50 protein-coding genes and 1 pseudogene are annotated in these 57,348 nt (G+C 72.4%); 25 read left to right on the forward strand and 26 right to left on the reverse strand.

All coding sequences use genetic code 11. The features are described 5' to 3' along the window. Window positions 1-59: 59 nt before the first annotated feature. A complete protein-coding gene (locus tag ABD54_RS05300; RefSeq protein WP_047868303.1) occupies window positions 60-1,370 on the forward strand; it encodes an ABC transporter substrate-binding protein in 1,311 nt (436 codons plus the stop codon). Window positions 1,371-1,647: 277 nt separating this feature from the next. Here ABD54_RS05300 and ABD54_RS05305 read toward each other — a convergent pair whose 3' ends face one another. The 6 genes from ABD54_RS05305 to ABD54_RS05330 form a co-directional block, all read right to left on the reverse strand. Further along, window positions 1,648-2,304 (reverse strand): TVP38/TMEM64 family protein, encoded by a 657-nt coding sequence (locus ABD54_RS05305; protein WP_047868304.1) that lies wholly within the window; start codon window positions 2,302-2,304, stop codon window positions 1,648-1,650. Window positions 2,305-2,381: 77 nt separating this feature from the next. Beyond that, on the reverse strand, window positions 2,382-3,782 hold the full coding sequence (locus tag ABD54_RS05310; RefSeq protein ID WP_047868305.1) for a cell wall metabolism sensor histidine kinase WalK: 1,401 nt from the start codon (window positions 3,780-3,782) through the stop codon (window positions 2,382-2,384). Between the two features lie 102 nt (window positions 3,783-3,884). Beyond that, entirely contained in the window at window positions 3,885-4,646 is a 762-nt protein-coding gene (locus ABD54_RS05315) for a TIGR03943 family putative permease subunit (protein ID WP_047868306.1), read from the reverse strand. Beyond that, window positions 4,643-5,749 (reverse strand): permease, encoded by a 1,107-nt coding sequence (locus tag ABD54_RS05320; protein ID WP_047868307.1) that lies wholly within the window; start codon window positions 5,747-5,749, stop codon window positions 4,643-4,645. The genes ABD54_RS05315 and ABD54_RS05320 overlap by 4 nt, the downstream gene beginning before the upstream one ends. A 163-nt stretch (window positions 5,750-5,912) precedes the next feature. After that, a complete protein-coding gene (locus ABD54_RS05325; protein WP_047868308.1) occupies window positions 5,913-6,116 on the reverse strand; it encodes a hypothetical protein in 204 nt (67 codons plus the stop codon). Between the two features lie 45 nt (window positions 6,117-6,161). Then, entirely contained in the window at window positions 6,162-7,793 is a 1,632-nt protein-coding gene (locus ABD54_RS05330; RefSeq protein ID WP_047868309.1) for a sodium:alanine symporter family protein, read from the reverse strand. Between the two features lie 191 nt (window positions 7,794-7,984). On the opposite strand from ABD54_RS05330, the gene ABD54_RS05335 reads away from it, so the two are divergent. Next, window positions 7,985-9,298, forward strand: coding sequence for an MFS transporter (locus ABD54_RS05335; RefSeq protein ID WP_152692007.1), 1,314 nt, complete (start codon window positions 7,985-7,987; stop codon window positions 9,296-9,298). Window positions 9,299-9,394: 96 nt separating this feature from the next. Here ABD54_RS05335 and ABD54_RS05340 read toward each other — a convergent pair whose 3' ends face one another. The 6 genes from ABD54_RS05340 to ABD54_RS05365 all read right to left on the reverse strand — a co-directional run bounded on the left by ABD54_RS05340 (window position 9,395) and on the right by ABD54_RS05365 (window position 16,500). Continuing rightward, window positions 9,395-10,993 (reverse strand): DEAD/DEAH box helicase, encoded by a 1,599-nt coding sequence (locus tag ABD54_RS05340; protein WP_200904044.1) that lies wholly within the window; start codon window positions 10,991-10,993, stop codon window positions 9,395-9,397. 447 nt (window positions 10,994-11,440) lie between these two features. Further along, window positions 11,441-12,280 carry an enoyl-CoA hydratase/isomerase family protein gene (locus ABD54_RS05345; RefSeq protein WP_047868312.1) on the reverse strand — a complete coding sequence of 280 codons (840 nt, stop codon included), beginning with the start codon at window positions 12,278-12,280 and terminating at the stop codon, window positions 11,441-11,443. A gap of 75 nt (window positions 12,281-12,355) precedes the next feature. Continuing rightward, entirely contained in the window at window positions 12,356-12,562 is a 207-nt protein-coding gene (locus ABD54_RS05350) for a helix-turn-helix domain-containing protein (protein WP_082166698.1), read from the reverse strand. Between the two features lie 208 nt (window positions 12,563-12,770). Then, entirely contained in the window at window positions 12,771-14,369 is a 1,599-nt protein-coding gene (locus ABD54_RS05355; protein WP_047868313.1) for an ABC-F family ATP-binding cassette domain-containing protein, read from the reverse strand. Window positions 14,370-14,643: 274 nt separating this feature from the next. Next, window positions 14,644-15,966 carry an AI-2E family transporter gene (locus ABD54_RS05360; protein WP_047868314.1) on the reverse strand — a complete coding sequence of 441 codons (1,323 nt, stop codon included), beginning with the start codon at window positions 15,964-15,966 and terminating at the stop codon, window positions 14,644-14,646. A gap of 126 nt (window positions 15,967-16,092) precedes the next feature. After that, window positions 16,093-16,500, reverse strand: a complete 408-nt coding sequence (locus ABD54_RS05365; protein ID WP_047868315.1) for a YccF domain-containing protein — start codon at window positions 16,498-16,500, stop codon at window positions 16,093-16,095. A gap of 803 nt (window positions 16,501-17,303) precedes the next feature. On the opposite strand from ABD54_RS05365, the gene ABD54_RS05370 reads away from it, so the two are divergent. Beyond that, complete coding sequence (locus ABD54_RS05370) at window positions 17,304-17,603, forward strand: WhiB family transcriptional regulator (protein ID WP_013153824.1); 300 nt, start codon at window positions 17,304-17,306, stop codon at window positions 17,601-17,603. A gap of 170 nt (window positions 17,604-17,773) precedes the next feature. On the opposite strand, the gene ABD54_RS05375 is transcribed toward ABD54_RS05370, so the two are convergent. Together ABD54_RS05375 and ABD54_RS05380 are read right to left on the reverse strand one after the other, a co-directional pair. Continuing rightward, window positions 17,774-19,108, reverse strand: a complete 1,335-nt coding sequence (locus tag ABD54_RS05375) for a phosphoribosyltransferase family protein (RefSeq protein ID WP_047868316.1) — start codon at window positions 19,106-19,108, stop codon at window positions 17,774-17,776. Window positions 19,109-19,238: 130 nt separating this feature from the next. After that, on the reverse strand, window positions 19,239-19,799 hold the full coding sequence (locus tag ABD54_RS05380; protein ID WP_047868317.1) for a GNAT family N-acetyltransferase: 561 nt from the start codon (window positions 19,797-19,799) through the stop codon (window positions 19,239-19,241). A 435-nt stretch (window positions 19,800-20,234) separates the two neighbouring features. Between ABD54_RS05380 and ABD54_RS05385 the strand changes: the two genes are divergently transcribed. After that, window positions 20,235-21,431, forward strand: a complete 1,197-nt coding sequence (locus ABD54_RS05385; protein WP_047868318.1) for an MFS transporter — start codon at window positions 20,235-20,237, stop codon at window positions 21,429-21,431. 133 nt (window positions 21,432-21,564) lie between these two features. Here ABD54_RS05385 and ABD54_RS05390 read toward each other — a convergent pair whose 3' ends face one another. The 5 genes from ABD54_RS05390 to ABD54_RS05410 all read right to left on the reverse strand — a co-directional run bounded on the left by ABD54_RS05390 (window position 21,565) and on the right by ABD54_RS05410 (window position 26,154). Continuing rightward, window positions 21,565-22,392 carry a hypothetical protein gene (locus ABD54_RS05390; RefSeq protein WP_047868319.1) on the reverse strand — a complete coding sequence of 276 codons (828 nt, stop codon included), beginning with the start codon at window positions 22,390-22,392 and terminating at the stop codon, window positions 21,565-21,567. Between the two features lie 30 nt (window positions 22,393-22,422). After that, a complete protein-coding gene (locus tag ABD54_RS05395) occupies window positions 22,423-23,913 on the reverse strand; it encodes a hypothetical protein (RefSeq protein WP_047868320.1) in 1,491 nt (496 codons plus the stop codon). A 393-nt stretch (window positions 23,914-24,306) separates the two neighbouring features. Continuing rightward, window positions 24,307-24,489 (reverse strand): hypothetical protein, encoded by a 183-nt coding sequence (locus tag ABD54_RS05400; protein ID WP_047868321.1) that lies wholly within the window; start codon window positions 24,487-24,489, stop codon window positions 24,307-24,309. Between the two features lie 41 nt (window positions 24,490-24,530). Next, window positions 24,531-25,004 carry a hypothetical protein gene (locus tag ABD54_RS05405; RefSeq protein ID WP_047868322.1) on the reverse strand — a complete coding sequence of 158 codons (474 nt, stop codon included), beginning with the start codon at window positions 25,002-25,004 and terminating at the stop codon, window positions 24,531-24,533. A gap of 139 nt (window positions 25,005-25,143) precedes the next feature. Then, on the reverse strand, window positions 25,144-26,154 hold the full coding sequence (locus ABD54_RS05410) for a YihY/virulence factor BrkB family protein (protein ID WP_047868323.1): 1,011 nt from the start codon (window positions 26,152-26,154) through the stop codon (window positions 25,144-25,146). A gap of 129 nt (window positions 26,155-26,283) precedes the next feature. Between ABD54_RS05410 and ABD54_RS29465 the strand changes: the two genes are divergently transcribed. From ABD54_RS29465 to ABD54_RS05455, 10 genes are all read left to right on the forward strand, one after another. Continuing rightward, window positions 26,284-26,373 carry a putative leader peptide gene (locus ABD54_RS29465; RefSeq protein WP_017564358.1) on the forward strand — a complete coding sequence of 30 codons (90 nt, stop codon included), beginning with the start codon at window positions 26,284-26,286 and terminating at the stop codon, window positions 26,371-26,373. Window positions 26,374-26,552: 179 nt separating this feature from the next. After that, the gene (locus ABD54_RS05415; RefSeq protein ID WP_047868324.1) at window positions 26,553-28,250 is read left to right on the forward strand and encodes a nitrite/sulfite reductase; all 1,698 of its coding nucleotides are present in this window, start codon (window positions 26,553-26,555) and stop codon (window positions 28,248-28,250) included. Between the two features lie 121 nt (window positions 28,251-28,371). Beyond that, window positions 28,372-28,578, forward strand: coding sequence for a hypothetical protein (locus ABD54_RS05420; protein WP_013153834.1), 207 nt, complete (start codon window positions 28,372-28,374; stop codon window positions 28,576-28,578). Further along, window positions 28,575-29,279, forward strand: a complete 705-nt coding sequence (locus ABD54_RS05425; protein ID WP_047868325.1) for a phosphoadenylyl-sulfate reductase — start codon at window positions 28,575-28,577, stop codon at window positions 29,277-29,279. Before ABD54_RS05420 ends, ABD54_RS05425 begins: the two co-directional genes overlap by 4 nt. Window positions 29,280-29,361: 82 nt before the next feature. Further along, the gene (locus ABD54_RS05430; protein ID WP_047868326.1) at window positions 29,362-30,153 is read left to right on the forward strand and encodes a sirohydrochlorin chelatase; all 792 of its coding nucleotides are present in this window, start codon (window positions 29,362-29,364) and stop codon (window positions 30,151-30,153) included. Between the two features lie 172 nt (window positions 30,154-30,325). Continuing rightward, window positions 30,326-31,015, forward strand: coding sequence for a pyridoxal 5'-phosphate synthase (locus ABD54_RS05435; RefSeq protein WP_047868327.1), 690 nt, complete (start codon window positions 30,326-30,328; stop codon window positions 31,013-31,015). Between the two features lie 89 nt (window positions 31,016-31,104). Next, a complete protein-coding gene (locus tag ABD54_RS05440; RefSeq protein ID WP_047868347.1) occupies window positions 31,105-32,736 on the forward strand; it encodes an acyl-CoA dehydrogenase family protein in 1,632 nt (543 codons plus the stop codon). A gap of 465 nt (window positions 32,737-33,201) precedes the next feature. Further along, window positions 33,202-35,364, forward strand: coding sequence for a glycogen debranching protein GlgX (gene glgX, locus ABD54_RS05445; RefSeq protein WP_047868328.1), 2,163 nt, complete (start codon window positions 33,202-33,204; stop codon window positions 35,362-35,364). 195 nt (window positions 35,365-35,559) lie between these two features. Next, complete coding sequence (locus tag ABD54_RS05450) at window positions 35,560-36,369, forward strand: dihydrofolate reductase family protein (protein WP_047868329.1); 810 nt, start codon at window positions 35,560-35,562, stop codon at window positions 36,367-36,369. A gap of 174 nt (window positions 36,370-36,543) precedes the next feature. Further along, on the forward strand, window positions 36,544-37,329 hold the full coding sequence (locus tag ABD54_RS05455; RefSeq protein WP_047868330.1) for a GntR family transcriptional regulator: 786 nt from the start codon (window positions 36,544-36,546) through the stop codon (window positions 37,327-37,329). A 120-nt stretch (window positions 37,330-37,449) separates the two neighbouring features. On the opposite strand, the gene ABD54_RS05460 is transcribed toward ABD54_RS05455, so the two are convergent. Continuing rightward, the gene (locus ABD54_RS05460; protein WP_200904045.1) at window positions 37,450-37,881 is read right to left on the reverse strand and encodes a hypothetical protein; all 432 of its coding nucleotides are present in this window, start codon (window positions 37,879-37,881) and stop codon (window positions 37,450-37,452) included. Window positions 37,882-38,086: 205 nt separating this feature from the next. Between ABD54_RS05460 and msrB the strand changes: the two genes are divergently transcribed. The 3 genes from msrB (at window position 38,087) to ABD54_RS05475 (ending at window position 40,250) form a co-directional block, all read left to right on the forward strand. Then, window positions 38,087-38,530 (forward strand): peptide-methionine (R)-S-oxide reductase MsrB, encoded by a 444-nt coding sequence (gene msrB, locus ABD54_RS05465; protein ID WP_047868332.1) that lies wholly within the window; start codon window positions 38,087-38,089, stop codon window positions 38,528-38,530. 261 nt (window positions 38,531-38,791) lie between these two features. Beyond that, window positions 38,792-39,460: a phosphatidylserine decarboxylase gene (locus ABD54_RS05470; RefSeq protein ID WP_047868333.1), complete on the forward strand. Its 669-nt coding sequence runs from the start codon at window positions 38,792-38,794 to the stop codon at window positions 39,458-39,460. Next, a complete protein-coding gene (locus ABD54_RS05475; protein ID WP_047868334.1) occupies window positions 39,447-40,250 on the forward strand; it encodes a phosphatidylcholine/phosphatidylserine synthase in 804 nt (267 codons plus the stop codon). The genes ABD54_RS05470 and ABD54_RS05475 overlap by 14 nt, the downstream gene beginning before the upstream one ends. Before the next feature lie 225 nt (window positions 40,251-40,475). On the opposite strand, the gene hemQ is transcribed toward ABD54_RS05475, so the two are convergent. Together hemQ and hemG are read right to left on the reverse strand one after the other, a co-directional pair. Next, complete coding sequence (gene hemQ, locus ABD54_RS05480; RefSeq protein WP_047868335.1) at window positions 40,476-41,186, reverse strand: hydrogen peroxide-dependent heme synthase; 711 nt, start codon at window positions 41,184-41,186, stop codon at window positions 40,476-40,478. After that, window positions 41,183-42,649, reverse strand: a complete 1,467-nt coding sequence (gene hemG / locus ABD54_RS05485; protein ID WP_047868336.1) for a protoporphyrinogen oxidase — start codon at window positions 42,647-42,649, stop codon at window positions 41,183-41,185. The genes hemQ and hemG overlap by 4 nt, the downstream gene beginning before the upstream one ends. A gap of 195 nt (window positions 42,650-42,844) precedes the next feature. On the opposite strand from hemG, the gene ABD54_RS05490 reads away from it, so the two are divergent. Then, the gene (locus ABD54_RS05490; RefSeq protein ID WP_047868337.1) at window positions 42,845-43,933 is read left to right on the forward strand and encodes a DUF4349 domain-containing protein; all 1,089 of its coding nucleotides are present in this window, start codon (window positions 42,845-42,847) and stop codon (window positions 43,931-43,933) included. A 279-nt stretch (window positions 43,934-44,212) separates the two neighbouring features. On the opposite strand, the gene hemE is transcribed toward ABD54_RS05490, so the two are convergent. After that, window positions 44,213-45,238, reverse strand: a complete 1,026-nt coding sequence (gene hemE, locus ABD54_RS05495) for a uroporphyrinogen decarboxylase (RefSeq protein WP_082166700.1) — start codon at window positions 45,236-45,238, stop codon at window positions 44,213-44,215. 302 nt (window positions 45,239-45,540) lie between these two features. Between hemE and ABD54_RS05500 the strand changes: the two genes are divergently transcribed. The 3 genes from ABD54_RS05500 to ABD54_RS05510 all read left to right on the forward strand — a co-directional run bounded on the left by ABD54_RS05500 (window position 45,541) and on the right by ABD54_RS05510 (window position 48,697). After that, a complete protein-coding gene (locus ABD54_RS05500) occupies window positions 45,541-46,116 on the forward strand; it encodes a DUF3000 domain-containing protein (RefSeq protein ID WP_047868339.1) in 576 nt (191 codons plus the stop codon). An 89-nt stretch (window positions 46,117-46,205) separates the two neighbouring features. Further along, window positions 46,206-47,459, forward strand: coding sequence for a ribonuclease D (locus ABD54_RS05505; protein WP_047868340.1), 1,254 nt, complete (start codon window positions 46,206-46,208; stop codon window positions 47,457-47,459). A gap of 200 nt (window positions 47,460-47,659) precedes the next feature. Next, on the forward strand, window positions 47,660-48,697 hold the full coding sequence (locus ABD54_RS05510) for a tetratricopeptide repeat protein (protein WP_152692008.1): 1,038 nt from the start codon (window positions 47,660-47,662) through the stop codon (window positions 48,695-48,697). A 69-nt stretch (window positions 48,698-48,766) separates the two neighbouring features. On the opposite strand, the pseudogene ABD54_RS28855 reads toward ABD54_RS05510, so the two are convergent. Then, window positions 48,767-49,121: pseudogene (locus tag ABD54_RS28855) on the reverse strand (ABC transporter ATP-binding protein); the annotation flags it as partial. 358 nt (window positions 49,122-49,479) lie between these two features. On the opposite strand from ABD54_RS28855, the gene ABD54_RS05515 reads away from it, so the two are divergent. Together ABD54_RS05515 and ABD54_RS05520 are read left to right on the forward strand one after the other, a co-directional pair. Beyond that, window positions 49,480-50,679 carry an acetyl-CoA C-acyltransferase gene (locus tag ABD54_RS05515; RefSeq protein WP_047868341.1) on the forward strand — a complete coding sequence of 400 codons (1,200 nt, stop codon included), beginning with the start codon at window positions 49,480-49,482 and terminating at the stop codon, window positions 50,677-50,679. Then, entirely contained in the window at window positions 50,676-52,769 is a 2,094-nt protein-coding gene (locus ABD54_RS05520) for a 3-hydroxyacyl-CoA dehydrogenase NAD-binding domain-containing protein (RefSeq protein WP_047868342.1), read from the forward strand. Before ABD54_RS05515 ends, ABD54_RS05520 begins: the two co-directional genes overlap by 4 nt. A gap of 81 nt (window positions 52,770-52,850) precedes the next feature. Here ABD54_RS05520 and ABD54_RS05525 read toward each other — a convergent pair whose 3' ends face one another. After that, window positions 52,851-53,150 (reverse strand): YrhK family protein, encoded by a 300-nt coding sequence (locus ABD54_RS05525; protein ID WP_047868343.1) that lies wholly within the window; start codon window positions 53,148-53,150, stop codon window positions 52,851-52,853. Between the two features lie 128 nt (window positions 53,151-53,278). On the opposite strand from ABD54_RS05525, the gene ABD54_RS28860 reads away from it, so the two are divergent. Beyond that, complete coding sequence (locus ABD54_RS28860; protein WP_235431987.1) at window positions 53,279-53,719, forward strand: hypothetical protein; 441 nt, start codon at window positions 53,279-53,281, stop codon at window positions 53,717-53,719. Between the two features lie 373 nt (window positions 53,720-54,092). Here ABD54_RS28860 and ABD54_RS05535 read toward each other — a convergent pair whose 3' ends face one another. Beyond that, window positions 54,093-56,309, reverse strand: a complete 2,217-nt coding sequence (locus ABD54_RS05535) for an MMPL family transporter (RefSeq protein WP_047868344.1) — start codon at window positions 56,307-56,309, stop codon at window positions 54,093-54,095. 149 nt (window positions 56,310-56,458) lie between these two features. Between ABD54_RS05535 and ABD54_RS05540 the strand changes: the two genes are divergently transcribed. After that, complete coding sequence (locus ABD54_RS05540; RefSeq protein ID WP_047868345.1) at window positions 56,459-57,241, forward strand: TetR/AcrR family transcriptional regulator; 783 nt, start codon at window positions 56,459-56,461, stop codon at window positions 57,239-57,241. The last annotated feature ends 107 nt before the right edge of the window (window positions 57,242-57,348 follow it).

A 57,348-nucleotide genomic window follows, 5' to 3' on the forward strand; every position in this document is an offset into this window, starting at 1 on the left:
TCCCCCCGGGCCCCGCCCCGCCCGTTCCGCGAAGGCACGACCGAGTCCAGGACACCATCATGCGACCACTGAGCATCCTCTCCTCGACGCTGGCCGTCACGGTTCTCCTCACCTCCTGCTCCAGCGGCACGGACGGCTCCGACCGGGCCGACACGCGCGGGGTGACGGACGACGCCGTCGTCATCGGCACGCACCAACCGCTCACCGGAGCGGCCTCCCCGGGTTTCCGCCACGTCTCCACCGGCGCCCGCGCCGTGTTCGACTACATCAACGACAACGGCGGCATCCACGGCCGCCGGATCGAGTACCAGGTCCAGGACGACGCGTTCGACCCCGCGCAGACGCTGGAGGCCACCCGCAGCCTCATCGACGACCAGGAGATCTTCGCCATGCTCGGCGGCCTGGGCACCCCCACCCACGAGGCCGTGATCGAGGAGCTCAACGAGGCGGGCGTCCCCGACCTGTTCGTCTCCTCCGGCGCCCTGGCCTGGGACCAGCCCGAGGTCTACCCCTACAGCTACGGCTTCCAGGTGGACTACACCCGGGAGGCCAAGATCCAGGGCCAGTACATCGCCGAGAACTTCCCCGGCGACAGGGTCGGCCTGCTCTACCAGAACGACGACGTGGGCCCCTCCTCGCACGCGGGGATCGAGCAGTACCTCACAGAGGAGATCGTGGCCTGGGAGTCCTACGACCCCGGCGTCCCCGAGCTCGCCGGACAGGTCCGGGAACTCAAGCGGTCCGGCGCCGAGATCGCCGTCTGCCACTGCATCCCCGCCTTCCTGGCCCTGGCCGTCCTGGAGGCCACCGCGATCGGCTACACCCCGCAGTGGGTGGCGCCCAGCTTCGGCGGCGACGTGGCGGTGGCCACCGGGCTGATCGAGGAGTACGCGCAGGGCACGGCGGCCGAGAGCGTACCGCCCGAGGCCTTCCTGGACGACCTGATCATCACCGCGTTCCTGCCGATGGCCGCCCAGCGCAAGGACCCGTGGACGAAGTTCTTCCTGGAGATCCACGAGAGGTACAACGAGGGCACGCCCTTCACCGACACCACCGTCTACGGCATGGCGCAGGCGGTCCTGTTCGCCCAGGTGCTGGCGGAGACCGGCCCCGACCTGACCCGGGAGAACCTGCTCGCCACCCTCGACTCCCACGAGTGGACGGGGCCCGGCCTGGTGCCGTTCAACGCCACCGAGGACGACCACAGCGGCTACGCCGGGGTGATGGTGGTGCGGCACCACTCCGGTGAGGAGCCCGAGGTGCTCCAGGAGCCCATGGTCACCGACAACGGCGGCGGGGAGATCCTGCCCTCCGAGCTGGACCGGCCCGCGCCCGACGAAGTGGCCCTCTTCGGGGGGACCGGCGGCTAGGCTGTGCTTCTCCCGACCTCCGCTCCCTTCGCCCGCCACCACCCTCGACGGATGCCTACGGCGCGGTTCTGCTCGTGCTCGGCTCCCCCTGAGGGCGGGAACCTTCGGCCCTGCGTCGACGTCCTCGTTCCTCGGGCGTGTCCTCCGGGCCTCCAGAACCCCGCCGGGCGCCCAGCCGGCCCCAGGCCGGCGCAGGAGGACATTCAAAAAGCGGGCCCCGGCCCGGCGGCGGGCGGGCGCGCGATGGCCTCGGGAAGGCGCGTGTTCGGCGCACTCCTCAGGACCGGGCCCGCACGCGGCGCGAGCGCACCCACCAGACCGCACCGATCACCGCCGCGAGCACCGCCCCGCCCACGGCCGCCGGCGGGCCCAGGTCCGTGCCGCCGACGCCGACCAGCACCAGCGCCGCCGTGCCCGGGACCCCGCCCAGGAGCGTGCCCAGCGCGAAGGGCCACATACGCACCCGGGTCAGCCCGAAGCCGTAGTTGACCACCTGGTAGGGGATGACAGGGACCAGGCGCAGTTGGAGCACCGCGAGGAGGGCGCGCCCGCCCGCCAGGGTCTCCAGCCGGGCGCGGGCCCCCTCGGGCAGCCTCCGGGCCACCGCGTCGCCCGCCACGCGGCGGGCGACCCAGAACTGCGCCAGCGCGGCGCACACCCCGCCCGCCACGGCCAGGACCAGGCCCAGGGACATTCCGAAGAGCAGTCCGGCGGCGGCGTTGAGGGCGGGTCGGGGCAGAAGGGCGAACACCCCCAGCAGGTACACGCCCAGGTAGGCCAGCGGAGCGGCGGATCCGGCCTCCTCCACCCAGGTCTGGAGGGTATCCAGGTCGGGGCCCCACAGCAGCGCTGACACCAGCAGCGCCACCCAGAGCAGCAGCAGGGCGAGCCGCGACACGTCCGCGGCGCGCGAGCCGCGCGTGTCCTCACCCATGGCCACAGCGTACGCCCGGCACCGTGATCCCACGGAACCGCGCGTACGCGCCGTCCGGTACGAACGGGCGGTCCGCGCTATGCCGGCCTGCCTGGGTGTTCGGAGTCCTCGGGGAGGCGGAGGACGAACGCCGCCCCGCCGAGCAGTTCGCTGTGTCCGGCCAGCAGGCTGCCGCCGTGGGCCCGGGCGATCTCCCGGGAGATGGCCAACCCCAGGCCGCTGCCGCCGGGATCGCGCTCACGCGACTCGCTCAACCGCGCGAAGCGATCGAAGATCCGCTCCCGCTCCCCGGGCGGAATCCCCGACCCGTCGTCGTGCACCTCCACCACGGCGAAACCGTCCTCCCTCCCGACGATGACGTCGACACGGGATGCGGCGTGCCGGTCGGCGTTGGCGATCAGGTTCGTCAGGACCCGCACTAGCCGCAGGCGGTTGGCGACGACGTGGACCGGCCCGGAGGAGTGCAGCCGCAGTTCGGGAATACGGCGCTCGGACGGGAACTCCTGCGCGACCAGCGCGGACAGGTCCAACCGCTCCCGAGCGGGAGCGGTACCGGCGTCCAGACGGGCGAGTTCGAGCAGGTCGGCGACGATGTTCTCCAACCGCTCGGTGTCCGAGAGCAGGCCGGTGAGCAGCCGTTCACGCGCTCGGACGTCGGGGTCGGGATCGGAGAGCTCCACCTCCAGCTTGGTCCGCATCCCGGCGATGGGGTTGCGCAGCTCGTGGGAGGCGTCGGAGACGAACCGGCGCTGCCGGGCCATCCCCTCCTCCATCCGCTCCAGGCTCTGGTTGGCGGTACGGGCCAGGTGGGCGATCTCGTCGCCGCTGCCGGGCACCGGGAGCCTGCGGTGCAGGTCACTGACGGAGAGGGTGTCGAGCTGGGCCCTGATCTCCTCCACCGGGCGCAGCGCGCGGCCGACGCCGTGCCAGATGACGAACCCGGTGATGGCGAGCAGGGCGCAGGACATCACCACCAGCGTGTTTTCGAGTACGCGGGTGGCCACGATCTGGGGCGTGGACACCGCCGCCAGGACGACGACGTCCCCGTAGGCGGTGTCGTCGACGGCGTAGCCCGACACCAGCAGGCAGGTCCGGGGGTCGACGCCCGCGACCGGCCCGCAGACCGTGGTGTCCACCCGCGTGTCGGGGGCGGTGGGGCGTTCTGAGGTCAGCTGCGGCTGGCCCTCCATGGCGTCGCTGGAGGCGAGCACCGCACCGGAGTCGCGCGCGACGACCTGGATCCGCAGGACGGACTCCCCGCTGGGGATCAGCTCCGGGTAGCGCTGGACCTCGATGTGCTGCGCGACGTCACGGGCCTCCTCAGCCGCCAGGTCGCGGACCTGTTCGACGATCGCCTCTCGGACGAGGAAGACGGTCAGGGCCAGGCCCAGTCCGGTGACCACGGCAAGTGCCGCGACCGCGCCGAACGTGACCCGGGCCCGAATCGACCGGGGACGCATCCGCTCCCACACCCTCATGGGCCCGTCATCCCAACCTGGCACCGACCCATTGTCACCCAGAGGACCGGATATCCGTCGAAGCGACGGCGGTGTGGCGGCGGTCGGCGAGCGAACCGTCCGTTACTGCTCGTAGGGGGAGGGCGGGTCGCTGACCTCCTCCATCTCCAGAACCTCGAACTCGTGCTGGCTGACGTCGGCGATGTCGCCCTCGGGTTCGACCCAGGTGCCCCGCACCGTCCACCAGCTGTCGGTCTCCGGCGCGGGCTCGTTGGAGACGTGCACCTTGTTGACGATGGCGTCGGCCGCGCAGCAGGACATCTGGAGGCGGGCCAGGAACCACCCCTCCCCCTCGGGGTCGGGCACCGCGAAGCCGGTCAGCTCGACTTCGCGCCCCGCCAGTTGGCGCTCCTCGTCCACCCAGGCGCGCATCACGAACTGGCGGATGTCCATCGCGACGACCTCGCCCGGCCCGGCCTCGGCCAGGCCGTCCTCGAACCGGCCGGGGCGCGCCTGCTCGGGCGGCGGGGCGGAGGAGGCGGTGCTGGACTCCACGGTGTAGGCGCCCAGCGCGGGCGGGGCGACGACGAAGACCGCGACCACCGGCAGCAGGAGCAGCCAGGCCACTTTGGGCGCGCGGGAGTGGTCGTGGCCGTCGGCGGAGTGGTCGGAGTGCTCCTCCGGGGCGGTCTCGCCCGCCCTCTCGCCGCGCAGCTCCGCCACGATGATGAGCACGCCGAGCACGGCCATGACCACGCCCGCGGCGATGAGGAAGGGGCCGAAGCCCGCCTTGACCCAGTTGAGGTAGAGGTCGGTGGGCACCGTGCTGGTGAGCGCGGCGGCGCCGAGCAGGACGAGGGTGAGCCCCTGGGCGATGCGGTTCACAGGACGAGGCCTCCGATCAGGAAGGTGCTGAGCAGCCCGACCAGCAGGCACATCGGCGCGAAGCGCACGACGAAGCGCCAGCCGAACACGCCCGCCTGCATCGCGATGAGCTTGAGGTCGACCATCGGGCCGATCACCATGAAAGCGAGCTTGGCGGTGGGCGAGAACTCGGTGAGGCTGACCGCGACGAACGCGTCGGCCTCGGAGCAGATGGACAGCAGGATGGCGAGCAGGGCGAGCACGAGCACCGAGACGACCGGGAGCCCGGCCACCGTGACCAGCCACTCGCGCGGGACCAGGACGTTGAGGGAGGCCGCGGCCAGGCCGCCGACCACGAGGTAGCCGCCCGCGTGCATCATGTCGTGCAGCATGGACTCGCGGAAGACGGCCCACCGGGACTCGCCGGGGGCGTGGGTGCGCGAGGGCAGGCGCAGCCAGTCGGTCCGGCCGAAGCGCACCCAGATCCATCCGATGACCACGGCGGCCAGCAGCGAGGCGACGAACCGGGCCAGCACCATCTCGGGCTGTCCGGCGAAGGCCACCGCGGTGGCGATCATGACGATCGGGTTGATGGCGGGCGCGGCCAGCAGGAAGGTCAGCGCGGCGGCGGGGGCCACTCCGCCCTTGATCAGGCTTCCGGCGATGGGGACCGAGGCGCACTCGCACCCGGGCAGCAGTGCGCCGGAGGCCCCGGCCACCGGCACCGCCCGCGCGGGGTTGGAGGGGATGAGGCGCTGGTAGACCGAGGTCGGGACGAACGCGGTGAGCGCCGCCGACAGCGCGACGCCGAAGACCAGGAAGGGCAGCGCCTGGAAGCTGATCGCGGTGAAGATGGTGGCCCAGGCCAGGAAGGCGTCGCTGGTCAGCCGGTCGGTGACCCAAGCGTGCCCCATCGCCATGGCGGTGATGAACAGGGCGAACAACCAGACCGTCCCGGTCCTGCGCTGACCGCTCCTTCGCCCCCAGTCCTCGGGGGGCAGTTCGTCGCCGCGGTCGCTCCACCCTCCGGCGAGGGTGTCGCCGAGCGAGGCGGAGACTTTGCGTGGGGCGGAGCCGGGCGCGGCGGGGTCGGGTACGGCGGCGGGCGTCGTCCGGTCGGACACGGTGGTACTCCGCGGTGGTCGGGTGGGAACTCCACGCATCGTACCGAAAATCGTTTTCGCCCGTCAGCGTCCCACTCCGGCCTGTGGACGACCGGGCCCCGGTTCAGCCCAGGGAGCCCGTCCCGGCGAGGAAAATGGTCCTCTGCGCTCCCCACACATCCACCTACCGCACCAGTCCCGCGGGCACCATCGCGGCGAGCGCCCTCGGGGCCCCGGGCCTGGGGGCCGCCACCAGGACGAGCGCGACGGCGCACCGGTCAGCGGCCGCGTCGGCGAACAGGCCGCCGAAGCCCCAGGGCAGCAGTGCCGTCACGAGTGGGGAGAGGCCGCCCGGGGCGGGCCCGGCCAGTGCGGCCAGGAGGAGCACCAGGGGAGCGGGGAGACCGGTGGAGGGGGTGTCTTCACACCCCGGTTATCGTCCGGTGCCGGAGCCCCGGTTCCCCTCCTCGGGTCCCTCGTCGCCGTCGGGCCGGTCTGCGTCACCGGCCTCGTCCACGGCCGTCGCACCGTGCGACTCCGCCTCCTCCGTGCCGGGCCGCCCGCCTTCCCGCCCGTGCTCCTCAGCGACCGTGCCCGGGTCCGGGGGCGCCTCGCCCTCGTCCCGGGGGACGTCCTCGGGCTGGGGCCCGGAGGCCGGGCCCCAGCACTCCACGTTGCGCAGGCCGGGCATCTTGGCGAGCGTGAACTGGGGGTCCAGACCGTTGCGCAACTGACGGCTGTAGTCGGCCAGCAGCCGGAACGCGGTCCCCGACAGCGGCGCCAGGGCCAGCAGGTTCACGGTGGCCATGACGCCCATGGAGATGTCGGCCAGGCTCCACACCAGGGTCAGGGGCGCCACGGAGCCGAGGAGGACCGCCGCCAGGACCGCGTAGCGGAAGTAGGTCATGTGCCGGGGGCTGCTGTCCAGGAACTGGAGGTTGGTCTCCCCGTAGTAGTAGTTGCCCAGCACGGAGGTGAAGGCCAGCAGGGAGAGGATCACCGTGAGCGCGTGGACCGACCACGCGCCCAGGCTGGCCTCCAGCGCGCCCTGCGTGACCTGGATGCCCTGGTCGTCCCCGTACTCGGCTCCGCTGACCAGCACGATGAAGGCCGTCACCGAGCACACCAGCCAGGTGTCGAAGTACACGCCCAGCGTCTGCACGAGCCCCTGCTTGACCGGGTGGGAGACCGAGGCTGTGGCACCGGCGTTGGGGGCCGATCCCAGGCCCGCCTCGTTGGAGAACATGCCGCGCCGCATGCCCTGGACGATGGCCGTGCCCACGCCCCCGGCGACGAACTCGCGCGCGCCGAACGCCGACGCGAAGATGTCGCCGACTACCCGGGGCAGCTCCCCTATGTTGAGGGCGACCACCCACAGGCCGATCAGGATGTACAGGACGGCCATGAGCGGGACCAGCGCCTGGGCGGTGTGCGCGATGCGCCGGACCCCGCCGAAGACCACCAGCGCGGTCAGGCCCACTAGCACTAGCCCGATCACGGTCGACAGCGGCAGGCCGGGCGTCCCGCCGAGGGTCCCCACGGAGGTGGACACGGCGGCGGCGATGCTGTTGGCCTGCACCGTGTTGAACACGAGGCTGAAGGTCACGGTGATGATCACCGCGAACAGCGCGCCCATCCACCGCCTGTCCAGCCCCTTCTCCATGTAGTAGGCCGGACCGCCCCGGAAACCGGTGCTGGTGCGCACCTTGTACAGCTGGGCCAGGGTGGACTCCACGAACGCCGCCGCGCCCAGCACGGCGGCCATCGTCCACATCCAGAACACCGCGCCCGGACCACCCAGGACGATCGCCGTGGACACGCCGACGATGTTGCCCGTCCCCACCCGTGAGGCGGCGGAGATGGAGAAGGCCTGGAAGGAGGAGATCTCCCGCCGGCCGTCGGGGGCCACCCCCGGAGCGCTGCCCAGGACGCGGAACATCTCCGGCAGCAGGCGCACCTGCACGATCCCCGAGCGCACCGTGAAGTAGACGGCCAGGACGATCAGGAGCGGGATGAGGAAGTAGCTCCAGAAGAAGTCGTTGACGGCGACGACTGCGTTGTTCACGCGCTCCCCTTCAAGCGGTCCGGTCTTCGGCAAGTGTCCACGTCACCGGAGGTGGGAGCCCGTGCGGACACGCGAAGGGGCGGTAAAGGACCGTAACGGGTCAACAACCCGCCGCGGGCACATGATCGGGCCCCGGCCTGTGGTGGGGGCGCCCATGGTCAGCCGCGTCCGTGCTCCCTACGGTTCCGGACATGAGACAGAGAGCCTCCTTCGGGCGGGTGGTCACCGCCAGCCTCATCGGCACGACGATCGAGTGGTACGACTTCTTCCTCTACGGGTCGGCCGCCGCCCTCGTGTTCAACCACGTCTTCTTCCCCGAGTCCGATCCGCTGGTTGGCACCATGCTGGCGTTCACCACCTACGCGGTGGGGTTCGTCGCGCGTCCGCTGGGCGGCCTGGTCTTCGGCCACTTCGGCGACCGGATCGGCCGCAAACAGCTGCTGGTCGTCAGCCTGCTGCTGATGGGCGGATCGACGTTCGCGATCGGCCTGCTGCCGACCTACGCGGCGATCGGCGTGGCCGCACCGCTGCTGCTGACGCTGCTGCGGGTGGTCCAGGGCTTCGCCCTGGGCGGCGAGTGGGGCGGCGCGGTGCTGCTCGTCGCCGAGCACGGCGAGCCGCGGCACCGTGGGTTCTGGGCGTCCTGGCCGCAGGCGGGCGCTCCGGGCGGCAACCTGCTGGCCACCGCCGTGCTGGCGGTGCTGGCAGTGGTGATGAGCGACGCGGCCTTCCTGTCCTGGGGCTGGCGCGTGCCGTTCCTGCTCTCGGGCGTGCTGGTGCTCGTCGGCCTGTGGGTGCGCCTGGCGGTCAGCGAGTCGCGGGTCTTCCGCGAGGCGCACGAGCGGGCGGCGGCCTCGGCCCGGCCCGAGCGCGCCCCGATCCTGGGAGTGCTGCGCGACCACTGGCGCGAGGCCCTGGTAGCCATGGGCGTGCGCATGGCCGAGAACGTGTCGTACTACGTCGTCACCGCGTTCATCCTGGTCTACGCGACGCAGGAGGCGCGGATGCCCAACGGCCAGGTGCTCAACGCGGTGCTCGTCGCCTCGGCGGTGCACCTGGTGACCATCCCCGCCTGGGGAGCCCTGTCGGACCGGATCGGCCGCAGGCCGGTGACCGCGCTGGGGGCCGCAGGGGCGGGGCTGTGGGTGTTCGCCTTCTTCCCGCTCGTGGACGCGGGGACCTTCTGGTCGGTGACCCTGGCCGTGACGGTCGGGCTGGTCCTGCACGGGGCCATGTACGGCCCGCAGGCGGCCTTCTTCTCCGAGCTGTTCAGCACCCGTGTGCGCTACTCGGGAGCGTCGGTGGGCTACCAACTGGCGTCGATCGTGGCGGGCGGGCTGGCCCCGCTGATCGCGACGGCACTGCTGGCCTCGTTCGGCAGCAGCGTGCCGATCTCGCTGTACGTGGCCGCCATGGCTGCGGTCACCCTGGTCGCCGTCGCGGCCTCACGCGAGACCAGGGGCAGCGACCTGCGGGAGGTGGCAGTGTCCGAGAGGAGAGTGTGACCCCGGTGAAAGGGCCCGGGCCCGGCAGGTGCCACCTGCCGGGCCCGGGTCTGTCATAGCACCGGTACCGCTCCTAACACGGGAGCGGCGACGGGATCAGTACTGCGGAGCGGAGTCGAAGCGCTCCTCGCGGCGCGGTCCGCGACGGTCGCCTCGGTAGCCGCCGCGGTTGTCGCCGCCCCGGTAGCCACCGCCGCCGCGGTTGTCGCCGCCACGGTAGCCACCGCCGCCGCGGCGGTCGCCGCCACGGTAGCCGCCCTCGCCGCGCGGGGAGAAGTCGCGCCGGTCGCCACCGGGGCGGTCGCCCCGGTAGCCGCCGCGGCTCTCGTCCCCGCGGCGCTCGCCGCCGCGGTAGCCGCCCTCGCCGCGCGGGGAGAAGTCACGCCGCTCACCGCCGGGGCGGTCGCCCCGGTAGCCGCCGCGGTATCCGCCGCCGCCCCGGTAGCCGCCACCGCCACCGCGGGGGCCGCCCCGACGGGGGCCGCCGCGGCCGCGGCGCTCGCGCACGGGCTCCGGCGGCTCGATCCACGGCTCCCAGGAGGGCTCCTTGGCTCCGGTGACCTCGCTGAGCAGCTCGTCGCCCGGGTTGACCAGGTGCTGCTTGGCCTCGACACCGGCGTCGCTGAGCAGGCGGCGGGCCATGCGGCGCTGGTTGGGCGCCACCAGGGAGACGACCAGGCCGGAGGCGCCCGCGCGGGCGGTACGGCCGCCGCGGTGCAGGTAGTCCTTGTGGCCGGTGGGCAGGTCGACGTTGACGACCATGTCGATGCCGTCGACGTGGATGCCGCGGGCGGCGACGTCGGTGGCGACCAGGGCCTGGATGCGGCCCTCACGGAACTTGGCCAGGGTGCGGGTGCGCACGCTCTGGGTCTTGCCGCCGTGCAGGGAGGCGCAGGGGACACCGGCCTGGGCCAGTTGCTCGCTGATGGTGTCGGCGCGGTACTTGCTGCGCACGAACAGGATCGTGCGGCCCTCGCGCGCGGCGATCTGGGTGACGATCGTGTTCTTGTCGCGGGGCAGCACCTTGAGCAGGTGGTGCTCCATCTTGGTGACCTGCGAGACCGGCGGGTCCACGGAGTGGGTGCGCGGCTCGTTCATGTACTTGCGGACCAGCTTGTCGACGTCTCCGTCGAGCGTGGCCGAGAACAGCAGGGTCTGGCCGTCGGGGCGGACCTGGTCCAGGAGCTCGCTGACCTGCGGCATGAAGCCCATGTCGCACATCTGGTCGGCCTCGTCGAGCACCGAGATCTCCACGTCGCCCAGGTCGCAGGCGCCCTGGTCGATCAGGTCGGACAGGCGGCCCGGGGTGGCGACCAGGACCTCGACGCCGCGGCGCAGCTCGTTGATCTGGCGGGTGTAGGAGCTGCCGCCGACGACGTCGCCCACGCGAACGCCCACGACGCGGGCGTAGGTGCGCAGGGCGTCGCGGACCTGGTGGGCCAGCTCGCGGGTGGGCACCAGGATCAGGGCCCGGGGCCGGTTGGCGGCGGCGCGGCGCTCGGCGGCGCGCATCAGGACCGGCAGGCCGAAGGCCAGGGTCTTGCCCGATCCGGTGCGGCCGCAGCCGAGGACGTCGCGGCCCTCGATGGCGTCGGGAATGGTGGCGGCCTGGATCGGGAACGGGGTGGTCACACCGTTCTTGGCCAGTTCCTCGACGATGTCCTGGGGCAGCCCCAGGCTGTCGAAGGCAGGCATTACGGCAGTGTCCGTCGTCAAGTGACGTGTACCTTCCTCATCGTTTGGCGGCGTTTCGAGGAAGGCTTCACACGGCCATGACGACCCAGCGAAGAAATCACACAAACGCGCCTGATCACACGCGGAAGCGGGCCCCATCGTGTGTGGGGCTCCTGAGCTCGTGAGATCCTCACTGGCGTGGGGGGACGAGCGACTCTTCGGGTCAAGAGTGGCGCCGACCGGGTCGGCACGCTCTCCGCGTCTTGCGCGGCCTCGGCGCGCTCGGATGCGCGCGGCATGTCACGACCGCTCGCAGAAGACTACTAGAGATCGTCTCGCAGCGGGGACCGGGTGGGGGTTTTCGACCGGTGACAAGGGTCTCCCCCTACTGTCCACATCTTCGCGCAACCGCTGGGCACGCGGCTCCGCCCCCGGCCCGGAAGGCAGGGACTGGAGGCGGAGCGGGGGCTAACGTACTCCGTCGGCCGTGGTGCGGGCCAGGGCGGCGAGCCGGGCGGCCTGCGCCGCACGCTCGGCCTCGGCCTGCTGCCGGAGGGTGTTGCCAGCGGCCTGCTGGAGCAGGGCCTTGGTGGCGGTGGCGGCCGCTCGGTCGGTGGCGAGCAGGGCGGCCACGACGTCGTCCACCGCCGCCGAGAGCTCGTCCGCGGGGACCACGAGCTCGGCCAGGCCCAGGTCGCGCGCCTCCTGGGCTCCCACGCGGCGGGCGGTCAGGCAGATCTCGATCGCGCGGTTGACGCCGACGATGTCGACCAGGGGCTTGGTCCCGGTGAGGTCGGGGACCAGCCCCAGGGCGGGCTCCTTCATGCACAACCGGGCGTCGTCGGCCAGGATGCGCAGGTCGCAGGAGAGTGCGAGCTGGAAGCCCGCGCCGATGGCGTGGCCGCGCACGGCAGCGACGGTGACCAGGTCGGGGCGGCGCAGCCAGAGGAAGCCCTCCTGCAGACCGGCGATGTAGTCGCGCACCTCGGCCTCGGAGGCGGTGCCGTCGGCCAGCCCCGCGACCATGGAGCGCTCGCCGTCGACGCCCTCGGGGCTGAACATCCCGAGGTCGATCCCGGCGGAGAAGATGTCCCCGTCCCCGTCGACGACGACGATCCGGACGTCTTCGGGGAGGGTCCGGCCGACCCGGGCCAGCGTGGTCCAGGTGCGCCCGGTCATCGCGTTGCGGCGGTCGGGTCGGCTGATGGTGACGTGGGCGACCGGCCCCCGCACCACCAGCCTGAGCCGGGCCCGGGAGAGCTCCTCCTCGGTGGGCGCCGGTCCGGGCCCGTTCGTCGCCTGTGCCATGGGTTCCTCCGTCGTGTTCGGCGTCACCCCGGATATTACCCATCAGTAACACAGGGCGGTGAGGGGCCCGGCGCCTCACGCCTTGCGCGTGGGCCCCCCGCGGCCGCGCAGCTCCACCCCGGCCTCGCTCAGGAGCCGGTGGACGAAACCGTAGGACCGCCCGGTGGCCGCCGCCAGCGTGCGGATGCTCTCCCCCGCGTCGTAGCGGCTCTTGAGCTGGGCGGCGAGCGCGGAACGGTCCTCCCCCGCCAGCCGTGGGCGCTTGATCGGCGCGTCGTTCACTCACTCGCTCCTCAGAGTCGTCGGATCACCCGTCGTGGGCCACCCCCATGATCCGGTATCGGACCCGCGGACCGCCACACCACGCGGGCGTCCCGCCGAAGACGCCGTTTTCAGCGCGGGGCCGACACTGACCGAAAAAGAGGGGAGGTGAACCTCCCGGGCCCGCCGGGCGTCCACCTCCCCTGTGCCTCTCCTCCGCCTCGGGGGCCTAGGCCAGCGCGATGAGGTCCTCGAACTCGGCGTTCCACACGTCCTCAACGCCGTCGGGCAGGAGGATGACCCGCTCGGGCTGGAGCGCCTCGACCGCGCCCTCGTCGTGGGTGACGAGCACGATCGCGCCCTTGTAGTTGCGCAGCGCCGCCAGGATCTCCTCCCGGCTGGCCGGGTCGAGGTTGTTGGTGGGCTCGTCCAGCAGCAGCACGTTGGCGCTGGAGACCACCAGCGTGGCCAGCGCCAGCCGGGTCTTCTCACCGCCGGAGAGCACGCCCGCGGGCTTGTCCACGTCGTCGCCGGTGAACAGGAACGAGCCCAGCGTGCGCCGCGCCTCGACCTCCGGCAGGTCCGGGGCCGCGCTCATCATGTTCTCCAGCACGGACCGGTCCACGTCCAGGGTCTCGTGCTCCTGCGCGTAGTAGCCGAGCTTGAGCCCGTGGCCGGGCACTACCCGGCCCGTGTCGGGTTTCTCGACATCGCCGAGCAGGCGCAGCAGGGTGGTCTTGCCCGCGCCGTTGAGGCCCAGGATCACCACGCGGCTGCCCCGGTCGATGGCCAGGTCCACCCCGGCGAAGATCTCCAGGGACCCGTAGGACTTGGACAGGCCCTCGGCCATGAGCGGCGTGCGACCGCTGGGCGCCGGGTCGGGGAAGCGCAGCTTGGCCACCTTGTCGGACTTGCGCACGCCCTGCACTCCGTCCAGGAGCTTGTCGGCCCGGTTGAGCATCTGCTGCGCCGCGCGCGCCTTGGAGGCCTTGGCCCGGAACCGGTCGGCCTGCTTGCGCAGGGTGTCGGCCTGCTTCTCAGCGTTGGCCAGCTCGCGCCTGCGGCGGCGCTCGTCGGCCTCGCGCTGCTCCAGGTACAGCTTCCAGCCCATGTTGTAGACGTCGATGACACTGCGGTTGGCGTCGAGGTAGAACACCTTGTTCACCACGTGCTCGACCAGCTCCACGTCGTGGCTGATCACGATGAGCCCGCCCTGGTGGGACTTGAGGAAGTCCCGCAGCCAGGCGATGGAGTCGGCGTCCAGGTGGTTGGTGGGCTCGTCCAGGAGCAGGGTGTCGGCCCCGCTGAACAGGATGCGCGCCAGCTCGATCCGGCGGCGCTGACCGCCGGAGAGCGTGTGCAGCGGCTGACCGAGCACCTTGTCCGGCAGCCCCAGGCTGGAGGAGATGGCGGCGGCCTCGGACTCGGCGGAGTAGCCGCCCAGCACGTGCAGGCGCTCCTCCCAGCGCGAGTAGGCGCGCACGCCCTTGTTGCGGGTCTTGGTGTCGGTGCTGGCCATCTTCTTCTCGGCCTCGCGCATCCCGCGCAGGGCCTCGTCGATGCCGCGCGCCGACAGGATCCGGTCCCTGGCGATCACGTTCAGGTCGCCGGTGCGCGGGTCCTGGGGCAGATAGCCGATGCTGCCGGAGGAGGTGACGGTACCGCCGGTGGGCAGGCCCTCGCCCGCCAGAACCTTGGTCATGGTGGTCTTGCCCGCACCGTTGCGGCCGACCAGTCCGATCCGGTCCCCGGCGGCGACGCGGAAGGTGGTCGGCTCCAACAGGAGTCGAGGACCGACGCGCAGTTCGAGGTCGGTGGCGATCAGCATGGTGGGGCTTCCTACGAGGTGGTGGGACTTGGGTGTGCGGCCGGTCCGTGCGACCGCTCCGGGCGGCCGGGCAGGCGTTTGCGCCGCGGGGAGACGTGGTCTCCCTCGCGCGGCTGCGGGAGGGACGGCTCGGGACCTACCGACCCAGACTAACGGCACCGGTGGGGGGCGGCGCGAGGGATTTGGGCGGAACGCGGACGCCCCCGCCCGGTCAACGGGGCGGGGGCGCCGGACATTCCCGGGGAGGCGCGGACGCGGCGGCGCCGCTCCGCGCCTACTTCTGCTCGGGGGGGTCGACCGGGGTGGCTCCGCCCGCGCCCTCCTGGACGGGCTCCCCGTCAGCCCTGACCACGACGGTGTCCGCCCTGACATGGGCCACGTCCGCGTCCCCTCCGCCGGAGTCGTCACCGCTGGAGGGCGGGCGGTTGCGCAGCAGCGCGGCCAGCACCGCGACCACCGGGGTGGCCAAGAACATGCCGGGGATGCCGCCGACGACCGCGCCGACGGAGATCCCGATGAGCACGATCGGCGATGGCAGGTCGAGCGAGGCGCCGTAGATGCGCGGCGCGAAGACGTTGCTCTCCAACTGCTGCACCAGGAGCACGGCGCCGACGATGATCAGGGCCACGACCCAGCCCTCGGTCACGAAGGCCACCAGCGCGGCGAGCAGGCCGGTGAGGAAGGCGCCGATGATCGGCAGGAAGGCACCGACGAAGGTGAGCACGATCAGCGGGATGGCCAGGTTGATGTCGAGGAAGACGACCAGGGCGATACCGATGCCGACGGCGTCGAAGAAGCCGACCGCGGCCACACCCCGTACGTAGCGGCCCATGACCCCGTAGGCGACGTCGCCCGCGTGGCGCATGCCCGGGCGCGAGCGGGCCGGCAGCAGGGTGACCAGCCAGTCCATGAGCTGATCGCCCGAGTGCACGAAGTACACGACCAGGGCGATGATCAGGACGATGCCGACCAGCACGGAGATCACCGCCGAGGTGGCGGTCCAGGCGCCGCTGAGCAGCTGGTCCTGGTTCTCGGTGATCATGCTCTGGATCTGTGCCCAGGCGTCGTCGATCATGTCGGTGAACAGGGCCGGGTCGACGAAGGGCAGCCGGATGTCCTGGAGTTCGGTGATCGCGCTGGTGACACTGTCCACGAGCGGACCGAAACCCTGGATCGCGGGCGTGACGATCAGAGAGATCACGCCGCCGAAGACGACGAGTCCGACCAGCAGGGCGATGGCGGTCGACAGCCCCCGGCCCAGTCCCTTGCGGCGCAGCCCGTTGGCGATCGGCATGAGCAGGGCGGTGATGAACACCGCCAGGATCACCGGCAGGGTGACGACCGACAGGTAGACGAGCACGTAGACGAGCAGGCCCGCCACCACGCCGATGAGCAGTACCCGCCAGGCGACGTCGCTGATGGACCGCAGGAGGTTGTCGTCCCCCTGGCCCTGATCGGTCGGCCCCTCGTCCGCGGCCTGGGGTTCGGCGGCGCGCTGGTTCTCCGCCTCCAGCCTGGCGATGCGCTCGGCGCGGGCTCTGCGGGCGGAGAGCCACTTGTTCAGGAGCGCCCACACTCCCGGCCGCTGGGCTTGCACATGGACTCCATTCTCTGGACGTTGCGCGGTGGAGGTCGGGGGACCGACGGCCGCATGGGGGTGGTCTCGCGGGGCGAACGGGTGGGGCCCGTGTCTTCCACGGGCCCGGATGGGAGGTCAACGCTGTCAGAACTGCCAGGGTTCCCGCGGGCGGCCGCTCTCGACGATCTCGTTGCCGAAGGGCGCGAGGGCCACGGGGATCATCTTCAGCGAGGCCCAGGCCATGGGGATACCGATGATAGTGACGGCGAGGCCGATCGCGGTGGCGATGTGGCCGAGGGCCAGCCACCAACCGGCGACGATCACCCAGATGACGTTCAGGAAGGTGCTGCCCCCGCCCGCGCCGGGCCTGCGCACGAGATCGCGTCCGAAGGGCCAGATCGCGTACCTGGCCATGCGGAACGAGGCGACGCCGAAGGGGATGGTGACAATGAGGATGCAGCAGATGATGCCCGCGAAGACGTAGCCGACGGCCAGCCAGAACCCCGCGACGAAGATCCAGATGACGTTCAGGATGAACCGCAAGAGGCCCACGGTGTTCTCGTCCTCTCCTTTTGTTGGTGTCCCGCGAAGGGGACGCGCGGCCGCGGAGCGGCCGTGTCCGTTGTTTCTACCGTCTGGGACGTCCGCGCACCACGACCCGTTCGGGCGCCCCACCCTGGTACTTCCCCTAGGGGCGGCCTTCAGGCATACGCGGAGACGTCGGTGCGGGCGCCGCGGAACGGCGTGTCGTGTGGGGGTCGCGCGTCATCGGGGTAGGGGTACGGGACGCGACGGAGAGCACCCGGAATCGGGCGCGGGAGGGACCGTCGATCCCCCCGACGACGTCGACGGAGGGTGAGGACATACGGTCAGGCCCGAACTGGGAGCTCCGCGCAGACCGCAATGTGACCCGCACATCAGGAGGACCCCCTAGGCAGGAGGGACATCGCACCATACGATGTGCTGTGTCCTTCGCAAGGCCCCAGATCTTGCGATGCACAACAAACTCAGACAAAAGACCGCACACCGGTCAGTTGTCATCTGGTTTCGGTAACGGTTGTGCGAGTAATTTCCCTACCCCCCGTGCATGATCGGGATGAGGGATGGCATGATTACGTACCGGCTCGGACGGAGGCCGTCACCGCCTCCGCAGCCGTTCGCGTGAGAGCACTCCGCCCCTCGGCGGATCGGTGCCGCGGTACCTGTGCTTCTCGTGGTCTCAGCCACACCGGGGAACATCACTCGCACCGCTCGGCGTTTGCGTCGTGCGGGGTGACTCGCGCCGCATGACCAATTTTGGTGACTGAAGCTTTTTCCGACAGCTTACTAGTGATTTCAGTAGAGGTGGTTCAAGCATGTCTCAGGTACGTCGGCAGGCCGCGCTGCGCCCCCGCCCGCACTGGGGGTGGCAGGATGCCGCCGCGTGCCGGGGCGAGGACCTTGTGCTCTTCTTCGGTCCGGACGGCGAACGCCAGCCGGAGCGGGAGATCCGTGAGCGCAAGGCCAAGGAGATCTGTGCGGCCTGCCCGGTTCGAAACGACTGCCTGGACTATGCGATCTCGCGTCCGGAGAAGTACGGCACCTGGGGCGGGCTGAACGAGGACGAGCGCGCCTCCGAGCGCCGTCGCCGCATGCGTCGCGCGAACGCCGCATAGCCCGGAAACTCCCGGCAGGCGGATCTCCCCCCGTGGCCCCGGCCCCCGAACAACCCGCGGCGCCCCGACGAACACCGTCGAGGGCGCCGCGGGTTTTCTCATGCCCGGCGTTCTCTTCCGGGTCCGCTGAAAGGCCCCGCTTCCGCGGTGGGGCACGGCCGCGTCCGGCCCTACGGCGCCTCACCTGCGGCCCGCGCGTCCAGGTGCCGGTCGAACCAGTCCAGCGCCTCGGCCGCCACCCGGCGCCACTCGCGGGAGTCGTGTAGCAGCCGCTCGGCCCCCGACACCACCCGCAGGTCCGTGGAACCGCCGATCCGGGCGCGCGTCCACTCACCGAGCTCGCGCAGGAAGGAGTCGTCCCCCTCCAGCAGCACCAGGACCGGCACCCGCACGTCCGGCAGGCTCGCCTCGGCCACGTCGATCCGCCCCCCGTGCGCCACCACCGCGGCCACGTCCCGCGGGTACCTGGCCGCGGCGACCAGGGCCGAGGCCGAGGCCTCGCCCGAGGCCAGCAGGCCCAGGGGCTCGTCGGCGGTGTCCGCGGTCCGGCGCAGCCAGGCCGCCGCGGCGCCCAACCGCTCGCCGAGCTCGTCGGCGCCGGCACCGGTTGCGGCGTCGGGAGCGGTGCCGGACGAGCGCTCCCGCTCGGTCAGCAGGTCCATGAGGAGGGTGGCGTAACCGGTCTGCCCCAGGACCGAGGCGACCGACCGCCACCGCTCGTCCGCGAGCCCCTCCCCCGCGGCCAGCACCACCGCGCCCCGCGTCTCGGCGGGCACGGTGAGGTCGCCGTCGAGGTGGACCCCTGCCACGGGCACCCGCACGTGCCGCGTCCGGCCCGAGCGCGACCGCGCGTGGGCGTTCTCGGCGAGGATGGCGGTGACGTGGTCGTCGGAGAGCTGGCCGAAGTCCCGGTACCACTCCCCCACCGCGCGGAAGTTGTCCGGCGCGCTGAGAACCACCAGGGCGTCGGCCTCCTCGCGCAGCAGCGCGACCGCCTCCGGCGAGGCGACCGGCACCGCCAGGACCAGACGTGCCGGACCGGCCTGGCGGACCATGCGCAGAGCGGCGCGGGCGGTGCCCCCGGTGGCCACGCCGTCGTCCACCACCACGCAGTCGCGTCCGGCGATCCGCGGGGGCGGGCGCTCTCCGCGGTAGACGCGGCGTCTGCGGTCGAGCTCGTCGCGTTCGGCGGCGACGGTGTCGGACAGGGCCTGGCGGGGCACGTGCAGCCGGGCCAGGGCGCGGTCGTCGTAGAGGACGCGCCCGTCCTCGGCGACGGCGCCGACCCCCATCTCGGGGTGCCCGGGCAGGCCGATCTTGCGGACCATGAGCACGTCGAAGTCGGCGCCCAGCCGCAGGGCGAGTTCCGCGCCGACCGGCACTCCCCCGCGGGGCAGGGCCAGCACGAGCGGTTCGTCGACGGCGAAGGGGCGCACCCGCTCCGCGAGTCGGCGTCCCGCCTCCGACCGGTCGGCGAAGGGCAGTGAAACGGGTACTGGGTTCATGGCCTCACCGGCGCCGGGGCACGGGCCCCGGTACCACTCCTCTCGGCTGTGCGGATGAGCCGCTGGAAAGTGGTACCGAGATACCCCCCGACACGGCGGTTCCAACCCCGTACCCGGGCAAAACCGTCCCTCAGGCGCGGCGGAAGCCGTTCCGGAAGACGGCCATCAGCAGCGCGTCGTAGCGGCGTCCGTCCCACAGCAGGGAATCGCGCATCCGCCCCTCCACGGCGAAACCGCAGGAGCGGTAGACGGCGATCGCCCTCATGTTGAAGGCGTAGACGCACAGCCAGACGCGGTGCAGGCCGATGTGCTCGAAGGCGTACTCCAGCACGAGCTGGGTGGCCTCCCTGCCCAGCCCCCGGCCGGTGAACTCGATCGCGGACAGGGCGATGCGGTACCCCGCGCTCTCGTCGTCGGGCTCGACGGCGTAGAGCGACAGCTCACCCAGATAGCGCCCGTCCTTGGGCGCGGTGATGGCCAGGTCCAGACGGTCGGTGCGGCCCGCGCGGGTCTCGCACCACTCCTTGGCCTGTGCGTAGGTGAGGCGCCGGTGGGTGCCGGTGAGTCTGCGGACCTCCTCGTCGAGGCCGGCGGCGAAGTAGGCGTCGGTGTGCTCGGCCGACAGGGGCGCCAGGCGTACGCTCCTCCCGGTGAGTGTGGGCTTCTCTCGCAGCGCGCTCGTGTTGATCATGGGCTCTTCCGGTTCCGTCCGGGCCGTGCGGACACGGTTCCCGGCGTGGGGGAGGCGGCGGACAGCGGGCTGGACGCCCTGCGCGGGAGCGGGCCGCTGGGCGGGGGCTCGGGTCGGGGACCCGGAGGGGGTGGCGGAGGAGGACCGGGGCGGAGGATCTCGGGCGGGGTGGAGGAGGGACCTCTGTCGGGGGCGGTCGGGGGTCTGCCCGGTGACGGAGCGGAACCTCTATTTGACGTCCTCTTCCACCCGAAGGCAAGAAGGGTCCTGCGGGACGCGCCGGGACGGCGCCATCGCGGACGGCGGCCGTCCGCACGAGCGGTGGAAGAGAGGCGCCCGGGGGACGGACCTCTTCGGGGCCACCGATAAGGCCTGCCATCCGATCACCGGACCCGATAACATCTGCACGCACCGACAGCCGTCCCGGGAGCCGCCGTGAACCTCCAGACCCGAACCGAGCCCCCTCCGCCGGAGGCCCGCAGGGCCAGAGTCGCGGTCTCCACCCTCTTCTTCGTCAACGGCTTCACCTACACCAACGCCGTTCCGTGGCTGCCAGTGCTCAAGGCCCAGTTGGGGCTGAGCAACGCGGAGCTGGGCCTGGCGATCGCGGCGATGCCGACCGGAGCGATCCTGACCGGCATGCTGGCGGGCCCGCTGATCCACTGGTTCGGCAGCGGCCGGACCGCGGTGGGGACCAGCCTCATCTCTTTGGGAGCGCTCCCATTCATTGCGCTGGCGCAGAACTGGTGGATGCTGGCGGCGGCGCTGTTCGTGCTGGGCAGCGCGGACGCCTGGACCGACTCTGCGCAGAACTCGCACGGGCTGCGCGTCCAGCGGCGCTACAGACGCAGCATCATCAACACCTTCCACGCGCTGTGGAGCCTGGCCGCGGTGGCCGGAGGCCTCCTGGGCGCGGCCATGGCCGGTGCCGGTGTGCCCATCCTGTGGCACCTGGGCGGCGTGACCGCGGTGCTGGTGTGCGTGAACCTGGCGGTGAGCCGGATGCTGCTGCCCGGCCCGGAGAGCAGCGAGCGCGAGGACGGCACCGACGCCGGGAGCGGGCGGCGCCTGCGCGTGCCCGGACGGGCCGTGCTGCTCCTGCTGGTGCTCGGCGTACTGCTCATGTTCGCCGGCGGCATCGAGGACTCCGCCGCCTCCTGGGGCGCGGTGTACATGACCTCGGAACTGGAGGCGTCGCTGTTCCTGGCGGCGATGCCGTTCGTGGCCTGCCAGGCGATGATGACCCTGGGACGCCTGGCAGGCGACCGGGTGACCGACCGCTTCGGCGCGGCCAACGTGGGGCGCGCGTGCGGGCTGCTGGCGGGCGGCGGGATCGCCTTCGCCCTGCTGGTGCCGCACCCGGTGGCCACGGTCGTCGGCTTCGGGGTGATGGGGCTGGGCGTGTCCACGCTGTTCCCGCTGACCCTGGCGGCGGCGGGGAACGTGCCGGGCGTGCGCACCGGGGACGGGATCACCGCCGTCGGGTGGCTGGGCCGCGCGGGTTTCCTGGCCTTCCCACCGCTGGTGGGCTTCCTCGCCGACTCCTCCAGCCTGGGGAACGCGCTGTGGGTGATCGCGGGGGCGGGCGTGGGCGCCTTCCTGCTCGCCTTCGCCCTGCGCCCGCGTACGTGAGGGCCGAAGGGACGCGGGGCCGTTCCCGCCGGGACGGCGCGGCCTCCTCCCCCCGCACGTGAGAGGGCCCCCGACCTGGTCGGGGGCCCTCGTCGCCGTACGGCCTCAGGGACCGTGCGGCGGGGTGACGCCGTTAGGCGATCGGAGCCGGACGGCGGGCCCCGGCCCACAGGGCCAGAGCGCCGATGCCGGTCACCACGGCGCCGCCGAGCACGAAGCCCTGCATGTCGACGCCGGTGGTGGCGAGGGTCTCGTCACCGTCGTCGTCGCTGTCGCCGTTGCCCTCGCTCACCGGAGCGGCGGCCTCGGGGGCGGAACCACCGGGGTTGGTGGTACCGGGGGCCTGGATCTCGTCGCCGTCACCGGGAGCGGTGCCGCCGTCGCCGTCACCGGGGGGGTTGCCGCCGTCGTCACCGCCACCGTCACCGGGGGGGTTGCCGCCGTCGTCGCCACCGCCGTCACCGGGGGGGTTGCCGCCGTCGTCACCGCCACCGTCACCGGGGGGGTTGCCGCCGTCGTCACCGCCACCGTCGCCCGGGGGGTTGCCGTCGTCGCCACCGCCGTCGCCCGGGTCACCGGGGCCGGGGTCGCCGCCGTCGTCACCGCCACCGTCACCCGGGTCACCGGGGCCGGGACCGGGGTCGCCGCCGTCGTCGCCACCGCCGTCACCCGGGTCACCGGGGCCGGGGTCGCCGGGGCCCGGGTCACCGGGACCGGGGTCACCGCCTTCGCCGCCGTCACCGGGACCGGGGAGGACGGGCAGGTCGATGTCCAGAGGCTGGGCGTCGACTGCCGAAGCGACGTCCTCGGCAGCGAGGTTGACGACCGTGCTCTCGGCGGCCTGGGGGACTGCCTCGGTCGCGGTCGCGTCCAGGGTGTCGGCGAACGCCGGACCCGCGGAGAAACCGGCCATGAACAGGCCGGCCGCGGTCACGGTGAAAACACGCTTCTTGGGGGTCATCCCACTCCTTTCTTCTTCTCGTGTACTGATCTATTCAGAGGGGATGGCATAGAGGTGGTCCTCGTGGACCACGACGGCCCGCTCGCCGAGCAGGCCGATGGGCGGGACGGAATCGGTCACGGCCTCCTCGACCCTGCCCTCGGCGTCGACGGCCACCGAGGCGCCGTCGATCTGGCCGAAGACGAGGGAGCCGACCGCGATCTGGGGCTTGAGGCCGGGGACAACGGCGGTCCGGCCGTTCTCGGGGTTCATCACCGCGGATCCGTAGGCGACCAGACGGGTGCCGACGGCCTCCGAGCGGTGGCGCACGTCCTCCAGGTCAGCGGGGTCGATCTGGGCGCTGCCGACCACGCTGCCGTCCTGGGTGTCGTGGAAGGCCAGGACCGTGCCCTCGCCCCGCAGGGGCTCCCAGCGGATGACGACGTACTCGCGCAGCGCGGTGAGCACTGCCTCCATCTCGCCCGCGTCGTCCGGCCTCTGGGCAGTGACCTGCACGGGGTTGTCGTCGGGGCTGACCCAGGTCCAGGGTCCGTTGACCACGGCGGCGAGGACGTCGTGCCCGTCGGCCAGCATGGGCGCGGAGCCCTCGGGGAGCGGAACCGGCTGGAGTTGAGCGCCGACGGGCACGAAGGCCTCGCCCTCGGTGCGCACGAGCACGGAGCGGCCCACGTACTGGACGGAGGCGTTCTCGGGGAGGTCCACACCGGTGGGATCGCCGCCGGCGACGGGCCAGAACCACAGGGTTCCGGCGGTCTCCATGACGACGGCCTGCTCGCCGCCGTACTCCAGGATCCGGAGTTCGCCGAGGGCCTCGGTGGCCTCCACGGGCAGGTCGGCCGCCCACAGGCGCTCACCGTCGGCGTCGAGCAGGTTGAGCCGCTGCTCGGGGTCGACGTAGGCGAGCAGGTCGCCCCCACGGCCGACCCCCGGCCGGGTGCCCGGGGCGACCTGCGCGCTGAAGTCGACGGTCGTGGAGAAGTGGGGCGGCGCGGGGTGGTTGAGTGTGGTCACGTCCGCGGCGACACCGCCCCCGGGTCCCCCGCCGAGGCCGGGCAGGAATCGCCAGGCGGCGGCGCCCGCACCGGCGAGCAGCACCAGGGCGAGTACGGCGGCGCCCACGATGACGAGGGTCCGGCCGCCCTTCCTCTTCGCCTTGGCCTCGGGCCGGGCACCGGCTCGGGGGCCGGTCTCGGCACCGCTGGCGGGAGGGTCGGCCGGGGCGGGAGGAGGCGGCGGCTCGTGGCTGGCCACGACCTGGTCGGCGGCCTGCACCACGCCCGTGGGCGTGGCGACCAGACGCCAGTAGCCGTTGGCGTCCCGGGCGTCGATGAGGACCGGCTGGCCGATCCTGGCGGCGTAGCCGGTGGCGACGTCCAGAGCGGCGCGCCGCGTCTCCTTGGGCGCCTGGCCCGTGACGACTTGGCGACGCCCCTCGACGAGGATCTCGGCGCTGCGTTCGTCGGGCGCGATGACGATGACGGCGGTGGGCCGGGACTGCCCCGGGCGGGACTCCCGGCTCATGGTGCCTCCGAAGGCATGGGGAACGTGGACCTGTTCGTGTACGGGGGTACGGGGACCTAGGTCAGCGATGACGGTGGCTCGCGGCCGGGGACTACCTGGAGACGGTGCCGACGCACGCGTAGTCAGTGCTGCACGAGATCATACTGATCGTCAATCGTCACGCCTATTCCGGCCATGCGCCGAGACTGCGCGCACGGACCGGCGCACCTGGGGCAGTTGTCCCGCCCTCCCCTCCGTGACCTGGAGAATCAACCGAACATGGGATGTGGCTGGTGCCGTGGGCATCGCCGTCACCATGGAGTGGACACCTGGGGAAGAAATTTAGTTCACACCGAAAATGGCCGGATCTGGCCACCTGGTTCCCACCGGGCGCACGCGTGGCAGCTCAGGGCCTCACCAGGGCGGGACCCGGACGAGGCGGAAGTACTCGCCGGGGCGGGAGCGCCTGTCGGCGTCGGCCCGGCGGTCCGGACCGGCCGGTTCGATCGTGAAGTGGACCGCGGCGTCGGGTTCGGCCGTGAAGGGGACGGGGGTGTTGGTGAGCCCCGCCCGTCCGGCGATCGCGATGCACGCCATCAGGCCGAGCCCTGCACCTTGGACCATTAGGAACGACGCCCTCACGACCGCCACCGCCGTTCGCGCACGAAGGCCTCCGTGCCCAGGGCCGGTGGGACGAGGGCGACCAGGTTCAGCGCCAGCAGGGACCACGGGAGCACCCCGTAGAGGTAGTCCCCGACCGCGACGACGAGATAGGCCGCGCCAGCGGCCCACAGTGCGCCGAGCAGGATGGCCTCCATCAGCGGCGACTTCACCGGCTGCCGCCGCCGTTCGATCATCCCCGGGAGGGAGCGCATGTACAGGAGGGGCGTCAGGGCCACGACCGACAGCATCATGACGAAGAGCCCGAGGTAGATCTCGTTGCCGCCGCTCAGGTACGCGTGCAGGGTGTGCGTGAGCATGAGTACGGGCAGGCCGAACGAGGTGTAGAACATGGTCTTCGATCCGCCGAGCACGGTCTCGACGGTGACGGGCACGGAGTCCCGATCGTCCTCGTCCGTGGGGGGAACGGCGTCCGGCGGGGGAACGGTCATGGGGGGCGGCCTCTCACGGGCGGCGCCGTCCGGGCTCGGGTGCGGCGGGATCGCGGCCTCCCGCCCGTCGGCACGACAAAACTACCGGCGCGCCAGCAGTTTCCGGGCTTTTCGGACACCGAAGGACGACCGGAACCGGTCAGTGTCCGTTGGTCTCCACGATCGCGTCGATGAACGCCTGCTCCCGCCGCTGGACGAGCCGGTTGGCCCGCTCGAAGTCCCGGTTGGCGATCTCCGCCCGGGCGGCGGCCGTGCGCGGCATGGGCCACATCGCGTCGATCTCGGCGTTGAAGGACGACCCCACCAGCACGGCGATCGCCATCACGAACAGCCAGGCCAGGATGGCGATCGGCGCGGCCAGGGAACCGTAGATGGTCACCTGCCCGAAGGAGGCGTCCAGGTAGACCCGCAGCACCACAGAGCCCGTGATCAGCACCAGCGCGGCCAGCAGCGCCCCCGGCAGGTGACGCCACAGCGGGGTCCGCACCGGCACGCTCAGGGCGTACAGCAGGGTTACCGCGGCGACGGCGAGCAGGGCGACGGTCGGCCAGTAGAACAGGTTGAGCCGCCCCACGGTCATCGGCAGCAGCCGGTTGACCAGGTCCGGCCCGGCCACCAGGACCGGCAGCAGGAGGATGGCGAACAGCAGCCCGCCCAGGTAGGCGACGAAGGCCAGGACCCGCTGGCGCACCCAGCCGCGCAGTTCGTCCAGGCCGTAGGAGATCGTGATCGAGCGGATGAAGACGTTCATCGCCCGCGACCCCGACCACAGCGACACCAGGAACGTCACCGACAGGACTCCGCCCGGCACTCCCCCGAGGAAGTCGTCCACGAGCGGCTCGACCACGCTGTCCACCGTGTCCGGGGTCAGCACCCGCGCGGTGAGGTCGAGGATCCACAGCCGGATCTCCTCGACGAAGTCCTCGCCGAGCACGACGGTCAGCGGGCCCAGTGCGCCCAGGAGTCCCAGCATGAGCGCGGGCAGGGAGATGAGGGTGAAGAAGGCCGACTCGGCGGCCAACCCGACGACCCGGTCGCGGGCGAAGGCCCGGACCGTGCGCATGACGAGGAGCATTCCGCTGCGCAGGCGGGCACGACGTCTCAGCCACCCGTCCACGGCGTACCACAGCCGCTCCCAGAAACCCGCCACGAAGGAAACGTTAGCGCTCCTCAGGGAGCCGCCCCGCGCCACGGGCGCGCGCACCGAGTGACGTGACTCACTCCGGGGCGGTCAGACCCCGCCTGGACAAAGCGTCGACGCCCGTGACATTCTCATTACATGATCGCTGCTCTGGACCCCATGCTCTACGTGCGCCGTCACGTGGACTTCCTGCGGGTCGGCAGCGCCATCTGTTGCAGCGTCGGTTAATCTCACCGCCCTTTGACGCACCCCAGGGGTGCGCGCGGCACCGGCGCCCTGCCTTCTCTCCTCTTCCCACACGCGGATCCCACCCGATCGCCAGCACGACGATGTGCGCGCGACGCGGGCATGCGGTGCGGGCGCCGGGGCTGTGAGCACTCCGCGACACCTCATCGGAGACACCCGCGATGCCTCCCTCTTCCGCGCAGCCCGGCAGGACAGCGACCGCGGCCAAGCCGCGGCGCCGCCGTGGTGAGGGCCAGTGGGCCCTCGGCTACCACGAGCCGCTGAACAAGAACGAGGAGAACAAGAAGAACGACGACGGGCTCAACGTCCGCGATCGGATCATCAACATCTACTCCAAGGGCGGGTTCGACTCGATCGACCCCGCCGACCTGCGCGGACGGTTCCGCTGGTTCGGGCTCTACACCCAGCGCGCGCCGGGCATCGACGGCGGCAAGACCGCCGTCCTGGAGCCCGAGGAGCTCGACGACCGCTACTTCATGCTGCGGGTGCGCATCGACGGGGGCCAGTTGACGGTCGCCCAACTGCGCGCCGTCGCCGAGATCTCCCGCGACTACGGGCGCGACACCGCCGACATCACCGACCGCCAGAACGTCCAGTACCACTGGATCCGGGTGGAGGACGTCCCGGCGATCTGGGAGAAGCTGGAGTCGGTGGGCCTGTCCACCATGGAGGCCTGCGGCGACACCCCGCGCGTCATCCTGGGCTGTCCGCTGGCGGGGGTCGCCGAGGAGGAGGTCATCGACGCGGGTCCCGCGATCCGCGAGATCTACGACGACCACATCGGCAGCGAGCTGTACTCCAACCTGCCTCGCAAGTTCAAGACCTCGGTGTCGGGGTGCACGGTGCACTGCGTCAACCACGAGATCAACGACGTGGCGTTCGCGGGTGTGCGCGACGAGGCGGGCGAGGCGGGCTACGACCTGTTCGTCGGCGGCGGCCTGTCCACGAACCCGATGTTCGCCCAGCGTCTGGGTACGTTCGTGCGCCCGGACCAGGTGAGCGAGGTGTGGGCCGGGGTCTGCGGGATCTTCCGCGACTACGGCTACCGGCGCCTGCGCACCCGCGCCCGGATCAAGTTCCTCATCAAGGACTGGGGCGCGCAGAAGTTCCGCGACGTCCTGGAGAAGGAGTACCTGGGCTACGCCCTGCCCGACGGCCCCGCCGTCGAACTGGACTCGGGCCTGCGCCGCGACCACGTGGGCGTGCACCGCCAGAAGGACGGCAGGTTCTACGTGGGCTTCGCGCCCAAGGTGGGCCGGGTGTCGGGCACCGCGCTGCTGCGCGTCGCCGACATCGCCGAGGAGCACGGTTCGGACCGCGTGCGCACCACCGCCGACCAGAAGCTGGTCATCCTCGACGTGGAGGAGGACCGGATCGCCTCGATCACCTCCGCCCTGGAGGCGGAGGGCCTCCAGGTCAACCCGAGCGTGTTCCGCCGCCAGACGATGGCCTGCACCGGCATCGAGTTCTGCAAGCTGGCGATCGTGGAGACCAAGGACCGCGCGGCCACCCTGATCGACGAGCTGGAGAAGCGGCTGCCCGACTTCGAGGAGCCGCTGACCATCAACGTCAACGGCTGCCCGAACTCGTGCGCGCGCATCCAGGTCGCCGACATCGGCCTCAAGGGCCAGCTCGTCATGGACTCCGAGGGCGAGCAGGTCGAGGGCTACCAGATCCATCTGGGCGGCGGCATGGGGCTGACGCAGTCCTTCGGCAAGAAGATCCGCGGACTCAAGGCCACCGCCGACGAACTGCCCGACTACGTCGAGCGGGTCGTGCGCCGGTTCCGGGACCAGAAGAAGGACGGCGAGTCGTTCGCCTCCTGGGTCGGCCGGGCCGAGGACGCCGACCTGAAGTAGTTCGTCCGGGCGGTCGGGAGCGCCGCGGCACCCGGCCGCGGCACCGGGGCCGGTCCGCGTGCGGACCGGCCCGCCGCCGCGAAACGACCTGGAAGACCCGAGCGAGAGGAAGAGGTGCGCCGTGTCCGAGAGGGCCGCACCCCACTACTGCCCCTACTGCGGCGACGAGGACCTCGTGCCGGAGGAGGGCGCCGCCGTCAAGGGGGAGGGCTACCCCTGGGCCTGCCTGTCCTGCGCCCGGGTGTTCCGGGTCAAGTACGTCGGGTTGCGCTCCGCGTCCTTCTCCGCGGGAGGCGCCCCCTCCAGACCGACGGAAGGGAACTCATGAACTCCACCACCATCACCCCCGTGGGCGGTCCCGAGCTCGCCGAGCGGGCCGCACGCGACCTGGAGGAGGCCTCCGCCGAGGAGATCATCTCCTGGGCCTCCGAGACCTTCGGCGACCGGCTGTGCATGACCTCGTCCATGGCCGACGCGCTCATGGTCGACCTGGTCTCCAGGACGGTGCCGGGGATCGACGTCGTCTTCCTCGACACCGGCTACCACTTCCCCGAGACCATCGGCACGCGTGACGCCGTGGCCTCCGTGTACGACATCAACCTCGTCAACGTCGAGCCCGCCCGCACGGTGGCCGAGCAGGACCTGGCGCTGGGCCCGCGCCTGCACGGGCGCGACCCCGGTATCTGCTGCCACCTGCGCAAGGTGGAGCCGCTCCAGCGGGCCCTGGAGCCCTACGCCGCGTGGCTGACCGGCCTGCGCCGGGAGGACTCTGCGACCCGCCGCGACACCCCGATCGTGCAGTGGGACCGGCGCAGGCGGATGACCAAGGTCAACCCGATCGCACGGTGGACCCAGGACCGGGTGGACGCCTACATGGCCGAGAACGGTGTCATCGTGAACCCGCTCCAGTACGACGGCTACCCCTCGATCGGCTGCGAGCCGTGCACGCGGCGGGTGGCCCCGGGTGAGGACCCGCGCAGCGGCCGGTGGTCCGGCACGGGCAAGACAGAGTGCGGAATCCACGTTTGAGCGCGCACGCGGCGGCGGGGCCGCGCGGTCCCGCCACGGCTCCGCCGCGTTCGGGCGGTGTTCGGAGGCGAGGAGGACGACCATGACGGTGGGCGGAACCGGGGCGCGCGGCGGCGGAGGCCGGGACGGGGGCTTGCCCCTGCTGGCCGTGGCGCACGGCAGCGCGGACCCGAGGTCGGCGCGGGCCGTGTCGGCGGTGTTCGAGCGGGTTCGTTCGCTGCGGCCGGGGCTCGACGTGCGCGTGTCCTACCTGGACCACGCGGCGCCCTCCGCGCGGGACGCTCTGGAGGAGCTGGCCGTGCGCGGGGCGGGTGAGGCGGTGGTGCTGCCGACGCTGCTGACGGCGGCCTACCACAGCAAGGTGGACCTGCCGAAGGTGCTGGCGGACGCGCGCGGGCGCAGCCCGTGGCTGCGGGTGCGCTACGCCGACACCCTGGGCCCGCACCCGCTGCTGACGGAGGCGGTGGAGCGGCGCCTGGACGAGGCGGGGGTGCGCCCCGACCCCGGCACGGCCCTGGTGCTTGCCTCGGCCGGTTCCAGCGACCCCGGGGCGAACGCGACCGTGGCGGCGATGGCCGCCGAGCTGGCCGGGCGCGGCCCCTGGCGGGAGGTCGTGGCGGCCTACGCGTCCGCGGCCTCCCCCGGTCCGGGTGAGGCGGTGGCCGCCCTGCGCGAGCGGGGGGCGACGCGGGTGGCCGTGGCCACCTACCTGCTGGCGCCGGGGTTCTTCGCCGACCGGGTGCGCGCCCGGTCGCTTGAGGCGGGTGCGTACGCGGTGTCCGAGGCGCTGGGGGACGCGCCCGAGATGGCGGGGGTGGTGCTGGACCGCTACGACGCCGCGGTGGCGTCGGGGCGCGCGACCAGCTTCCGCTAGGGCGGGCGGCGGGGAACAGGGCGCGAAACGGAGGAGCGAACGGGCGGTCCGCTGGGCGGGCCGCCCGTAGTCGTCCACAACCGCGGGAAGAGGCTTGTCCGCGCGGCCGCGCCCCAGAAGAATCGAAGGTGGGCGCTGCGAACGCGCGCCGACCGATCGAGGAATCGCGGGGGTGTCCGTGTCGGAGGGACGGAGTGTGGTGCGCGGCGGTGTCCGGGACCTGTTGCGGGGGCTGCCGGTGTTCTCGGGGGCGCTGCCGGAGTTCGACCCCGCGGCGGCGCCGGAGGACCCGGCGGAGCTGTTCCTGGAGTGGTTCTCCGAGGCGGTCGAGAGCGGTGTGGCCGAGCCGCACGCGATGACGGTCACGACCGTGGACGAGACGGGGGCTCCGTCGGCCCGCGTGGTCATCATGAAGGACTTCACGCCCGAGGGCTGGTGGTTCGCCACCACGACCGGCTCGCGCAAGGGGCGGGAGCTGGCCCGCAACCCCGCGGTGGCGCTGCTGTTCCACTGGATCGGGCGGGGCCGTCAGGTGCGGGTGCGCGGGCGGGCGGAGCTGGCCGCCCCGGAGCGGTGCGCCGCCGACTACCTGGCACGGCCGCTGGAGTCGCGGGTGGCCGGTCTGCACGGCAGACAGAGCGAGCCCCTGGAGGACCTCGCGGACGTGGACCGCGTGGCACGGGAGAGCCGGGAGCGGCTGGAGCGCGATCCGGAGCTGGTTCCCGAGGACTGGGGCCTGTACCTGGTCCGCCCGGACGAGGTGGAGTTCTGGCAGGCCGACCGGGACCGCCGCCACACGCGCCTGCGCTACGCCCGCCCGGACGCGGACGCGCCCTGGGAACGCGGCCTGCTCTGGCCGTGACCGAACCCGGTTCTGTTCGGTGTCCTGTCCGGGGATAGGATTCCCGCACTCCGACCGCCCCCGACCAGCAAAGAAAAGAGGTGGCCGCCGTGCCCCCCACACACGAGGTGTTCAACCAGGCGCCCCCGCTCGGCGACTACGCGGCGGCGGAGGACCCGGCGCTCCTGGAGGGCCTGCGACGCGAGGGCGCCGGATGGGCCGAGGCCGAGGTGCGCGAGGTCGGCGACGCGGCCGGTTCGGAGCGGGTCCGCGCCTGGGGCGAGTCCGCCAACGCCTACCCGCCGGTGCTGCGTACCCACGACCGCTACGGCCACCGTGTGGACGAGGTCGACTACCAGCCCGCCTACCACGTGCTCGTGGACCAGGCGGTGGAGCACGGCATGCACGCCGCGCCGTGGGCCGACGGGCGCCCGGGCGCGCACGTGGCGCGCGCCGCCAAGTTCTTCCTGTGGTCCCAGCCCGAGGCGGGCCACGGGTGCCCGGTGTCGATGACCTACGCGGCGGTACCGGCCCTGCGCCACTCCCCCGAGCTGGCGCGGCGGTACGAGCCGCTGCTCACCGCGCCCGCATACGACTTCGGGCTGCGGGCGCCGCACACCAAGCGCGGGCTCCTCGCGGGCATGTCGATGACCGAGAAGCAGGGCGGCTCGGACGTGCGCGCCAACACCACCCGAGCGGTCCCCACCGCCGAGGGGCACCACGTGCTGACCGGGCACAAGTGGTTCACCTCGGCGCCGATGAGCGACTTCTTCCTCACGCTGGCGCAGGCGCCCGAGGGGTTGAGCTGCTTCCTGGTGCCCCGGGTGCTGGAGGACGGCGGCCGCAACTCGCTGCGCCTCCAGCGGCTCAAGGACAAGCTGGGCAACCGCTCCAACGCGTCGGCGGAGCTGGAGTACGACGGCGCCGTCGCCCAGCTGGTCGGCGAGGCGGGCAGGGGCGTGCCCACCATCATCGAAATGGTCAACAGCACCCGGCTGGACTGCGTGATCGGCTCGGCAGCGGGCATGCGCGCAGCGGTGGTGCACGCCCTGCACCACGCCGAGCACCGCAGCGCCTTCGGCGGGGTCCTGGCCGAGCAGCCGCTGATGCGCAACGTGCTCGCCGACCTGGCGCTGGAGTCGGAGGCGGCGACGGCCCTGATGACCCGTCTGGCCGGTGCCGTTGACCGCGCGGTGCGCGGGGACGAGGCCGAGGCGGCCTTCCGCCGCCTGGGGGTGGCCGTGGGCAAGTTCTGGGTGGCCAAGCGACAGCCCGCGCACGCAGCCGAGGCGCTGGAGTGCCTGGGCGGCAACGGGTACGTGGAGGAGTCGGGGATGCCCAGGCTGTTCCGGGACTCCCCGCTCAACTCCGTCTGGGAGGGCTCGGGCAACGTGGCGGCGCTGGACGTGCTGCGCGCGATGGGACGCAGCCCCGAGTCGCTGGAGGCCTTCCTGTCGGAGCTGCGCGCGGCCGCGGGTGTGGACGACCACTACGACGCGGCGGTCAAGCGGTTGGAGCGGGCCCTGGGTGACCCGGAGGAGGCGCAGTACCGGGCGCGGACGGTGGTGGAGCTGATGGCGCTGATCCTGCAGGCGTCGGTGCTGCTGCGCCACGCGCCCACCCCTGTCGCCGAGGCGTTCACCGCCTCGCGCCTGGGTGGCGAGTGGGGCCACGTGTTCGGCACCCTGCCCAGAGGGGTGGACACCGAGCTGATCCTGGACCGGGCCCGCCCGAGCCGGTGAAGCCGGTGGCCCCCCGGCACGCGGAGAGGGCCGGGGGCGCGCCGCCCTCCTCCGCACGGGGGTCCGGGAGCGCTCTGCCGCGGGTGCGGCGAGCGCCGGTGTGGGACGGGTCCGTGCTCCCCTGCACGGCACCGGCCCCACCGGCCCCGGAAAGCGCTGGACACGACGGGAACCCGAAGCGCGCCGAAAGCAAACGGACACAATTTCTTAACCCCATAAAAAACGATTACCACCCTTAAACCTGATAATTACCACAAAAACTCGCAAGAGGGACGGCCGCTGAATGATCATCGGCCAGTTCGGCATACTTAGGCGTCCGGAGCGGAACAAAGAAGTCGTCACAGACCACGACCGCCTGCTTTCGGACGGGGAGCGGGCCCGCGCAGGCCCTCCGGGGAGGCCGGAGGCGCGCGGGCCCCGAGCGCCCCTTCCGAAGGCCCCGAAACCAAGAGACTGACGACGCCTATGGTGGAAGTCTGGCCAGGTAGCTCCTATCCGCTCGGTGCGACCTACGACGGGTCCGGCACCAATTTCTCCCTGTTCTCCGAGGCCGCCGAACAGGTGGACCTGTGCCTGTTCGAGGACGACGGCGAGGAGACGCGTATACCGCTGACCGAGTACGACGGTTTCGTCTGGCACGGTTACCTTCCCGGCGTAGGGCCGGGACAGCAGTACGGGTACCGCGTCCACGGGCCCTACGCCCCGGAGCAGGGGCTGCGGTGCAATCCGAACAAACTGCTCACCGACCCCTACGCGAAAGCGCTGAACGGCAACCTCACCTGGCACGAATCCCTGTTCAGCTACCACTTCGCCGCGCCGGAGCGCAAGAACACCAAGGACAGCGCGCCCTACGTGCCCAAGTGCGTGGTGGTCAGCCCGTTCTTCGACTGGGGCAACGAGTCCCGGCCCCGTACGCCCTACCACCGCACGGTGATCTACGAGGCGCACGTACGCGGGCTCACCATGCGCCACCCGGGCATACCCGAACACCAGCGGGGCACCTACTCGGGGCTGGCCCACCCGGTGATGATCGACTACCTCACCTCGCTGGGGGTGACGGCTGTCGAGCTCATGCCCGTGCACCACTTCGTGCCCGAGCACGCCATGGTGGCGCGGGGGCTGACCAACTACTGGGGGTACAACACCCTGGCCTTCCTGGCCCCGCACAGCGGGTACGCGGCGCGAGGCTCGCGCGGGCAGCAGGTGCAGGAGTTCAAGGCGATGGTCAAGTCGCTGCACGAGGCGGGCATCGAGGTGCTGCTCGACGTGGTGTACAACCACACCGCCGAGGGAGACCACATGGGGCCCACGCTGTCGCTGCGCGGCATCGACAACCTCAGCTACTACCGGGTCAGCGACGAGGACCAGCGCTACTACCTCGACTACACCGGCTGCGGCAACAGCCTGAACGTGCGCCATCCGCACTCGTTGCAGCTGATCATGGACTCGCTGCGGTACTGGGTCCTGGAGATGCACGTGGACGGGTTCCGCTTCGACCTCGCCTCGGCCCTGGCCCGCGAGTTCCACGACGTGGACCGGCTGAGCACGTTCTTCGACATCGTCCAGCAGGATCCGGTGATCTCGCAGGTCAAGCTGATCGCCGAACCCTGGGACGTGGGCCCGGGCGGCTACCAGGTGGGCAACTTCCCGCCGCTGTGGACCGAGTGGAACGGCAAGTACCGCGACACCGTGCGCGACTACTGGCGGGGAGAGCCCGTGGTGGGCGAGCTGGCCTCGCGCCTGGCCGGGTCCAGCGACCTCTACCAGGACGACGGCCGCCGCCCGGTGGCCTCCATCAACTTCATCACCTGCCACGACGGCTTCACCATGGCCGATCTGGTGTCCTACGACCGCAAGCACAACGAGGCCAACGGCGAGGACAACCGGGACGGCACCGACGACAACCGGTCCTGGAACCACGGTGTGGAGGGGCCCACCGAGGACCCCGAGATCATCACGCTGCGCCGCCGCCAGGTGCGCAACTTCCTCACCACCCTGTACCTGTCGCAGGGGGTGGTGATGCTCTCCCACGGTGACGAGGTCGGACGCACCCAGAACGGCAACAACAACGCCTACTGCCAGGACAACGAGATCGCCTGGATCGACTGGAAGGGCGCCGGGCTCGGCGAGGAAGAGGAGCCCGACAACGACCTGCTGGACTACGTGCGCGGGCTGGCGCGGCTGCGCCGCGACCACCCGGTGTTCCGGCGCCGCCGGTTCTTCCGGGGCAGCCCGGTGGGCGGTGCCAAGGCCGGGAAGAGGGGGCTGCCCGACATCGTGTGGCTGCGCCCGAACGGAAAGAAGATGACCGGCGACGACTGGAACTCAACGGGCCAGGCCCTGGGCGTGTTCCTCAACGGGGACGCCATCACCGAGCCCGATCCGCGCGGTCGGCGGACCCGGGACAGTTCGTTCCTGCTGCTGCTCAACAGCGGCCCGGAGACGGTGGACTTCACCGTTCCGGGCACCGAGTACGGCATGGCCTGGGAGACCGTGCTGGACACCGCCGAGCCCGACGTGGAGGGGCGGCCGTTCGTGGCGGCCTCCGGTCCGGTGCGGGTGATCGACCGGGCGCTGCTGCTGCTGCGCCGGGTGTCGCACAAGCACACGCTGTCCCCCCGGTCCTGAGGGGTTCGGGCGCACGGGCCCCGGAGGCTCCCCGGTGGGAGCGGCCGGGGCCCGTAGCCTCCCGGTCGTCCACAGGACGGGGTTCGCTCTGGCGGTGGCACGGCGCGTCGGAGACGCTGGATGAAAAAGGCTGGGCAGGGGGGTTCGCGCCCCCCTCCTCGGGGTGCCCCGAGCCACCGCCTACTCTGGGTGACCATGTCGAGTACACACACCGGCGCGGACGCCTCCGCCGCCGCCATCGCGTTCCGGCAACTGCTGCCCGTCCCCGGCGGTGCGGACGCGGACCCGGCCGCCGCCTACGCATACCCCGCCGACCTGGACCGCCCCTGGGTGCGCGCCAACATGGTGGCCAGCGCCGACGGAGGCGCCGTGGGTCCCTCGGGGCGCAGCAGGGACCTGTCCTCGGCGCCCGACCGAAGGATCATGGGCGTGCTGCGCGCCCTGTGCGACGTGGTGCTGGTGGGCGCGGCCACGGCGCGTGTGGAGGGGTACGGGCCGGTCCGGGCCCGCAGGGCGTGGGAGGGGCTGCGCGAGGGGCGGACGCGGACACCGGCCGTGGCGGTGGTCTCCCGCTCCCTCGACCTGCCCGCCGAACTGCTCACCGAGGCGCCGCCGCACGCGCGCACCCTGGTGTTCACCACGGGCGGCGCCCCCGCGGACCGGCGGCGCGAGGTGGCCGCACGCGCCGACCTGGTGGTGGTCGAGGGGGACTCGGTGACGCCCGCGCACATCGTGGACGCCCTGGCCGAGCGCGGGCTGCACCGCGTGCTGACAGAGGGCGGCCCGCACCTGTTGGCGGAGTTGGTCGCGGCGGGGCTGCTGGACGAACTGTGCCTGACCCTGAGCCCGCACCTGCTGGGTGCGGGGCCGCCGCGCATCGTGGCGGGGGGTCCGGGGTCTCCCGGAGCGCCGGAGCCCGCCGTCGGCGCGCGGAGCACGCCCGTGCGGATGGCGCACCTGCTGGAGGCGGAGGGGAGCCTGTTCGCGCGTTACGTCAGGGAATAGGGCGTGCGCGGAGGACACACGGGTAACCGCTCGATTTCGGCCGCCTCACAAACACGCATGAACCATCCCGCAACCGGACATACCCGAGGTGTGCCCTCCATTGGAAACACCACTGCTGGACCCAGGACACACCGCATTGACGGGGCTTACCGGCTTGGCCCCCCGGCCGAGAGGATGAACGTGGTGCCGACGTCCGAAAACGGATCCCCTCCTGTCTATCGCGGAATAGCCGAGGAACTACGCGAACAGATCCGCTCCGGACGGTACGCCGACGGCGACCGCCTGCCCGGGGAGAACACCCTCATGGAACGCCACGGCGTCGCACGGGCCACCGCGAGGCAGGCGCTCTCCGTACTGATCAACGAGGGCCTGGCCGTGGCCGTGCGCGGCTCGGGCATCTACGTCCGCCTGTTCCGGCCCCTGCGAAGACACGGCGCCCGGCGGTTGTCCCAGGACCTGTGGGGCGGCGGGCGCGCGATCTGGCAGGTCGACAGCGAGGACCGCGGGTACGAGGTGGACAGCCTGCGGGTGGACGAGTCGACGCCCGCCGCGCACGTGGCGCGCGCGCTGGGTCTGGCCGAGGGGGACGGGGTGGTGCGGCGCTCGCGCCGCTACCTCGTGGACGGCCGTCCGGTGCAGCAGGCCGTCTCGCACGTGCCCCTGGCCGTGCTGGGGGACGGCGGGGAGCCGTCGGCCCGGCGCGTGCGCGACTACGACAGCGGGCCGGGGGGCATCTACGCGCGCCTGGCCGAACTGGGGCACGCCCCGGCGCACTTCACCGAGGAGATCCGGGTGCGCATGCCCGCCCCCGAGGAGAACGAGGTACTGGAACTCGCACCCGGGACCCCGGTGCTGGAGGTGGCGCGCACCGCGCTGACCGCCGACCACCGGCCGGTGGAGTTCAACGAGATAACCATGGACGGCTCCGCCTACGTGCTGCGGTACGACTTCGACGCCTGAGCCGGGTCTTCGTCCCCGCCCGCACGGACCGCCCGCCCCCGGGGCCGCGCCGCGCGCCCCCGAGCCCCCGAAAACGGGGGAGGGCCGCCGCTCCGGCGCCCCTCCCCCGTCGAACCGACTTCAGCGACCGCCTCGTCTGGAGGCGAACACCAGGTACGCCAACGGCAGGAGGACGAGTCCCACCGCCAGCGCACCGGCGGCGGCGTAGGGCAGGGAGTCCGACGCGGTCATGGCCCACCGCGCCACGCCGAACCCCAGGACGAGAGCGACCGCCAGCGCGCACACGGCCACGGCCGCGGCGGCGAACAGCAGTGTGCGCTCGCTCCAGGGTTCGGGCCGGGCGCGGGCGGCCCGCACGACCGTGGAGCGAACGCTGAGCTCGGCGGCCCAGAGAAGCTCACGGCCGGTGGCGGCCGCTCCGTCCGCGACGGTCCTCATCAGGGACCGCGCTCCCGCGGTGGTCTGGTCGAGCCACCACAGTCCGTATCGAATCCTGCCCACGCGCAGCGGTCGCCTGCTCACTCCGAGTGCCTGATGCGTTGTAACGGCCATGTCACCTGCCTCAAGTGCACCGTTCGACCACTGACCCTGGCTACAGCCGTACCCTTACCTTTGGCTACCGAACGTCGTATAGGCGGAAGTTAGGAGGATCTGGCTGTTTGGGACGGCTTTCCTGTCCCAAATGTCATATGTGAGTATTTTCGGCACGAAGGGTGCTGAGGCGGCATCCGGAGCCGATTCGGGGTAGCGTCGTCCCATGGCTGACTCAGCGGACCAGGCCCAGGACAACGGCAGCGGGCCCAAGGACATCCCACGGACCGACCAGGAATGGCGCGAACGGCTCAACTCCCAGGAGTACGCGGTACTGCGCCAGGCCGCCACCGAGCGTCCGTGGACCGGGGAGTACGTGGACACCACGACGGCCGGGGTCTACCGCTGCCGCGGCTGCGGCGCCGAACTGTTCCGTTCCGGCGAGAAGTTCGAGTCCCACTGCGGATGGCCCAGCTTCTACGACCCGGCCGACTCCGACGCGGTGGTGCTGCACGAGGACCGCTCCCTGGGCATGGTGCGCACCGAGGTGCGGTGCGCCGCGTGCGACTCGCACCTGGGCCACGTCTTCCACGGCGAGGGGTACGCCACCCCCACCGACGACCGGTACTGCATCAACTCCGTGGCCCTCACCCTGGAGCCGACCGAGTAGGTTGCCGTACGATCCTGGTGCCGGACGGCGGGGCCGGGACAGCCCGGGGACGGCGGCGCGCACCCGCGACCCGTCCTCGGCGGAATCAGGAATAATCGCATCCAGCGCACCAACGGCCGGACCCCCGACGGCCCGCGGGGCGCGGCGCGCAGGGCCGGTCACATCCGAACCCTCCGCCAGCCGGCCCGGGAGCCCCGGGCCGACCCCCGCAGCGGCAACCGATGTGCGGGCGAACCGACAGACCCGCGACGAAAGCGCTCGATGACCGACGACTCACCATTCTCATCCGCCTCCCACCGCCCCGCGGCACGCCCGCGCCTGGGCATGGCACAGGGTTCGGCCCCGTGGCTGCTGCCCGCACTGGGGGCCGCCGGAGCCGCAGTCCTGGCCGCACGGGGCTCGCGGGCCCGCACGGCCCTCGCCGTCCCGGTGGTGGCGCTCGCGGCGGGGATGACCTGGTTCTTCCGCGACCCCGAGCGCGGCCCCGCGACCGGCCGGGTGCTGTCCGCGGCGGACGGCGTCGTGCAGAGCCTCGACCCCCAGCCCGACGGGCGGACCAGGGTCGCGGTGTTCATGAACCCCCTCAACGTGCACGTCAACCGTGCCCCCCTCGCCGGCGTGGTCACGGGCGTCGAGCACCGACCCGGCGGCTTCCGCCCCGCATTCGACAAGGACAGCGAGCGTAATGAGCGCGTCATCTGGACCTTTGAAACCGAGATCGGTGCGATCACGGTCGTTCAAATCGCCGGCGCGATGGTCAGGCGTATCGTCCCGTATCTCGCTGCGGGGCAGAAGGTCGAGCAAGGGGAGAGGATCGGTCTCATCCGGTTCGGGTCCAGGGTCGACGTCTACCTTCCGGCCGGGATCGCCCCGGCGGTGGAGGTCGGCCAGAAGGTCCGTGCCGGAGAAACCCGCCTTGACGCCGGCTGAGAACGTCCTGGCGGCCGACGGGGCCGCCTCCCCCGTTCCGCAGGAGGCTCCCAGGCTGCGCCTGGGCGTGGCCGACTACCTGACGCTCGGCAACGCCCTGTGCGGCTTCCTGGCGGTGTGGGCACTGGTGGTGGCCCAGTCCGCGCAGGAGGCGGCCGGGATCGCCGGACCGCTGCCGCGCACGGCCATGGCCACGGTCGTGGGCCTGCTGCTGGTCGCGGCCGCCCTGGACGTGCTCGACGGCCGGGTCGCCCGCAAACTGGGCGGCAGCGGCATGGGCGCGGAGCTGGACAACCTGGCCGACGTGATCAGCTTCGGGTTCGCGCCCGCGTTCTTCTTCGTCGTGTGGGGCATGCGGACCGGGGGCCCGGACCTGCTGCCGGTCGCGGCGGGCGGCGCCGTGCTGCTCGCGGTCATCGTGCGCCTGGCCCGGTTCTCCTGCCAAGCCCCGGGCTCCAGTTACTTCACCGGGCTGCCGTGCCCTTTCGGCGCCATGGCCGTGGTGACGGTGGTCCTGCTGGACCCGCCGCTGATCGCGGGGGTGACGGCGGTGCTGCTCATCTCCTGGCTGATGGTGAGCCGGATGGAGTACCCCAAGCCGCGCGGGCGCAAGGCCCACGCGGTGCTGGGCATCCTGGCCGTCGGGGTCGCCCTCATGGCCGCGTGGGGCATGGGCCTGCCCGCGGGGCAGACGCTCATCTACCTGATGAGCGCCGCCGTGCTGGGCTTCATCGTCACCATCCCGTTCTACGTCCTGGCCGTGCGGCGGGCCGCCGCGGCGCAGGACTGACGCGAACGATCGGGGGCGCCCCGGGGAAGGAGTTCCTTCCCCGGGGCGCCCCCGATCGCGCCGTGGCCGGGCCCGCCCAGCGACTGTTCCGGGCGGGCCCCGGCCTGTGCGGGCCGGTCCGGGCGCCCGCGGGGTTCCGGAGGTGGCGACCCCGCCGCAGACGCCGAAGGTTCCCCTACCCCGGGCGCCCGGACACGGACCGAAGCGGAGCGGAGGCCCAAAGGACTACGGCAGGGACTCGACCAGCTCGGCGACGCTCTTGCGGCGACCGGTGTAGAACGGCACCTCCTCGCGGGTGTGCAGGCGGGCCTTGGCGCCGCGCAGGTGGCGCATCAGGTCCACGATGCGGTGCAGGTCGTCGGCCTCGAAGGCGAGCAGCCACTCGTAGTCGTTGAGCCCGAACGAGGACACCGTGTTGGCGCGCACGTCCGGGTAGGGGGCGGCCATGCGTCCGTGCTCGGCGAGCATCGCGCGGCGTTCGTCGTCGGGCAGCAGGTACCACTCGTAGGAGCGCACGAACGGGTACACGCACAGGTGCTCGCGCGGCTCCTCCCCCGCCATGAAGGCCGGCACGTGGCCGCGGTTGAACTCGGCGGGGCGGTGCAGGCCCACGACAGACCACACCGGGGTGCTCACCCGGCCGATCCGCGTGCGGCGGAAGGCCGTGTAGATGTCCTGGACCTGCTCGGAGGAGTCGGCCACCCACCAGAACATGATGTCGGCGTCGGCGCGGAAGCCCTGGACGTCGTAGCTGCCGCGGGTGGTCACACCCTGCTCGGCGGCCTTGTCCAGGAGCGCGGCCAGTTCTTCGGCCGCGGCGGCGCGGTCGATCCCGTCCAGGGCCTCGACCTTGAAGACCGACCACATGGTGTAGCGGATGAGGGAGTTGAGGTCGTTGCCGTCCTGATCGACGGCTTGGTTGTGCTGGCCCGTCACGGGTTGACTCCTTGCTGGTTCGTTCCGGCGGCCTCGTCGCCGCTGGTGGGGCTGTTGGTCGTGAGGGCGCCCGCCAGGAGGTCCGCCTGTCGGCGGGCGTCGGCGACGCAGGCGGGGACGCCCACGCCGCCGTAGACCGCGCCGCACACCCCCAGGCCGGGGCTGCGGGCGACGTCGGCTCGCACGCGCTCGACGAGGGAGGCGTGGCCGACGGCGTACTGGGGAAGGCCGTCGTTCCACCGGGTGACCCGGGTCTGCACCGGCGCCCCGGCCATGCCGGTGACCGTGGTCAGGTCGCGCACGGCGGCCTCGGTCAGCTCCTCGTCGGAGCGCTCCAGGACCCGCTCCTCGCCGAAGCGCCCGATGGAGCAGCGCAGCACCACCAGGTCGTCGCCGGGGTTGGCCGCGGCCAGCTCCTCGGCGATCCAGGGCCACTTGTTGCTGGAGAAGGTGGCGGCCTTGACGGTTAGCCCCTCCCCCGCCGGGACGAGGAAGCCCGTGCCGGTGAGCGGCTCGGGGAAGGCGGAGGCGGGCAGGGCCATGGTCACCAGGGCCATGCTGGCGTACTCGACGCCGCCGAGGTCGCGGGAGGCGCCGGGGGCGTGCTCGGCGAGCAGGCGGGCCGCCTCGGGTGCGGGGCAGGCGAGCAGGACCCCGTCGCAGGCGATGCGTTCGTCGCCGCCCAGGCGCACCCCCCAGCCCTCGGGCAGGCGCTCCAGGGCGCGCACCCGCGAGCCCACGCGCAGGCTGTCGGCGTGGCGCTCGGCGAGCGCGCCGACGAGACCGGCCACGCCGCCGCGCAGGGAGGCGAACACCGGCCCGGCCTTGGTAGGCGCCGCTCCCCGGCCGCGCAGGCTGGTGCGCACGGCGTGCATCAGGGAGCGGTCGCGGCGGGCCATGGGCGCGATCTGCGGCAGCGTGGACTCCAGGGAGAGCCGGTCGGCGCGGCCCGCGTACACGCCGCCCAGGAGGGGCTCGACGAGGCGGTCGACGACCTCCGGGCCCATACGGGCCCCGACGTAGTCGGCGACGGACACGTCGCCGCGCACCGGTGTGCGCGGGAGGACGAGGTCGAGTCCGGCCCGCAGGGTGCCGGCCCCGGAGAGCACCCCGCTGCGGGCGAGCGCGCGCAGGTCGCCGGGCACTCCCATGAGCTGCCCCTTGGGCAGGGGGCGCACCCGTCCGCGGCTGTAGACGGCGGCGGCGCCGGGCCCGGGGTGCACCACCAGCTCGTCCAGGCCCAGCTCGGAGAACAGCTCCAGCGCCTCGGGGCGGCGGGCGAGCACCGCCTCGGCACCCGCGTCCACGGATACCCCCGCCACCGGTGAGGCGCGCAGCTTGCCCCCGGGGGCCTCGGAGGCCTCCACCACGGTGACGGCGGCGCCCAGGCCACGGAGGCGGTGCGCGGCGGTGAGTCCGGAGACCCCGCCCCCGACCACGACGACGTGCGGTGCTTCAGGCATACCCCCAGCTTCCCAGATGACCTGGGTCACCGTGATCCGCCTTCCCCCGCGGCGCCCCGTGATTCGCGTCGCGCCCGCGGCGGGTCCGCGTGCGGCGCTCCGGGGTCCGGGGCGGCCCCGCCGCCGCACGCCGCCGTTGCGCGGTCGTTACCGCTGCGCCGCAACGGGCGCGCGGCGGAGTACGTCGAAGCGGGCATGGTTACCTCAGCCCTCCCCACGCCCCGGCGTGTCGCCGGGACCGTGCTCTCCGCGGGCCTGGCGGCCCTGCTGGCCACGTCCTGCGCCTCCCCCGTGTCCGACGGCGGCGCCGGGGCCGTCAACGAGTCCGCTGCCGTGGCCCCCGAGTCCGGCGGCCGGGCCCTGCCCGAGGAGCAGACGGGCCCGCAGGGGGCCGCCGAGGAGGGCGGCGGCTCGGCCGTCGGCTCCGAGGTGGAGATCGGCGACCGGGAACTGGTCCACACCGCCGACCTGGCGGTACGGGTCGAGGACGTGTCCGAGGCGGTCGGGCTCGCCAAGGAGCTGACCCTCGACGCGGGCGGCTACGTCGCCTCGGAGCGGGTGTCCACCCCTCAGGGCGGTCCCCCCGAGGGGTCGCTGACGCTGCGCATCCCTGGTGAGGAATACGAGGGCGCCCTGGAGGACCTGTCGCTGTTGGGCGACCGCTCCGACCTGGAGCGGTCGGTGCAGGACGTCACCGAGGAGGTGGCCGACGTCGAGAGCCGCGTCGAGTCCTCCGAGACCGCCCTGGAGACGCTGCGCGGCTACCTGGAAGAGGCCGAGAACGTCGACGAGCTGCTGCGGGTGGAGGGCGAGATCCAGAACCGCCAGGCGGAGCTGGAGGCCTTCCAGGCGCGGCTGGAGACGCTGCGCGACCAGACGGCGTACTCGACGGTGAACCTGACCCTGCTGCCCCCGGAGACCTACCTGGAGGAGCCCTCGGAGGACTCCATCGGGTTCCTCGGCGGCCTGGAGCGCGGCTGGCGCGCCCTGGTGACCCTCGGCCGGGGCGTGGCCGTGGCCGCGGGCTGGCTACTGCCGTTCCTTGTGGTGGCCGCCGTGCTGGGCGCGGCGCCGCTGTGGTGGTACCGCTCGCGTCGGCGTGCGTCCGCGAACGGCGCCCCCGCCGCGGGCGGGACCGGAACCGGCTCCGCGGAGGGTGCCGCCCCGGTGGGCGCCGAGCCAGGCCCCCCGGCCTCCGGCGGCTCCGCCGACGACGGCGCGAAGGGCCAGGACCCCGGCGCGTCCTCCGGGCCCGGCGGGAGGCCGCCCGGGGACGGGGAGTGAACACGGGCCCACGGCGCCCGTCCCCGCGTGTCGGGGCCGGGCGGGCCCGGGGTCCGTCTTCGAACCGGCCTCAGCCCCTGGGGCCGGTTCGGGTGCCCGCGGGGTTCCGCAGGTGTCGAAGGTGAGACTTCGAGGAGGCCTGCGCCGCAGGCGCCGGTTGAGGGTGGTGGCGGGCGGCGGTGCGGGCACGAGCCGTCCCACCGAAGACACCGAAGGTTCCCGTGCTCCGGGCGCCCGAACACGGACCGAAGCGAAGCACAGGCCCCAAGGAAGCACCGCCTAGACGGCGGTCTCCTCGTGCACGAACTCGGTGAGCCGCTGGAGCATGTCCGGGTCGGTGCTGGGCAGCACGCCGTGGCCCAGGTTGAAGACGTGGCCGTCGGCGGCGCGGCCCCGGGACAGGATGTCGCGGGTGCGCTCGGCGACGACCTCCCAGGGCGCGAACAGGGTGGCCGGGTCGAGGTTGCCCTGGAGGGCGGTGCCGGGCTGGACGCGCTGGACAGCCTTGTCCAGCGGCACCCGCCAGTCCACGCCCACGACGTCGGCCCCGGCCTCGCTGAGCAGGCTGAGCAGTTCGCCGGTGCCCACGCCGAAGTGGATGCGCGGCACCTCGTGCCGGGCGAGCTGACCGAAGATCCACGAGGTGTAGGGCAGCACCGAGGCGCGGTAGTCCTCCGCGCTCAGGGCGCCCACCCAGGAGTCGAAGAGCTGGACGGCGCTGGCTCCCGCCTCGATCTGGGTGCGCAGGAAGCCCAGGGCGATGGTGGCCAGGCGGCGCATCAGCTCGTCCCACAGCTCGGGCTCGCCGTACATGAGCGCCTTGGTGTGCTCGTGGTTCTTGGAGGGGCCGCCCTCGATGAGGTACGAGGCCAGGGTGAACGGCGCGCCCGCGAAACCGATGAGGGGCTTGTCGCCCAGCTCGCCGACCAGTTGGCCCACGGCCTCGGTGATGTAGGGCACGTCGCCGGGTTCGAGCTCGCGCAGCCGCTTGACGCCGGTCGCGTCGCGGATCGGGTCGGCGACCACCGGGCCGACGCCGGGCTTGATGTCGAGGTCGATGCCGATGGCCTTGAGCGGCACGACGATGTCGCTGAAGAAGATCGCGGCGTCGACGTCGTAGCGGCGCACCGGCTGCATCGTGATCTCGGTGATCATGTCGGGGCGCGCGCAGGCCTCAAGCATCGGCACGTCGGCGCGGACCCGTCGGTACTCGGGCAGGGAGCGTCCCGCCTGGCGCATGAACCACACCGGGGTGTGGGCCACGGGAAGGCGCCGGCAAGCGCGGAGGAAAGGAGAATCTTGCAGGGTCACCCCTCGATCGTGCCATGCCCCGCCCGGTGCTCCCACTCGGATCGCCGAACCCGTACGCGCCCGTGCGCGTCGGCGACGGGGACCGGGGAGGGCGCGAACCGGCGCAGGCGGCGACCGGCCGGTCCCAAGATCATCACAAAACGCCGACACGCCGGGCGAACTCCGACTCGCGGCCCGTGACTCATGCCACGGTTTTCGACGTGCCCACCGTTCCGCCTCCGGCGGAAGAGGCGGAGCACGTCCACACGCCCCCGCCCAGACGTGATCACCCCAGAATGAAGGCTGACGTTCCCACCATGCCCGATGTCGGTAGCGCCGAGGACGCACACGAGACGTTCCGGCGAGCGGTCGAGGCCCTGCGCTCACCCCTCCTGCGACCCGAGATCACCGTCCGGGAGATCCCCGCCCCCCAGCGGCTGGCCCCGCACTCCGCCGCGGTCTCGGCCGAGGTGACCGTCCACGGAGAGGAGGTCGCCTGGGGCAGACTCATCGTCCTGTACGACCCCGAGGGCACCCGCGACTGGCCGGGGCCCTTCCGGGTGGTCTGCCAGGCCAACTCCGAACTGGAGTCGGAGATCGCGACCGACCCCCTGCTCGGACCGGTCGCCTGGAGCTGGCTGACCGACGCCCTGGACGCGTGCGGCGCCACGCACCACACGCTGAGCGGCACGGTCACCCGTGCCACCACCGAGGGCTTCGGCACCAAGGCAGACCAGGGCGCCACCACCGAGGTGGAGATGCGCGCCTCCTGGACACCGGAATCCGACGACCTGTCCGGACACGTCCAGGCGTGGACGGCGCTGCTGGCCTCGGCCGCGGGGCTGCCGCCGCTGGACGTCACCGACATCACCGGAAAGCGCTCCCGGCCCTGACCGCCGCCCCCTGTGCCCACGGGGCCCGCGGCCGGTCCGAATCCGCGTCCGGTGGCGACAGCGCATACCGTAGTGGTGTGGCGAACGCGTTGAACTCCAAGACAGAACCCCGCGAACCAGGCAACGACGACGACGCCGAGAGGGCCCCCCTACTCCGGGAACCTCGCGAGGGCCTGCCCGAGGTCACCTCCGACGCCGACGCGCTGGCCGGTGTGGTCGCCGCGCTCTCCGCCGGGAGCGGCCCCGTCGCGGTGGACGCCGAACGCGCCTCCGGCTACCGGTACGGGCAGCGCGCCTACCTGGTCCAGCTACGCCGCGAGGGAGCGGGGTCGGCGCTGATCGACCCCATCGCCTGCCCGGACCTGAGCGCGCTCAACGACGCCGTGGGCGCGGCCGAGGTGGTGCTGCACGCCGCGCACCAGGACCTGCCCTGCCTGACCGAGGTCAACCTGCGCCCCCGGAGCCTGTTCGACACCGAACTGGCCGGTCGGCTGCTGGGCTACCAGCGGGTCGGCCTGGGGTTCATGGTGGAGCGGCTGCTCCACCTGCGGCTGGCCAAGGAGCACTCGGCCGTGGACTGGTCCCAGCGCCCGCTGCCGGAGGACTGGCTGCGCTACGCGGCGCTGGACGTGGAGATCCTCATCGACCTGCGGGACTCCCTGGAGGTCGAGCTGGAGGAGACCGGCAAGCTGGAGTGGGCGCGCGAGGAGTTCGCCGCGGTCCTGTCCGCGCCGCCCAAGGAACCGCGCGCCGATCCCTGGCGGCGCACCTCGGGCATCCACCGGGTGCGCAACCAGCGCGCCCTGGCCGCCGTGCGCGAGCTCTGGTACGAGCGCGACCGCATCGCCCAGGAGCGGGACATCTCGCCCGGCCGGGTGCTGCCGGACGCGGCGATCGTTGAGGCGGCCACCGGTATGCCGCGCACCACCACCGAGCTGGCCAAGATCCGGCAGTTCGGCATCAAGCTGGCGCGGCGCTACCTGACCACGTGGATCAAGGCGGTCAACCGGGCGCGCGACATGCCGCAGGCGGAGCTGCCCCGGCCCAACGCGCCGGGCGACGGTCCGCCGCCGGTGAACCGGTGGGGCGACCGTGCGCCGGAGGCGGCGCGGCGGCTGGAGGCGGTCCGGGCCACGGTCACGGGGATCGCCGAGGACGTCGTCATGCCGACCGAGAACCTGCTGCTGCCGGACACGGTGCGCCGTCTGGCGTGGGCGCCGCCGAGGGCGGTGGACCCCGACGCGGTGGGCGCGTTCCTGCGTGAGCGCGGAGCCCGTGAGTGGCAGGTCACCCTGACCGCGGAACCCCTGGCCACAGCATTGCGGACGGCCGATCAGGCGTAGCGATTTACCCCGTTCTGACACGATCAACCCAGGAGTGAGCGAACTCACCGTGCCCTCAGGGCGTTTGGTGCCTGTTCCGTAGCCCGGTGTCCGATTAAGTTATAGAAACGTGCCCTGGCGATTTCGGGGTACGGGTTGTCCGACGGGTGTTACGCCGCAGGCCTGGGGCCGCGGTGCGCGATCAGGGGAATGTGGTGATTGTGCTGTCGTTCTGGCGTGCGTTGCTGCGCGAGACCGGACTCAAGGGCGCGACCAGGACCCGGTCCGCCGATACCACCGTGCCCGCGCGTGCGGAGCAACCCGTGGAGAAGCCGACGGAGCGGCCGACCGAGCGGCCGACGGGAGTCTCCGTGCCGAGCCCCGCGCCGGCGAGCGGTGCGCCCACCGAGCCGCTGGCCCTGACCGGCGCGCGCGAGGAGGCGGCGCGGACGGTCTCCGGGGTGGTCCAGGCCCCCGCCCCGACCGCCGGGATGCGGGCCGCCTCCCTGGAGCGGACGCTGCGTTCGCTGGTGGAGCGGCTGGGCACCGAACACCCGGACACGATCACCGCGCGCAACAACCTGGCGACCAAGTACGCGCAGATGGGGCGCCGTCAGGCCGCGGTGCAGCAGTTCGAGCTGACCCTGGCCGAGGCGGTGGCGGTCTTCGGCGAGGAGCACCCGCGCACCGAGATCATCCGCGAGAACCTGGCCTGGGCCTACGAGGACGCCGGCCGTCCGGCGGACGCCGCGGGGCAGTGGGAGATGCTGCTGCGCGAGCGCGAGCGCCAGTTCGGCTCGGCCGACGAGGACACCGTGGAGGCGCGCATGCGCCTGGCGGTCTGCTACCGGCGCAGCGGCCGCCTGGACGCGGCCGTGGTGCACTACGAGCGGGCCATCGAGGACGTGGCCTCGACCGAGCGCCGTGAGGAGCTGCGGCTGGGGCTGAGCGCGGCGCAGAGCATGTCCGGGCGCTACGAGGACGCGATCGGGCAGCTGCGGATGGTGCTGGCCGGACGGCGGCGGCGCCTGGGCAAGGGGCACCTGGACACCCTGACGGTGCACCACCGCCTGGGCCGCGCGTACACCCAGGCGGGACGCTCCGACGAGGCGGTGGAGGTGCTGCGCGACGCCTACCGGGTGGCGCTGAACTCCTCCGGCGACCCGGAGGTGCGGCGGCTGACGCTGCGGCTGCGCCGCGACCTGGCGGGCGCCTACAACGCCGCGGGCCGGTACCGCGAGGCCAACGCGCTGCTGTGAGAGGTCGCGCCCGCCCGGGCGCGGCCTTCGGGGGCCGGGGTCGCACGACCCCGGCCCCCGGCGTGTTGAGGGGGCCTCGGCGGTAAGCGGCTGCCCGGCGGCGAGGTCGCGGTAGAGGCCGTCGGCGGCCGCCGGCTCCTCGTGGGCGCCCGCGGCGCGCACCCGTCCGGCGTCCATGACCGCGATCCGGTCGGCGCCGGTGACCGTGGACGGCCGGTGCGCCACGACGATGACGTTGGTGTGGCGGGCAGCGTGCAGCACGACCTTCTTGAGGACCCTCTGGCTGACGGCGTCCGGATGGGGGTCGCCTCGTCCATGAGCAGGAGTCGGGGGCCGCGCGCCAGCGGGCGACGGCCGCCCGCTGGCGCTCCCCTCCGGAGGCCGTCACGCCCCGGTGGCCGATCGCGCCGTCCAGCCCGTCGGGCGGGCCACCGGGTCCCCGGACGGGCGTAGCCCCGCAGGCGGCGCGGGGACGCCTTGGGCCCGGCCCCGGTGTTCGCGCGGCGCGGTCGGCGTCGCACACGCCCGGATGCGGCATGTGGGCACCCGATGCCGTCGCACGGCGTCCTTCGCGCCGTCCGCTGTGGTTCGCTGTGTCCGGTGATGGAGCGTCCGATCGGCCAACCGCGCGCCGGGCGGGCCGCGCCACCGCCGAAAGCCGGGGATCGCCCCTGACCCACCCCCTGACCGAAGTCGGGGGGTCCGCTGCTCGCAGAAGTTGTTACTGACGAGTAGCATGGTGGTCGACGAGTCCATCCACCCCTGGAGAAGGAGGGGCCATCGTGCCGCGAACTGCCCGCGATGTCGTGTTTGTCGACGGGGTCCGCACCCCGTTCGGCAAGTCAGGCAAGGGCCTCTACGCCGAGACGCGCGCCGACGACCTCGTCGTACGCGTGATCCGCGAACTGATGCGCCGCAACCCGGGACTGCCCCCCGAGCGCGTCGACGAGGTCGCCATCGCCGCCACCACCCAGATCGGCGACCAGGGCCTGACGATCGGGCGCAGCGCCGCGATCCTCGCCGGACTGCCCAGCAGCGTCCCCGGCTACGCCATCGACCGCATGTGCGCCGGTGCGCTCACGGCCGTCACCACCTCCGGCGCGGGCATCGCCTTCGGCGCCTACGACGTGGTCATCGCGGGCGGCGTCGAGCACATGGGCCGCCACCCCATGGGCGAGGGGGTGGACCCCAACCCGCGCTTCCTCTCCGAGAAGCTCGTGGACCCGTCCGCGCTGGTCATGGGCAACACCGCCGAGAACCTGCACGACCGGTACCCCTCCATCACCAAGGAGCGGGCCGACGCCTACGCGGTGCGCAGCCAGGAGAAGGTCGCCAAGGCCTACGCCGACGGCCGGATCCAGCCCGACCTGGTCGAGGTCCTGGTCCGCTCCCTGGAGGAGGGCTACGGCCTGGCCACCCGGGACGAGCCGCCCCGGCCCGGCACCACGATGGAGTCGCTGGCCTCCCTCAAGACCCCGTTCCGCGCGCACGGCAACGTGACGCCCGGCAACGCCGCCGGCCTCAACGACGGCGCCACCGGCGCGATCCTGGCCGCCGAGGACGTGGCCGAGGAGCTGGGGCTGGGCGCCGGGATGCGCCTGGTGGACTTCTCCTTCGCCGGTGTGGCGCCCGAGGTCATGGGCGTGGGCCCGGTCCCGGCCACCGAGAAGCTGTTCGCCCGCCAGGGCATCTCGATGGACGACGTGGGCCTGATCGAGATCAACGAGGCCTTCGCCGTGCAGGTGCTGGCCTTCCTGGAGCACTTCGGCCTCGCCGACGACGACGCCCGCGTCAACCCCTGGGGCGGCGCGATCGCCCTCGGCCACCCGCTGGCCTCCTCGGGCGTGCGCCTGATGATGCAGCTCGCACGCCAGTTCGCCGAGCGCCCCGACGTCCGCTACGGCCTGACCACCATGTGCGTCGGCATGGGCATGGGCGGGACAGTCCTGTGGGAGAACACCAACTACGAGGGGGGCAAGTGAGCACCGTCATCGACCAGGCACGGGAGCTGTTCAGCGACGAGGTCGTCACCAACGCCCTCTCCCGGGACGTCGAACTCCCCTACGGCGCGGGCACCGCGGTCCTGATCACCCTGGACAACGGGCACGACCACACCAAGCCCAACACCTTCGGCCCCGGCGGGCTGCTCAGCCTGGACGCGGCGATCGAGGCCGCCGGGGCGCGCACCGACATCGTCGCCGTGGCCGTCACGGGCAAGCCGTTCATCTTCGCCGTGGGCGCGGACCTGACCGGCGTGCCCGCCCTCCAGAACCGCGAGCAGGCGCACGCCATCGGCAAGCTGGGCCACGACGTGTTCCGCAAGCTCGGCGAGCTGAACGTGCCCACCTTCGCGCTGGTCAACGGCGCGGCCATGGGCGGCGGCGTCGAGGTGGCGCTGCACTGCACCTACCGCACCATCTCCTCGGGCGTCCCGGCGGTGTCGCTGCCGGAGACCTTCCTGGGCCTGGTGCCCGGCTGGGGCGGTACCTACCTGCTGCCGAACCTGATCGGCGCCGAGAAGGCCCTCAAGGTCATCATCGACAACCCGCTAGCCCAGAACAAGGTGCTCAAGGGCGCGCAGGCCTTCGAGATGGGCATCGCCGACGCGATGTTCGAGCCCGCCGACTTCGTCGAGGAGTCGCTGCGCTGGGTCGCCGGGGTCGTCAAGGGCGACGTCGTGGTCGAGCGCCCCGAGGTCGACAGGGGCGAGGCCTGGGACAACGCGGTCAACATGGCCCGGTTCACCGTCGAGGGCAAGCTGCACGGCGCCGCCCCGGCCCCGGCCCGCGCGGTCGAGCTGGTCGCACAGGCGAAGACCCGCACGCGCGACGAGGGCTTCGCGGCCGAGGACGACGCGCTGGCCGACCTGATCATGAGCGACGAGCTCAGGGCGGGCCTGTACGCGTTCGACCTGGTGCAGAAGCGCGCCAAGCGCCCCGCGGGAGCCCCGGACAAGTCGCTGGCCCGCAAGGTCACCAAGGTCGGCGTCGTCGGCGCGGGTCTGATGGCCGGACAGCTTGCGCTGCTGTTCGCCCGCCGCCTGGACGTTCCGGTCGTCATGACCGACCTGGACCAGGAGCGCCTGGACAAGGGCGTGGCCTACGTGCACGGCGAGGTGGACAAGCTCCTGGGGAAGGGCCGGGTCAACAGCGACAAGGCCAACCGCCTCAAGGCCCTGGTGAGCGGTTCCCTGACCAAGGACGCCTTCTCCGACGCCGACTTCGTCATCGAGGCCGTGTTCGAGAAGATGGAGGTCAAGCAGCGGGTGTTCGCCGAGGTGGAGGCCGTGGTCTCCCCCGAGGCGATCCTGGCCACCAACACCTCCTCTCTGTCGGTCACCGAGATGGCCTCCGGGCTCCGCCACCCCGAGCGGGTCGTGGGCTTCCACTTCTTCAACCCGGTCGCGGTCCTGCCGCTGCTGGAGATCGTCCGCGGCGAGGCGACCGACGAGGCCGCCCTGGCCACGGCCTTCGCCACCGCCAAGAAGCTGAAGAAGACCGCGGTGCTGTGCAAGGACGCCCCGGCGTTCGTGGTCAACCGCCTGCTCACCCTGTTCATGGGCGAGGTCCTGGGCGCCGTCGGCGAGGGCACCGAGCCCGAGAAGGCCGACCGCGCGGTGGCGCCCCTGGGCCTGCCGATGTCTCCGCTGATGCTGCTCCAGCTGGTGGGCCCGGCGGTCGCGCTGCACGTGTCCGAGACCCTGCACGAGGCCTTCCCCGAGCGCTTCGCGGTCTCGGCCGAGCTGGCCGAGATCGTCAAGGCGGGCAAGACGGCGATCTACGCCCCCGACTTCAGCATCGACCCCGAGGTCCGCGCGCTGCTCGCGGGCGGCGACAAGCCGTCCGAGGAGAGCGAGATCCTGGACCGGGCGCTGCGCGCGCTGGCCCGGGAGATCCGGACCATGCTGGACGAGGGCGTCGTGGCCGAGGCCGCCGACATCGACCTGTGCCTGATCACCGGCGCGGGCTGGCCGTTCCACACCGGCGGCATCACCCCCTACCTGGACAAGGTCGGGGTGTCGGAGGCCGTGAACGGCAAGCGGTTCCACGAGGGCGACCCGAAGGCGTTCTAGCCTTCGCGAACCCGCGGCGGGCCCGGTACCGGATGCCGGGCCCGCCGTTTCCCGTCGGGGAGGCCCCGCCCGTCCGGACGGTCAGAAGTCCTGGGAGGACTCCTCACCGGTCGAGCCGGGGCTGGAGGAGCGCATGCGCCGGATGTGCAGCTGCCTGCCCAGCCGGATCACCGGGCGGACAAGCAGCTCGACGCTGCCGACGAGGAAGCACCAGGTGCCCGCGGTGCTCCATGCCTCGGAGAAGAACATGATGCTTCCGGCGATGAACCACAGGGCGATGAGGATGTCGTTGACGATGCTCGCGGTCTCGTAGCGGCGCCGGATGACGAGCTCGTCGCGCCCCACGTGCAGGACCAGGGGCCTGTTGCGCTCTTCGGACATGTCCGGCCCTTCCCACGGGGGTGTCTCGGTGCCGCGTCTTCCCCTGCCCGAAGCGGGCGAACGCGGAAAGTCACCGGAGGACTACTACCCGTACGCACCTGCTCGTAACCCTGTGTAACGTCTGCCTCGTGGCAGTATCCGCTGAACACCGGATCCACTCCGAGTCGTTGGCCGACGCGCCGGACACGGCCGTCGGCTTCCCGCTCGGCCTCGGCGCGGTCGTACCCGGCTACGACCGCAGCGAGGTCACCTCGTGCGGCCTCGGCCACGTCGATCCCGTCGATCCCGTCGAGCGCCGATCGGACGTCGCGATCATGCTGTGCGGCCCCGGTCCGAAGGCCTCCTTCGACGAACTGACGGGCATCGTCGTGGAGGTCCAGCGCGACGAGGAGGAGCGCAAGCGCTTCACCCGGCCCGAGTACGTGGCCTCGCTGCGCTCACGGCACGAGCGCCCGGTCCTTTTGCCGACCGTCTGCCCGAAGCGGTCCGTGGCGGACTGGTACGCCGGGCCGATCCGCCTCGGCCGTCCCGGTTTCGTCCTGCGCCCCCGGTGGTGCGGCGGTCCGTGACACCGGTCGTCACCGATTCCGGGGAGGTGGAGCGTCATCCGCCCCCGGGCGTGCTGTCCGCCGCCGCGCACGGCGGTCGGGACGCGGACGTGCTCAAAGCCCCGCGCACCGGCCTCGACGCGGAATCGATATCCCCGGGGAAGCAAACGAGCGCGTCAGCGCATGCCGCGACCTCGGACAGCTCGACGCCCGGCTCGACCGAGGCTCCACCGTCACCCGCATCGGCGAACTCTTCGCCGAGTGACCCGGGAACCGCGACCGGCCCGGCGACACGCACCCGACGCACCCCGGCCGCGGACGGCTGCGTCACGGCACCGCCGACAGCGAAAAGGCCCCGCCCGGGTGCTCCCGGGCGGGGCCGCGCAACGGGCGGTCACACCCCCGCGCGCACCCTTTCGCGCCCGTCCCGCTCCACGGCGGGTTCGGGCCCGTCCTCGTCGCCGCCCTCGGAGATCCCGATCCGGTCGTGCAGCCAGCGCAGCGGCCGGGGCAGCCACCAGTTGGCCCCGCCCAGCAGGCGCATCGTGGCGGGCACCATGACCGCGCGCACAAGGGTGGCGTCGACCAGGACCGCGATGGCCAGGCCGATGCCGATGATCTTCAGGAAGAGCAGGTCCGAGGTGCCCATGGCCAGGAGCACCACCATCAGCAGGATCGCGGCGCTGGTGATGATCTGGCCGGTGTGCTGGAGCCCCGCCGACACCGAGCGCGTGTTGTCGCCGGTGCGCAGGTACTCCTCGCGCACCCGGCTGAGCAGGAACAGCTCGTAGTCCATCGCCAGGCCGAACGCCACGACGATGATCAGCACCAGGTATGTGGGGTCGATGGTGCCCACCGCCTCGAACCCGAGCAGCCCGGAGAAGGCGCCCTCCTGGAAGCCCCAGACCACCACACCCAGGGAGGCGCCCAGGGACAGCGCCCCCATGAGCACCGCCTTGATCGGCAGGACGATCGAACCGAAGGCGAGGAAGAGCAGGAGCAGGGTGGCCGTGGCGACGAAGCCCACCGTCATGGGAGCCGCGTCCACGATCGCCGCCACGTTGTCCTGCTGCATGGCGGCCACGCCGCCGACCAGGGTCTCCTCCGCCCCCTCCGGAACCGGTTCGGCGCGCACGTCGCGCACCAGGTCGGCGACCTCCGGGGAGTCGGAGGCGCCCCGGTAGGCGACCACGACGTGGGCGACGTCCTCGCCGGTGCGCTCCACGGTGGCCGACACGGCCTCCTCCAGGCCCGCCAGGCGCTCGGTGTACTCCTCCAGGGCCCCGTCGTCGGCGCCGCCGGCCACCGCGACGTCGAGCGTTCCCAGACCGCCCGCGGGGAACTCGTCGGAGAGCGCCTCGGTGGCGATCCGGCTCCCGGAGTCGGCGGGCAGGTAGCGCTGGTCGGTGGATCCGAGTTCGGTGGAGGCCAGGCCGGCGCTGAAGACCAGCAGCACGCCGCCGACCGCGACCAGGGACACGGCGGGGCCTCGCATGACGACGCGGGCCAGGCGCGACCAGGCCCCCTCGTGCACGGCACCGGTGACGGTGCGGCGGGGCAGCGGCAGCCGCAGGCGGTCGATCCGGTGCCCGACCGCGGCCATCAGCGCGGGCAGGAAGACCAGCGCGGCCAGCAGGTCGAAGACCACGACGGCGATACCGCCCCAGCCGATCGACTTGAGGATGGGCTGGGGGAAGAAGAGCAGACCCGCGAAGGCGATGCCGACGGTGATGCCGGAGAAGGCCACGGTGCGTCCGGCGGTGTCGACGGTGCGGCTCACCGCGTCGGCGATGCCGCGGCCCCGGCGCAGCTCCTCCCGGAAGCGGCTGACCATGAACAGCCCGTAGTCGATGGCCAGCCCCAGGCCCAGGATGGTGGCGACGTTGATCGCGAACACCGACACCTCGGTGACGTGGGTCAGCGCGCGCAGGAGGGTCAGCGAGCCCAGGATGGCCAGACCGCCTACGGCGAGCGGGACCAAACCCGCGACGAGGCCGCCGAAGATCAGGACGAGCAGGAACAGCAGGATCGGCAGGGTGATGAGCTCGGCGCGGACGACGTCGCTCTCGGCGCTCTCGGCCAGCTCGTGCTCGATCGCCACCGAGCCGCCCAGGTGGACCTCCAGGTTGCTGGAGGACAGGTAATCGGCCACCTCCTCGTACTGGTGGAGGCGGTCCGCGTGGGTCTCCCCGCTGAGGGTCACGGGGATGTAGGTGGCGTCCATGTCCTCGGCCACGAGCATGCCGCGCTCGGTCTCGCCGAGGTCCTCGTCGAGGTAGGTGTCGAAGTCGGCGACCGCGTCCTCGGGCATGCCGTCGGCGATACGCTGGATCGCCGCGGCGAAGGTGGGGTTGTCCACCCGGATCTCGTCGCTGCGGTAGACCGCGACGACGTCGACGCCGTCGTGGCCCAGCTCCTCCTCAAGGACGCGCGTGGCCCGCGCGGACTCCGAGTCGGGGTCCTCGAACCCGCTCTCGCTGACGTCGGAGAAGAGCCCCGAGCCCCAGATCCCGGAGAAGACGGCGAAGGCCGCGGTGGCGGCGAGGACCGCCCAGCGCCAGCGGTGGACCCCCCGCCCCAGCCGACCGAAAAGCCCCGTTTGTGTCGGCATACGCCGCCCTTTCAGGAAACAGACCCCATGTCCGTTAACGGTGTTTGCTAACGGCGTTCACTAAAGCGTGCGGGCGTTACGATGTCAACGTCGTCGACGAGGACCACGGTGCCCCGACCGGGGGCCCGAGACGGGGTGCAGCGCAGCAGATGGCGAAACCGCAGTTGGAACGGGCGGCAGGGAGGCCGAGCCGCCGCGAGCGTGTGCGCGAGGCCACAATGGCGGAGATCAAGGGAATCGCCCGTCGGCACCTGGTCGAGCACGGATCCGGCGGGGTGTCCCTGCGCGCCATCGCGCGGGAGATGGGGATGACCGCGCCGGGACTGTACCGCTACGTGACGGGGATCGACGCGCTGCTGGTGCTCATCACCGCGGACATGTTCCAGGAACTGGGCGACGCGGTGGCCGCGGCGGACGCCAGTGTGCCCGCCGAGGACACCGACCTGCGCATCCTCACCTCGCTGCGGGCCTTCCGGGCCTGGGCGGTCGGGCACCGGGCCGAGTTCGCCACGATGTTCGGGCCGCGCGCGCGGCTGGCCCCCGAGACCGACTTCACACCGGCGGTGGAGGCCGGGCGGCGCTTCGGGGCGACCTTCTACACCCTCTTCGACCGGCTCCTGACGGAGGAGCGGTTCGTACTGCCCGACGGGGAGCGCATCACCCCGGAACTGGCCCGCGAACTGCGCGCCTTCGCCGACACCTGCGGCTTCTCGGCCCCGCACATCCCGGTTGAGGCGGTCATGGTGCTCAGCACGTGCTGGGTACGCCTGTACGGGGTGGTGTGCATGGAGGTGTTCGAGCACCTCGACTTCGTGATGCGCGACATGGAACCGCTCTTCGAGTCCGAGCTTCAGAACATGCTGACGGGCCTGGGGGTTCGCTACCGGCCGCCGGAGAGCGGCACCCCGGCGTCCGTGGGCACGTCCGGTTAAGCCTCATACTGGAGTTCTGCGACTCTTGCCGGATTCGCCCCAGGCGGAGACGACACCCCGGCACGCTGCGGCACGATAGCGAGGACTGACCCCGTGGAGAACCCATC

This window comes from Nocardiopsis sp. RV163, assembly GCF_001029525.1.
Classification (GTDB): domain Bacteria; phylum Actinomycetota; class Actinomycetes; order Streptosporangiales; family Streptosporangiaceae; genus Nocardiopsis; species Nocardiopsis dassonvillei.

What these genes read in the sequence shown, in the direction of transcription:
- ABD54_RS05400 (WP_047868321.1), bottom strand. Translation starts at nt 24,489, where the DNA reads ATGGCGTGCATCGCGATCGCCGGACGGGCGGGGCTCACCAACACCCCC.
- glgX (WP_047868328.1), top strand. Translation starts at nt 33,202, where the DNA reads ATGGTGGAAGTCTGGCCAGGTAGCTCCTATCCGCTCGGTGCGACCTAC.
- ABD54_RS05310 (WP_047868305.1), bottom strand. Translation starts at nt 3,782, where the DNA reads ATGAGGGTGTGGGAGCGGATGCGTCCCCGGTCGATTCGGGCCCGGGTC.
- ABD54_RS05380 (WP_047868317.1), bottom strand. Translation starts at nt 19,799, where the DNA reads ATGATCAACACGAGCGCGCTGCGAGAGAAGCCCACACTCACCGGGAGG.
- ABD54_RS05340 (WP_200904044.1), bottom strand. Translation starts at nt 10,993, where the DNA reads ATGCCTGCCTTCGACAGCCTGGGGCTGCCCCAGGACATCGTCGAGGAA.
- ABD54_RS05460 (WP_200904045.1), bottom strand. Translation starts at nt 37,881, where the DNA reads ATGGCCGTTACAACGCATCAGGCACTCGGAGTGAGCAGGCGACCGCTG.
- ABD54_RS05525 (WP_047868343.1), bottom strand. Translation starts at nt 53,150, where the DNA reads ATGTCCGAAGAGCGCAACAGGCCCCTGGTCCTGCACGTGGGGCGCGAC.
- ABD54_RS05395 (WP_047868320.1), bottom strand. Translation starts at nt 23,913, where the DNA reads ATGAGCCGGGAGTCCCGCCCGGGGCAGTCCCGGCCCACCGCCGTCATC.
- ABD54_RS05370 (WP_013153824.1), top strand. Translation starts at nt 17,304, where the DNA reads ATGTCTCAGGTACGTCGGCAGGCCGCGCTGCGCCCCCGCCCGCACTGG.
- ABD54_RS29465 (WP_017564358.1), top strand. Translation starts at nt 26,284, where the DNA reads ATGATCGCTGCTCTGGACCCCATGCTCTACGTGCGCCGTCACGTGGAC.
- ABD54_RS05305 (WP_047868304.1), bottom strand. Translation starts at nt 2,304, where the DNA reads ATGGGTGAGGACACGCGCGGCTCGCGCGCCGCGGACGTGTCGCGGCTC.
- ABD54_RS05490 (WP_047868337.1), top strand. Translation starts at nt 42,845, where the DNA reads ATGGTTACCTCAGCCCTCCCCACGCCCCGGCGTGTCGCCGGGACCGTG.
- ABD54_RS05300 (WP_047868303.1), top strand. Translation starts at nt 60, where the DNA reads ATGCGACCACTGAGCATCCTCTCCTCGACGCTGGCCGTCACGGTTCTC.
- ABD54_RS05405 (WP_047868322.1), bottom strand. Translation starts at nt 25,004, where the DNA reads ATGACCGTTCCCCCGCCGGACGCCGTTCCCCCCACGGACGAGGACGAT.
- msrB (WP_047868332.1), top strand. Translation starts at nt 38,087, where the DNA reads ATGGCTGACTCAGCGGACCAGGCCCAGGACAACGGCAGCGGGCCCAAG.
- ABD54_RS05500 (WP_047868339.1), top strand. Translation starts at nt 45,541, where the DNA reads ATGCCCGATGTCGGTAGCGCCGAGGACGCACACGAGACGTTCCGGCGA.
- ABD54_RS05335 (WP_152692007.1), top strand. Translation starts at nt 7,985, where the DNA reads ATGAGACAGAGAGCCTCCTTCGGGCGGGTGGTCACCGCCAGCCTCATC.
- hemG (WP_047868336.1), bottom strand. Translation starts at nt 42,649, where the DNA reads ATGCCTGAAGCACCGCACGTCGTCGTGGTCGGGGGCGGGGTCTCCGGA.
- ABD54_RS05390 (WP_047868319.1), bottom strand. Translation starts at nt 22,392, where the DNA reads ATGACCCCCAAGAAGCGTGTTTTCACCGTGACCGCGGCCGGCCTGTTC.
- ABD54_RS05450 (WP_047868329.1), top strand. Translation starts at nt 35,560, where the DNA reads ATGTCGAGTACACACACCGGCGCGGACGCCTCCGCCGCCGCCATCGCG.
- ABD54_RS05415 (WP_047868324.1), top strand. Translation starts at nt 26,553, where the DNA reads ATGCCTCCCTCTTCCGCGCAGCCCGGCAGGACAGCGACCGCGGCCAAG.
- ABD54_RS05540 (WP_047868345.1), top strand. Translation starts at nt 56,459, where the DNA reads ATGGCGAAACCGCAGTTGGAACGGGCGGCAGGGAGGCCGAGCCGCCGC.
- ABD54_RS05470 (WP_047868333.1), top strand. Translation starts at nt 38,792, where the DNA reads ATGACCGACGACTCACCATTCTCATCCGCCTCCCACCGCCCCGCGGCA.
- ABD54_RS05355 (WP_047868313.1), bottom strand. Translation starts at nt 14,369, where the DNA reads ATGCTGATCGCCACCGACCTCGAACTGCGCGTCGGTCCTCGACTCCTG.
- ABD54_RS05430 (WP_047868326.1), top strand. Translation starts at nt 29,362, where the DNA reads ATGACGGTGGGCGGAACCGGGGCGCGCGGCGGCGGAGGCCGGGACGGG.
- ABD54_RS05455 (WP_047868330.1), top strand. Translation starts at nt 36,544, where the DNA reads ATGAACGTGGTGCCGACGTCCGAAAACGGATCCCCTCCTGTCTATCGC.
- ABD54_RS05535 (WP_047868344.1), bottom strand. Translation starts at nt 56,309, where the DNA reads ATGCCGACACAAACGGGGCTTTTCGGTCGGCTGGGGCGGGGGGTCCAC.
- ABD54_RS05375 (WP_047868316.1), bottom strand. Translation starts at nt 19,108, where the DNA reads ATGAACCCAGTACCCGTTTCACTGCCCTTCGCCGACCGGTCGGAGGCG.
- ABD54_RS05425 (WP_047868325.1), top strand. Translation starts at nt 28,575, where the DNA reads ATGAACTCCACCACCATCACCCCCGTGGGCGGTCCCGAGCTCGCCGAG.
- ABD54_RS05345 (WP_047868312.1), bottom strand. Translation starts at nt 12,280, where the DNA reads ATGGCACAGGCGACGAACGGGCCCGGACCGGCGCCCACCGAGGAGGAG.